Annotated in this window: 49 protein-coding genes and 1 pseudogene; 18 read left to right on the top strand and 32 right to left on the bottom strand. The window is 71.9% G+C overall.

Annotated features, from left to right (window positions below):
• The first annotated feature begins 117 nt into the window (after positions 1-117).
• Complete coding sequence (gene glpX, locus ACFY3L_RS06090) at positions 118-1,146, top strand: class II fructose-bisphosphatase (protein ID WP_389319256.1); 1,029 nt, start codon at positions 118-120, stop codon at positions 1,144-1,146.
• 18 nt (positions 1,147-1,164) lie between these two features.
• Here the strand turns inward: glpX and ACFY3L_RS06085 are convergent, their stop codons facing one another.
• Entirely contained in the window at positions 1,165-2,070 is a 906-nt protein-coding gene (locus ACFY3L_RS06085; protein WP_389319254.1) for an NAD-dependent epimerase, read from the bottom strand.
• A 111-nt stretch (positions 2,071-2,181) separates the two neighbouring features.
• Here ACFY3L_RS06085 and ACFY3L_RS06080 point away from each other — a divergent pair, with 111 nt between their 5' ends.
• Entirely contained in the window at positions 2,182-2,883 is a 702-nt protein-coding gene (locus ACFY3L_RS06080) for a TetR/AcrR family transcriptional regulator (protein WP_389319252.1), read from the top strand.
• On the opposite strand, the gene ACFY3L_RS06075 is transcribed toward ACFY3L_RS06080, so the two are convergent.
• From ACFY3L_RS06075 to ACFY3L_RS06040, 8 genes are all read right to left on the bottom strand, one after another.
• Positions 2,880-4,391, bottom strand: a complete 1,512-nt coding sequence (locus ACFY3L_RS06075) for an ATP-binding protein (RefSeq protein ID WP_389319250.1) — start codon at positions 4,389-4,391, stop codon at positions 2,880-2,882. The two genes, ACFY3L_RS06080 and ACFY3L_RS06075, sit on opposite strands and share 4 nt — an antisense overlap.
• Positions 4,388-4,816: a response regulator gene (locus ACFY3L_RS06070; protein WP_344503782.1), complete on the bottom strand. Its 429-nt coding sequence runs from the start codon at positions 4,814-4,816 to the stop codon at positions 4,388-4,390. The genes ACFY3L_RS06075 and ACFY3L_RS06070 overlap by 4 nt, the downstream gene beginning before the upstream one ends.
• Positions 4,813-7,326, bottom strand: coding sequence for a PAS domain S-box protein (locus tag ACFY3L_RS06065; protein WP_389319248.1), 2,514 nt, complete (start codon positions 7,324-7,326; stop codon positions 4,813-4,815). The genes ACFY3L_RS06070 and ACFY3L_RS06065 overlap by 4 nt, the downstream gene beginning before the upstream one ends.
• Positions 7,327-7,371: 45 nt before the next feature.
• A complete protein-coding gene (locus tag ACFY3L_RS06060; protein WP_389319246.1) occupies positions 7,372-8,340 on the bottom strand; it encodes an NAD(P)/FAD-dependent oxidoreductase in 969 nt (322 codons plus the stop codon).
• 228 nt (positions 8,341-8,568) lie between these two features.
• The gene (locus ACFY3L_RS06055; protein WP_389319244.1) at positions 8,569-9,222 is read right to left on the bottom strand and encodes a rhomboid family intramembrane serine protease; all 654 of its coding nucleotides are present in this window, start codon (positions 9,220-9,222) and stop codon (positions 8,569-8,571) included.
• A 26-nt stretch (positions 9,223-9,248) separates the two neighbouring features.
• Entirely contained in the window at positions 9,249-9,932 is a 684-nt protein-coding gene (locus tag ACFY3L_RS06050) for a lytic transglycosylase domain-containing protein (RefSeq protein WP_389319242.1), read from the bottom strand.
• A 3-nt stretch (positions 9,933-9,935) separates the two neighbouring features.
• Positions 9,936-10,586, bottom strand: a complete 651-nt coding sequence (locus ACFY3L_RS06045; RefSeq protein ID WP_389319241.1) for a lytic transglycosylase domain-containing protein — start codon at positions 10,584-10,586, stop codon at positions 9,936-9,938.
• Positions 10,587-10,814: 228 nt separating this feature from the next.
• Positions 10,815-12,119, bottom strand: a complete 1,305-nt coding sequence (locus ACFY3L_RS06040) for a PhoH family protein (RefSeq protein WP_389321050.1) — start codon at positions 12,117-12,119, stop codon at positions 10,815-10,817.
• 416 nt (positions 12,120-12,535) lie between these two features.
• Here ACFY3L_RS06040 and otsB point away from each other — a divergent pair, with 416 nt between their 5' ends.
• The gene (gene otsB, locus ACFY3L_RS06035) at positions 12,536-13,339 is read left to right on the top strand and encodes a trehalose-phosphatase (RefSeq protein WP_389319239.1); all 804 of its coding nucleotides are present in this window, start codon (positions 12,536-12,538) and stop codon (positions 13,337-13,339) included.
• A gap of 949 nt (positions 13,340-14,288) precedes the next feature.
• On the opposite strand, the gene ACFY3L_RS06030 is transcribed toward otsB, so the two are convergent.
• Together ACFY3L_RS06030 and ACFY3L_RS06025 are read right to left on the bottom strand one after the other, a co-directional pair.
• Entirely contained in the window at positions 14,289-15,059 is a 771-nt protein-coding gene (locus ACFY3L_RS06030; RefSeq protein WP_389319237.1) for an isoprenyl transferase, read from the bottom strand.
• Positions 15,060-15,177: 118 nt separating this feature from the next.
• The gene (locus ACFY3L_RS06025; RefSeq protein WP_389319236.1) at positions 15,178-17,004 is read right to left on the bottom strand and encodes a phosphoenolpyruvate carboxykinase (GTP); all 1,827 of its coding nucleotides are present in this window, start codon (positions 17,002-17,004) and stop codon (positions 15,178-15,180) included.
• Positions 17,005-17,291: 287 nt separating this feature from the next.
• On the opposite strand from ACFY3L_RS06025, the gene ACFY3L_RS06020 reads away from it, so the two are divergent.
• Positions 17,292-17,777: a GtrA family protein gene (locus tag ACFY3L_RS06020; protein WP_389319234.1), complete on the top strand. Its 486-nt coding sequence runs from the start codon at positions 17,292-17,294 to the stop codon at positions 17,775-17,777.
• A gap of 132 nt (positions 17,778-17,909) precedes the next feature.
• Entirely contained in the window at positions 17,910-18,533 is a 624-nt protein-coding gene (locus ACFY3L_RS06015; protein ID WP_389319233.1) for a GtrA family protein, read from the top strand.
• Between the two features lie 6 nt (positions 18,534-18,539).
• Here the strand turns inward: ACFY3L_RS06015 and ACFY3L_RS06010 are convergent, their stop codons facing one another.
• Both ACFY3L_RS06010 and ACFY3L_RS06005 read right to left on the bottom strand, forming a co-directional pair.
• Positions 18,540-19,088: a PH domain-containing protein gene (locus tag ACFY3L_RS06010; RefSeq protein WP_389319231.1), complete on the bottom strand. Its 549-nt coding sequence runs from the start codon at positions 19,086-19,088 to the stop codon at positions 18,540-18,542.
• A gap of 66 nt (positions 19,089-19,154) precedes the next feature.
• Positions 19,155-19,988 carry a biotin--[acetyl-CoA-carboxylase] ligase gene (locus ACFY3L_RS06005; RefSeq protein WP_389321047.1) on the bottom strand — a complete coding sequence of 278 codons (834 nt, stop codon included), beginning with the start codon at positions 19,986-19,988 and terminating at the stop codon, positions 19,155-19,157.
• 34 nt (positions 19,989-20,022) lie between these two features.
• Between ACFY3L_RS06005 and ACFY3L_RS06000 the strand changes: the two genes are divergently transcribed.
• Positions 20,023-21,618, top strand: a complete 1,596-nt coding sequence (locus tag ACFY3L_RS06000) for an acyl-CoA carboxylase subunit beta (RefSeq protein ID WP_389319229.1) — start codon at positions 20,023-20,025, stop codon at positions 21,616-21,618.
• 2 nt (positions 21,619-21,620) lie between these two features.
• On the opposite strand, the gene ACFY3L_RS05995 is transcribed toward ACFY3L_RS06000, so the two are convergent.
• Positions 21,621-23,507: a protein kinase gene (locus ACFY3L_RS05995; RefSeq protein ID WP_389319227.1), complete on the bottom strand. Its 1,887-nt coding sequence runs from the start codon at positions 23,505-23,507 to the stop codon at positions 21,621-21,623.
• A gap of 65 nt (positions 23,508-23,572) precedes the next feature.
• Positions 23,573-25,732, bottom strand: a complete 2,160-nt coding sequence (locus ACFY3L_RS05990) for a hypothetical protein (protein WP_389319225.1) — start codon at positions 25,730-25,732, stop codon at positions 23,573-23,575.
• 139 nt (positions 25,733-25,871) lie between these two features.
• On the opposite strand from ACFY3L_RS05990, the gene ACFY3L_RS05985 reads away from it, so the two are divergent.
• Positions 25,872-26,042 (top strand): acyl-CoA carboxylase subunit epsilon, encoded by a 171-nt coding sequence (locus ACFY3L_RS05985; protein WP_389319223.1) that lies wholly within the window; start codon positions 25,872-25,874, stop codon positions 26,040-26,042.
• 343 nt (positions 26,043-26,385) lie between these two features.
• Here the strand turns inward: ACFY3L_RS05985 and ACFY3L_RS05980 are convergent.
• A pseudogene (locus tag ACFY3L_RS05980) lies at positions 26,386-26,622 on the bottom strand (MscL family protein); the annotation flags it as partial.
• Positions 26,623-26,649: 27 nt separating this feature from the next.
• Between ACFY3L_RS05980 and ACFY3L_RS05975 the strand changes: the two are divergent.
• Positions 26,650-27,276: a Maf family protein gene (locus tag ACFY3L_RS05975; RefSeq protein WP_389319221.1), complete on the top strand. Its 627-nt coding sequence runs from the start codon at positions 26,650-26,652 to the stop codon at positions 27,274-27,276.
• The gene (locus ACFY3L_RS05970) at positions 27,273-27,932 is read left to right on the top strand and encodes an O-methyltransferase (protein WP_389319219.1); all 660 of its coding nucleotides are present in this window, start codon (positions 27,273-27,275) and stop codon (positions 27,930-27,932) included. The genes ACFY3L_RS05975 and ACFY3L_RS05970 overlap by 4 nt, the downstream gene beginning before the upstream one ends.
• On the opposite strand, the gene ACFY3L_RS05965 is transcribed toward ACFY3L_RS05970, so the two are convergent.
• The 4 genes from ACFY3L_RS05965 to ACFY3L_RS05950 form a co-directional block, all read right to left on the bottom strand.
• Complete coding sequence (locus tag ACFY3L_RS05965) at positions 27,910-29,112, bottom strand: MFS transporter (protein ID WP_389319217.1); 1,203 nt, start codon at positions 29,110-29,112, stop codon at positions 27,910-27,912. The genes ACFY3L_RS05970 and ACFY3L_RS05965 overlap by 23 nt on opposite strands.
• 79 nt (positions 29,113-29,191) lie before the next feature.
• Positions 29,192-29,947: an ABC transporter permease gene (locus ACFY3L_RS05960; protein WP_389319215.1), complete on the bottom strand. Its 756-nt coding sequence runs from the start codon at positions 29,945-29,947 to the stop codon at positions 29,192-29,194.
• Positions 29,948-29,953: 6 nt separating this feature from the next.
• Positions 29,954-30,910 (bottom strand): ATP-binding cassette domain-containing protein, encoded by a 957-nt coding sequence (locus ACFY3L_RS05955; RefSeq protein WP_389319213.1) that lies wholly within the window; start codon positions 30,908-30,910, stop codon positions 29,954-29,956.
• A gap of 84 nt (positions 30,911-30,994) precedes the next feature.
• Complete coding sequence (locus ACFY3L_RS05950) at positions 30,995-31,630, bottom strand: PadR family transcriptional regulator (protein ID WP_389319211.1); 636 nt, start codon at positions 31,628-31,630, stop codon at positions 30,995-30,997.
• A 105-nt stretch (positions 31,631-31,735) separates the two neighbouring features.
• Here ACFY3L_RS05950 and ACFY3L_RS05945 point away from each other — a divergent pair, with 105 nt between their 5' ends.
• The gene (locus tag ACFY3L_RS05945; RefSeq protein WP_389319209.1) at positions 31,736-33,484 is read left to right on the top strand and encodes an acetyl/propionyl/methylcrotonyl-CoA carboxylase subunit alpha; all 1,749 of its coding nucleotides are present in this window, start codon (positions 31,736-31,738) and stop codon (positions 33,482-33,484) included.
• 933 nt (positions 33,485-34,417) lie between these two features.
• On the opposite strand, the gene ACFY3L_RS05940 is transcribed toward ACFY3L_RS05945, so the two are convergent.
• The 5 genes from ACFY3L_RS05940 to thrS form a co-directional block, all read right to left on the bottom strand.
• A complete protein-coding gene (locus ACFY3L_RS05940) occupies positions 34,418-34,759 on the bottom strand; it encodes a heavy metal-binding domain-containing protein (protein ID WP_389319207.1) in 342 nt (113 codons plus the stop codon).
• A 57-nt stretch (positions 34,760-34,816) separates the two neighbouring features.
• Entirely contained in the window at positions 34,817-35,779 is a 963-nt protein-coding gene (locus ACFY3L_RS05935) for a hypothetical protein (RefSeq protein ID WP_389319205.1), read from the bottom strand.
• Positions 35,776-36,285, bottom strand: a complete 510-nt coding sequence (locus ACFY3L_RS05930) for a SigE family RNA polymerase sigma factor (RefSeq protein ID WP_389319203.1) — start codon at positions 36,283-36,285, stop codon at positions 35,776-35,778. Before ACFY3L_RS05930 ends, ACFY3L_RS05935 begins: the two co-directional genes overlap by 4 nt.
• A 33-nt stretch (positions 36,286-36,318) precedes the next feature.
• On the bottom strand, positions 36,319-37,095 hold the full coding sequence (locus ACFY3L_RS05925; protein WP_389319201.1) for a DUF3152 domain-containing protein: 777 nt from the start codon (positions 37,093-37,095) through the stop codon (positions 36,319-36,321).
• 105 nt (positions 37,096-37,200) lie between these two features.
• The gene (thrS, locus tag ACFY3L_RS05920; RefSeq protein ID WP_389319199.1) at positions 37,201-38,397 is read right to left on the bottom strand and encodes a threonine--tRNA ligase; all 1,197 of its coding nucleotides are present in this window, start codon (positions 38,395-38,397) and stop codon (positions 37,201-37,203) included.
• A 189-nt stretch (positions 38,398-38,586) separates the two neighbouring features.
• Here thrS and ACFY3L_RS05915 point away from each other — a divergent pair, with 189 nt between their 5' ends.
• Both ACFY3L_RS05915 and ACFY3L_RS05910 read left to right on the top strand, forming a co-directional pair.
• On the top strand, positions 38,587-39,402 hold the full coding sequence (locus ACFY3L_RS05915) for an Fpg/Nei family DNA glycosylase (RefSeq protein ID WP_389319197.1): 816 nt from the start codon (positions 38,587-38,589) through the stop codon (positions 39,400-39,402).
• Positions 39,375-39,917: a 2'-5' RNA ligase family protein gene (locus ACFY3L_RS05910; protein ID WP_389319195.1), complete on the top strand. Its 543-nt coding sequence runs from the start codon at positions 39,375-39,377 to the stop codon at positions 39,915-39,917. Before ACFY3L_RS05915 ends, ACFY3L_RS05910 begins: the two co-directional genes overlap by 28 nt.
• A gap of 65 nt (positions 39,918-39,982) precedes the next feature.
• Here the strand turns inward: ACFY3L_RS05910 and ACFY3L_RS05905 are convergent, their stop codons facing one another.
• Entirely contained in the window at positions 39,983-41,470 is a 1,488-nt protein-coding gene (locus ACFY3L_RS05905) for an NAD(P)H-quinone dehydrogenase (RefSeq protein ID WP_389321044.1), read from the bottom strand.
• A 92-nt stretch (positions 41,471-41,562) separates the two neighbouring features.
• Between ACFY3L_RS05905 and ACFY3L_RS05900 the strand changes: the two genes are divergently transcribed.
• Positions 41,563-42,018, top strand: a complete 456-nt coding sequence (locus ACFY3L_RS05900; protein ID WP_389319193.1) for a gamma-glutamylcyclotransferase family protein — start codon at positions 41,563-41,565, stop codon at positions 42,016-42,018.
• On the opposite strand, the gene ACFY3L_RS05895 is transcribed toward ACFY3L_RS05900, so the two are convergent.
• The 3 genes from ACFY3L_RS05895 to ACFY3L_RS05885 form a co-directional block, all read right to left on the bottom strand.
• Positions 42,015-42,962 carry a GNAT family N-acetyltransferase gene (locus tag ACFY3L_RS05895; RefSeq protein WP_389319191.1) on the bottom strand — a complete coding sequence of 316 codons (948 nt, stop codon included), beginning with the start codon at positions 42,960-42,962 and terminating at the stop codon, positions 42,015-42,017. The two genes, ACFY3L_RS05900 and ACFY3L_RS05895, sit on opposite strands and share 4 nt — an antisense overlap.
• Positions 42,959-43,708, bottom strand: a complete 750-nt coding sequence (locus ACFY3L_RS05890) for a hypothetical protein (RefSeq protein WP_389319189.1) — start codon at positions 43,706-43,708, stop codon at positions 42,959-42,961. Before ACFY3L_RS05890 ends, ACFY3L_RS05895 begins: the two co-directional genes overlap by 4 nt.
• A gap of 70 nt (positions 43,709-43,778) precedes the next feature.
• On the bottom strand, positions 43,779-44,576 hold the full coding sequence (locus ACFY3L_RS05885; RefSeq protein WP_389319187.1) for a TolC family protein: 798 nt from the start codon (positions 44,574-44,576) through the stop codon (positions 43,779-43,781).
• 19 nt (positions 44,577-44,595) lie between these two features.
• Between ACFY3L_RS05885 and ACFY3L_RS05880 the strand changes: the two genes are divergently transcribed.
• Positions 44,596-45,165, top strand: coding sequence for an exonuclease (locus tag ACFY3L_RS05880; RefSeq protein ID WP_389319185.1), 570 nt, complete (start codon positions 44,596-44,598; stop codon positions 45,163-45,165).
• 12 nt (positions 45,166-45,177) lie between these two features.
• Here the strand turns inward: ACFY3L_RS05880 and ACFY3L_RS05875 are convergent, their stop codons facing one another.
• Complete coding sequence (locus ACFY3L_RS05875) at positions 45,178-45,804, bottom strand: MBL fold metallo-hydrolase (protein ID WP_389319183.1); 627 nt, start codon at positions 45,802-45,804, stop codon at positions 45,178-45,180.
• 183 nt (positions 45,805-45,987) lie between these two features.
• Between ACFY3L_RS05875 and ACFY3L_RS05870 the strand changes: the two genes are divergently transcribed.
• The gene (locus ACFY3L_RS05870) at positions 45,988-47,307 is read left to right on the top strand and encodes a DUF4349 domain-containing protein (protein ID WP_389319181.1); all 1,320 of its coding nucleotides are present in this window, start codon (positions 45,988-45,990) and stop codon (positions 47,305-47,307) included.
• Between the two features lie 17 nt (positions 47,308-47,324).
• Here ACFY3L_RS05870 and ACFY3L_RS05865 read toward each other — a convergent pair whose 3' ends face one another.
• Together ACFY3L_RS05865 and ACFY3L_RS05860 are read right to left on the bottom strand one after the other, a co-directional pair.
• Positions 47,325-49,559, bottom strand: coding sequence for a hypothetical protein (locus tag ACFY3L_RS05865; RefSeq protein WP_389319179.1), 2,235 nt, complete (start codon positions 49,557-49,559; stop codon positions 47,325-47,327).
• A gap of 32 nt (positions 49,560-49,591) precedes the next feature.
• Positions 49,592-50,875, bottom strand: coding sequence for an amidohydrolase (locus ACFY3L_RS05860; protein ID WP_344503824.1), 1,284 nt, complete (start codon positions 50,873-50,875; stop codon positions 49,592-49,594).
• 778 nt (positions 50,876-51,653) lie between these two features.
• Here ACFY3L_RS05860 and ACFY3L_RS05855 point away from each other — a divergent pair.
• The 3 genes from ACFY3L_RS05855 to ACFY3L_RS05845 all read left to right on the top strand — a co-directional run bounded on the left by ACFY3L_RS05855 (position 51,654) and on the right by ACFY3L_RS05845 (position 57,536).
• Positions 51,654-53,489: a serine/threonine-protein kinase gene (locus ACFY3L_RS05855; RefSeq protein WP_389319177.1), complete on the top strand. Its 1,836-nt coding sequence runs from the start codon at positions 51,654-51,656 to the stop codon at positions 53,487-53,489.
• A 719-nt stretch (positions 53,490-54,208) separates the two neighbouring features.
• Positions 54,209-55,429 carry an IS110 family transposase gene (locus tag ACFY3L_RS05850; RefSeq protein ID WP_389319175.1) on the top strand — a complete coding sequence of 407 codons (1,221 nt, stop codon included), beginning with the start codon at positions 54,209-54,211 and terminating at the stop codon, positions 55,427-55,429.
• Positions 55,430-55,937: 508 nt separating this feature from the next.
• The gene (locus ACFY3L_RS05845) at positions 55,938-57,536 is read left to right on the top strand and encodes a phospho-sugar mutase (RefSeq protein ID WP_389319173.1); all 1,599 of its coding nucleotides are present in this window, start codon (positions 55,938-55,940) and stop codon (positions 57,534-57,536) included.
• Positions 57,537-57,671: the final 135 nt, after the last annotated feature.

Genomic DNA, 57,671 nt, shown 5'->3' with positions numbered 1-57,671 from the left:
AAGTTGCCACAACCGCCCGGCCAGGAGCGACGCGGAACACGCCGGCCTGCCACGATTGAGAGTGGCCCGCCCGCCCACGCAACGCCGCGCGAGGAGAGCACACACATGAGTCGTGAGATGGATCGGAATCTGGCCCTCGACCTGGTACGAGTCACGGAGGCCGCGGCCATGGCCGCCGGACGGTGGGTCGGACGGGGGGACAAGAACGGCGGCGACGGTGCGGCCGTCGACGCGATGCGCCTGCTGATCAACTCGGTGCCGATGCAGGGCGTCGTGGTGATCGGCGAGGGTGAGAAGGACAACGCGCCGATGCTGTACAACGGCGAGCGGGTCGGGGACGGGACGGGCCCCGAGGTGGACGTGGCGGTCGACCCGGTCGACGGCACGACGCTGATGAGCAAGGGGATGCCCAACGCGGTGGCGGTGCTGGCCGTCGCGGAGCGCGGGGCGATGTTCGACCCGAGCGCCGTGTTCTACATGGAGAAGCTGGCGGTCGGGCCGGACTACGCGGACGTGATCAACATCGACGCCGGCGTCGAGGAGAACCTGCGACGCATCGCCCGGGTGAAGCGGGCCGGCGTGGACGAGGTCACGGTCTGCATCCTGGACCGGCCCCGGCACCAGCAGCTGATCGAGAAGGTGCGACGGACCGGGGCCCGGATCCGGTTCATCTCCGACGGGGACATCGCGGGGGCGATCAGCGCCGCCCGCGAGGGTGCGGAGACCGACGTGCTGATGGGCATCGGCGGCACGCCCGAGGGCATCGTCGCCGCGGTGGCCCTGAAGTGCATGGGTGGCGCGATCCAGGCCAAGCTGTGGCCCCAGGACGACGCCGAGCGGGAGAAGGCCGTCGCCGCCGGCCACGATCTCGGTCGCGTGCTGCACACCGACGACCTGGTCAGCGGCGACAACATGTTCTTCTGCGCGACCGGGGTGACCAGCGGCGATCTGCTCAAGGGCGTCCGCTACCGGCGGGGCGGGGCGGAGACGCAGTCGATCGTGATGCGGTCCCGGTCGGGCACGATCAGGGTGATCGACTCGTTCCACCGCCTGGAGAAGCTGCGGGCCTACTCGCTCGTCGACTTCGACGGGATCCTGCCGCCCCTGGCGATCGAGCCCGAGGGCGCGCTACCCAGCACCGGCTGACGAGGGGCCGAGGGCGCGCTACCCAGCAGTGACTGGCGAGAGGCCGAGCACCGACCGGACGGCCTCGTCGACCGGCGTGTGCGTCAGGCCGAACGTCGCGGTGACCCGGGAGGAGTCCATGACGAACGGCCTGACGTGCTGGTGGCGCACCTCGCGGAACTCCTTGGCGAACTTGTCGGTCAGCCCGGCGGCCCACACGGCGGCCGCCGGGTAGGAGCGCAGGCGCGGGGCGGGCAGGCCGCCGAGGCGGGCCACGGTGTTCAGCAGTGACCGGCCCGTCATCGGCGGCGGCGAGGGCACGTGCCACGCCTTGCCCCACGCCCGCTCGTCGGTCGCGAGCGAGATGAGCGTGTCGGCGACGTCGCCGATGTACGTGTAGCTGTGCGGCACGTCCAGTGCGCCGGGCAGCCACGCGGTCGTCCCGGCCCGCATCGCCGGCAGCGCCATCTCGATGATCGACGAGGTGGGGCTGATGTAGTCCGACGCGCGGGCCTCGAACGTACGGATGCCGGCGCCCAGCGCGTCGCGCCACATCGCCACCCGCACGCGACCCTTGCGACCCGTCGCCGCGAGCGGCGTGTCCTCGGTCATCGGACCGGTGACGGGCCCGTAGCCGTACAGGTTGCCGGTGATCGCGAGGACGGCGTCGCCGGCGGCCGCGGCCCGGATCAGCGCGTCGTTGATCGGCGGCCAGTCGGTCGTCCAGGCGTGGTACTGCGGGTTGACGCAGTTGTAGATGACGGTGGCGCCGGCGGTGATCCGGCGCAGGGCGGCCGCGTCGGCGGCGTCCGCGGCGACCCGTTCGATCAGCGGGTGGGCGGGCCCGCCGCCGGAGCGGCTGACGATCTTGACCGGCTCACCGAACTCCGCGAGCCGCGCCGCGATGATCGAGCCGACGGCGCCGGCACCGACGATGACCTGCATGACTGCCTCCCCTGACGACGATTGCAAGAGCACTGCTCTCTCAGTAGAGCATGTGTCGTTCAACAAAACAAGAGCAGTGCTCTCTCAAAAGAGCATGAGACTATGGACGGCATGAAGGCGACGAGTATCAGGGCGCGGGTCCGTGCGGAGATGACCGAGGAGATCAAGGCGATCGCCCGGCGGCACCTGGCCACCGACGGGGCCAACCTGTCGCTGCGCGCCGTGGCCCGCGACCTCGGCGTGGTCTCGTCGGCGATCTACCGGTACTTCGCCAGCCGGGACGACCTGCTGACCGCGCTGATCCTCGACGCGTACAACTCCCTCGGGCAGACCGTCGAGGACCGGGAGCGCGCGGTCGGCCGCGACGACCTCACCGGCCGCTGGATGGCGGTCTGCGACGCGGTGCGCGGGTGGGCGCTGGAGCGTCCGCACGAGTACGCGCTGATCTACGGCAGTCCAGTGCCCGGGTACCAGGCGCCCACGGACACCGTCGCCGCGGCGACCAGGGCGGTCACCGTGCTGGGCACGATCATCCAGGATGCCGCGGTGGCCCGGCGGCTGCCACCCGGGCCGCGGGAGCCCGTCCCTGACGCGGTCGCGGCCGATGTACGGCGGGCCGGCGCAATGATCGCCCCGGACGTGCCCGACGCCGTGACGGCCCGCGCGCTCTCCGCCTGGGTCACGCTCTTCGGCCTGGTCAGCTTCGAGGTGTTCGGCCAGCTCAACAACGTCGTCGAGCACCGCGGCGAGTTCTTCGAGCACCAGATGCGGGCGCAGGCCAGGTTCGTGGGGCTCGAGTTCACCGAGATCTAGGGCGTCGGGATGCCGAAGCCGACGGTGGTCCCGCCGCCCTCGATGGACTCCAGCGCGATCCATCCGCCGTGCGCCTCGACGATCGCCTTGCTGATCGCCAGGCCCAGGCCGCTGCCCTTGATCGCCCGTTTCTGCGCTTCGGCGGTACGGAAGAAGCGGGTGAACAGCATGCTCTGCTCGTGCTCGGGGATGCCGACTCCGGTGTCCCGGATCCAGACGACGACCTCGCCGTCGCGCTCACGGCCGGTCACGGTGATCGCACCACCCGCGTCGGAGAACTTGACCGCGTTGGTGAGCAGGTTGAGCACGACGCGTTCGAGCTGCTCGCCGTCGCCCTGCACGACCGGGATGTGCTCGTCGACGTCGAGGGTGACGCCGAGGCCGGCCGCCTCGACGGAGGGCCGGATCGCCTCATACGCGGCGTCGATGATCTGCCGCATCTGCACCGGGCCGACGCTGAGCGTGAGCGTGCCGGACTCGATGCGGGAGAAGGTCAGCAGGTCCTCGATGAGGTCGAGGAGGCGGCGGCCGTTGCGGTCGATGATGCCGACGATCTTGCGCTCGGTCGCGCCGAGCGAGCTGGCGTGCGCGTCGGCGAGGATCTCGGTGTAGCCGCGGATGCTGGTCAACGGCGTGCGCAGCTCGTGGGAGACGGTCGCGACGAACTCGCTCTTGAGCCGGTCGAGCTCCTGCAGGTCGCTGTTGGTGCGGGCGAGCTTCGCCGCCTGCCGCTGCAGGGCCTCCTCGGCGCGGCGGCGGTCGGTGACGTCGGCGATCTGGTGCACCACGCGGTGCGCGCCGTGGTGGTCCCCGCCGCGGGCGCTGCCGCCCGAGCCGATGAGCGACGCCGAATACTGCCCCCACAGCGGCGCGCCGTCGGAGCGGCACAGCCGCAGCTCCTTGCTGACCTTCTCGGCCTCGCCGGCGACGAGGCGCTTCATCTTCTCCGCGACGATCGGCCGGTCCTCCTCGGCGACCATGTCCAGCAGCAGCTGCGAGGGCTGGAGCCCGGTCATGCGGGCCAGCTCCTGGTTGACCTCCAGCACGTAGCCGTCGAGGTCGGTGACGGCCATGCCGACCGGGGCGTGGTCGAACGCGGCACGGAACGTCTCCTCCGCGCGGCGCTGGTCGGCGAGGAGCCGCTGCTGCGACAGGGCGTGCTGCACGGCCGAGCCGAGCCGGCTGAGCCGGTCCTTGAGCAGGTAGTCGACGGCACCGTGGCGCAGCGCGTCCACGCACGACTCCTCGCTCATCGCGCCGCTGACCACGATCGCGGGGATGTCGTAGCCGCCGGCACGCAGCATGTGCAGCGCCTCCAGGGCGGTGAACTGCGGCAGCGAGTAGTCGGCGAGGATCACCTGCGGCAGGCCCTCGGGGTCCTCGAGCGCGGCCTGGAACTCCGCCCGGGACTCGACCCGCCGCCACGCGGGCGCGAAGCCGGCCCGCCGCAGCTCGTACACGAGCATCTCGGCGTCGTCGGGATTGTCCTCGAGGAGCAGGATCCTCATGAGTGCTGGTCGGTCAGGTTGAGCCCCAGCCAGTACAGGCCGATGCTGTTGACGGCGGACAGGAACTGCTCCATGTCGACGGGCTTGACGATGTAGCTGTTGGCGCCCAGCTCGTAGCAGGCGTGCAGGTCGCGGTCCTGCGCCGACGAGGTGAGCATGACGACCGGGATGTGGCGGGTGCGCGCGTCGGCCTTGACCCGGCGCAGCACGTCGATGCCGTCGACCAGCGGGAGCTTGATGTCCAGCAGCACGACCTGCGGCGGGTCCGCGGCGGCCCGCCCGAACAGGTAGTCGAGGGCCTCGGCGCCGTCGCGGGCGACGTCGACGTTGCGGGCGAACCTCCCCCGCTCGAAGGCCAGGCGGGCGAGCTCCAGGTCGTCGGGGTTGTCCTCGACGAGCAGGACCCTGTTCGACAGCGGTTTCATCCGCCCACCTCCAACAGCGTGTCTGCGTATGCCGGAAGGGTGAAGTAGAAGGTGGCGCCCTCGCCGGGCGCCGCGTCGGCCCAGATCTGGCCGCCGTGCCGCACCACGATGCGGTGGGTGAGCGCGAGCCCGATGCCGGTGCCCTCGTAGTCCTCGGCGCGGTGCAGGCGCTGGAAGACCTTGAACAGCTTGTCGGCGTAGCGCATGTCGAAGCCGGCGCCGTTGTCCTTCACGTAATACGTGGCGTCGCCGCCCGCGGTGACTCTATGGCCGATCTCGATCCGGGCCGGGGAGACCGCACGGGTGTACTTGACCGCGTTGCCGACCAGGTTGGCCACCACGTGCCGGATCAGCCGCGGGTCGCCCTTCGCGTCCGGCAGGTCCCCCACGATCAGGACGATGTCGCGGTCGCCGCGCTCGACGCTGAGCTCGTCCCAGACCTCGGCGACGAGCTGGTCGACCTGGACGCGGGCGCTCGCCATCTCCTGCCGCTGCAGCCGGGAGAACGCGAGCAGCCCGTCGATCAGCTCGCCCATCCGCTGCGCGCCGGCGCGGATGCGGTCCAGGTACCGGCGGCCCTGCTCGTCGAGCGCGTCGCCGTGGTCGAGGGCGAGCATCTTGGCGAAGCCGTCCACCGCCCGCAGCGGCGCCCGGAGGTCGTGGGACACGCTGTACGAGAAGGACTCCAGCTCCGCGTTGGCCTCGCGCAGGTCGGCGGTGCGCTCCGCGACCCGCTGCTCCAGCTCCGCGTTGAGCCGCTCGACGGCCCGCTCGGCCGTCTTGCGCTCGGTGACGTCCTGGCCGACCTTGACGAAGCCGCGGATCGAGCCGTCGGGGCCGCGCACTGCGGTCAGGGTGCCGTGCACCCAGTAGCGGCTGCCGTTGCGCCGCACCCGCGGGCCGTCGATCTCGACCCGGCCGTGCTCGGTCGCCTGGGCGATGATGCGCTGCGGCACACCCTCGGCGGCCTCCTCCGGCGTGAAGAACATCGCGTAGGGGTGGCCGATGACCTCGTCCTCGCGGTAACCCTTGATCCGCTCGGCATTGGCGGACCAGCTCACCACGGCCCCGTCGCGGCCCAGCAGGTAGATCGCGTAGTCGCGGGCGCCGTCCAGCAGCAGCTGCAGCAGCTCCTCGGAGGCGCGCACCTTCTCGTCGGCGTCGTGCAGGTCGGTGACGTCGCGCAGCACGGCGACCGCGCCGCCGTCGCCGTCCTGGTGGACCAGCGGCCGGGTCCGCACGTCGAGCCGGCGGCCCCGCACGATGATCTCCGCCTGCGCCTCGACGCGCCGCTTCACCAGGTGATCGAACCGGAACGGGGTGACGCCGTCGGTCTCGTACGCGTCGAGCAGCCGCGCCCACTCGGCCGGCGGGTGCCGCTCGACGTCGTCGCCGAGCAGTTCGCGGGCGGCCGGGTTGAGCCACACCGCGGGACCGTCGGCGCCGAGGAGCACGACACCGTCGCCGATCGTGTTCATCACCGCGGACAGCAGCGTCGCCTGGTGCCGCAGGTCCGCGGTGGCCTGGGTGACCCGGTCCTCGGCCCGGCGGCGCGAGGTCGCGAGGGTGTGGACGAGCACGGCGGTGACGACGGTGAGCGCCAGCCCGCTGAACACCATGCCCGCGTCGAGGTGGCCCTCGGCGCCCATCAGGGCCTCGCTGTCGGTGACGACCACCAGCCGCCACTGCTGGTCGGCGACCTGCACGATGACGCTGCGGCGCAGGTCGGGCCCGCCGACGTGCTGCCGCGAGATGCGGGCCATCGGCGCCCACGCGTTGCCCTCGATCGCGGACAGCGTCACGTCCACCAGCTCGCGGGACGGCTGGAGCATCGTGTCGGTGAAGAAGGCCTGCATCCGCACGGTCAGCTCGACGAACCCGCGCAGCTCGCCGGTGACCTGGTCCACGACCCGCTGCAGGAGCACCACCGACTGCTGCCGCTCCTGCTCCGGCAGGTCGGCGTCGCGCGGCAGCACGTACGGGCCGGAGACCGCCGGCAGCCCGATCCGCTGCGCCCGCTCCAGGGCCAGGGCCGCCTCCGGCGCCGTGGTGAGGTCCTGACCGACGCCGTCGCTCGCGTCCTGCGCCAGGTTGCGCTGCAGGACCGTGAAGTAGTGCCGACCGGCGTCGGTGGCCGGCCGCAGCGTCAGCCCGACCACGCCCTTGGCCCGCCAGGCGTCCTCGGCGGCCCGGACGTCGGAGTGCTGCACGGCGACGACGAACTCGGCGGACGCGGCTCCGGGCAGCCAGAGCCGGCCGAGCGGGGCGGTGACGGAGGTGAACGAGGTGGCGTCGACCGCCGGCAACGCCTCCAGGCCGCCGGCGACCAGCTGCACCGCGTCGACGTACCGCTGGGCGGTGGACGCCACCGCCTCCTGCGCGGCGGCGACCCGCCGGTCGAGGGTCTGGCCGGCGTTGTCCAGCTCGACGCGGTGCATCAGCAGGCCCGCCCCGCCGGAGACCAGCAGGCCGAGCAGCACCACCCCGAGGACCTGGAGACGGACGCCCACCACGCCTTCCAGATCGGCGGTGCGCTGCGGTTATTGAGAAGTTGCTCACCCGTTGTCGGACGAGTGTCCCGGGAAGAGGTGGGCGGCCGGGTCGATGATCACGGCGGCGTTGTTGACGGCGGTGGCGGCCTCCCCGAAGCCGACCGCGATGAGCCGGACCTTGCCCGGGTATTCGCTGATGTCGCCGGCGGCGAACACCCGGGGCAGGTTGGTGGCGGTGGTCGAGTCGACCTTGATGTGGCGCCTGTCCAGGTCGAGGCCCCAGTCGGCGAGGGGGCCGAGGTCGGCGGTGAAGCCCAGCGCGGCGACGACGGAGTCGGCGGGGAGGGTGCGCGGTGCCGCGCCGCGGACGGTGACGTCGACGCCCGTACACCTGGCATCTCCGAGAATCCGGGTGACCTCGGCGTTGACGATGATCTCGATCGGCAGCGCCTGCACGCGGGCGACGGTCGAGGCGTGCGCCCGGAACTTCTCGCGGCGGTGCACGAGCGTCACCGACCTGGCGATCGGCTCCAGGGCGAGGGCCCAGTCGAAGGCGGAGTCGCCGCCGCCGACGATGACGACGTCCTGCCCGGCCAGGTCCGCCAGGTGCGGCACGAAGAAGACCAGGCCGGTGCCGGTGAACCCGTCGGCCGCGGGCAGCGGGCGGGCCGTGAAGCTGCCCAGCCCTCCGGTGATGAGCACGGCGCCGCAGCGCAGGACGGTGCCGTCGGACAGCGTCAGCACGGGGCGGCCCTCGTCGTACGTGAGGCCATCGGCCCGCACGCCGAGCAGGTACCGGGGGTTGAACTGCCCGGCCTGCTCGACGAGGTTGGCGACCAGGTCGCGGCCGCGGATGCCGGGGAACCCCGCGACATCGAAGATCATCTTCTCTGGGTACATGGCCGTGACCTGGCCGCCGGGCTCCGGCAGCGCGTCGATCAGGGCGGTGCTGAGGCCCCGGAAGCCGGCGTAGTAGGCACCGAAGAGGCCGGCCGGTCCCGCACCGACGATGGCCAGGTCGACATCCCGCATAGGAGCCACGCTATGCGGCGCCGATGCCGACCGCCAGGGTTCGCCGAGGCTTGCCGTCCAGCGCCGGTGCCGATGCCGATGGCCGGGCCGCTGCGGCTTGCTATGCGGCGCCGGTGCCGACGGCCGAGGGCTGCCGCGGCTTGCTATGTGGCGTCGGCGCCGATGGCCGGGGCCGCCGCGGCTTGCTACGTGGCGCCGGTGCCGACGGTCGAAGGCCGCCGCGGCTTGCTATGTGGCGTCGGTGCCGATGGCGAGGGGGTCGTCGGAGCGGCGCGGCCGGCGGCGCCGGAAGATCACCGCGGCGACGAGGCCGCCGATGAACCCGCACAGGTGCCCCTGCCAGGACACCCCCTCCTCGCCGGGCAGGACACCGAAGAGCTGCCATCCGTACAGGAGCCCGATGAGGACACCGACGGCGATGTGCCACCAGCTGCGCTCGACCGCGCCCCGCATCAGGATCACGCCGAGATAGCCGAAGATGACGCCGCTGGCCCCGACGACGACGGTGTCCGGATCGCCGATGAACCACACCCCCACCCCCGCCACGATCGCGATGAAGGCGGTCGTGAGCAGGAAGCGGGTGGTGCCGGCGGCGAGGACGAACGTGCCGAGCAGGATCAGCGGGATGCTGTTGGCCAGGACGTGGGCGAAGCCGACGTGCAGGAACGGCGAGAAGACGATGCCGTCCAGGCCGTCGACGTGGTGCGGCTTGATGCCACCGTCCTGGTCGAGCCGCTCACCGGTGAGCCGGTCGAGGAATTCGACCGCGAACAGCACCGGCACGAACGCGCACATGGCGACGAAGGCTCGGCCGACGGAGGCGTAGAACGCCTCCGTGCCGAATCGGTTGGGATCGGACTGACTCGTGGCATCGACGGTCACGCCAATGTGGTAACAGGTTTCGCGCGCTAATACCAGCCGCTGGACTGACTGTGGGACCAGGCGGCGCACGGCGTCTTGTAGCGCCCCTTGATGTAGCCCAGGCCCCACTTGATCTGCGTCTCAGGGTTCCAGGACCAGTCGCTCGCGATCGAGCCCATCTTCGACGGCGGGAGCGCCTGGGCGATGCCGTAGGCGCCGGAGCTCTTGTTCCGCGCCGTCGTCGTCCAGTGGCTTTCCTTGTCCCAGAGCTTCTCCAGGCACGGCGACATCTGGTCGAACCCGAAGCCGGCCTGGAACACGAGCCCGCAGCCGCGCCACTTGTTGTCGCTCTTGCCCTTGTACACGTCGCAGGCGGCCGGGATCGGGTAGGTCGGCGGGCCCAGGGTGCGCGTGGTGGACCGGCTCGTCTCCTCCTCTTCCTTCTTCTTGCGCGCGGCGTCCTCGGCGGCCTTGGCCTGCGCGGCGGCCGCGGAGGCGGCGTCCTGCGCCTTGCTCTGGGCCTCCTGCGACGCCGGCGCGGCACTGGCGCTCGCACTCGTCTCGGAGGGCTCCGGAAGGGCGGCGCCGGCGGCGGTACTGACCGGCTCGGCCTTCTTACCGCTGTCCCAGGTGGCGATCACGACACCGGCCGCGAGGGCCGCGACCAGCGCGAGGGTGGCCAGGACACGGATCTTGCCGACCCGCTGCCACAGCAGCGTCAGGACGTCCATGGCCTAGTACCACCCCGAGCTCTGGCTGTGACCCCACGCGCCGCACGGCGTCTTGTACCGGGTCTTGATGTAGTTCAGCCCCCACTTGATCTGGGTGCCGGCGTCGGTCTTCCAGTTCGGGCCGTAGGCGGCCATCTTGTCGCCGGGGACGGCCTGCGGGATGCCGTGGGCGCCGCTGCCGTTGTTGTGGGCGGCCGGGTTCCAGCCGCTCTCGCGGGTCCACAGCTTGTCCAGGCACGGCATCTGGTCGAGGCCGTAGCCGGCGGCGACCATCAGCGTGCAGCCGGTGTTCCTGTGGCCGGAGTAGACACCGCACGACGCCGGGGCCGGGTAGGCCGGCGGGCCCGCGGAGCGGGTGTTGGACCGGCTCGCCTCTTCTTCCTTCTTCTTGCGCGCGGCGTCCTCGGCGGCCTTGGCCTGCGCGGCGGCCGCGGAAGCGGCGTCCTGCGCCTTGCTCTGCGCGTCCTGTGACGGCGCGGCGCTCGCACTCGTTTCCGACGGGGTCGGCAGGGCGGCGTTGGCGGCGGTGCTGACCGGCTCGGCCTTCTTACCGCTGTCCCAGTTGGCGATCACGACACCTGCGGCAAGGGCCGCGACGAGCGCGAGGACGGCCAGGGCGCGGATCTTGCCGATCCGCTGCCACAGCTGGATCACGAACGTATCCATTCGTCGGGGACAGGACGCGGCGCACGGCCCGGACGGCGATCCACGTGTTGCAGCGGACCTGCCCTCCGGGCCGATGACGCACCGTGAGCGCCTGATGCCTTCTTGCCTGGCGTCGCGCGCTCGTCCCCACCATCGCCTAGTGCGTTCGGGGGTGAGAACCCGAACAGTATCTTATGTGATCCTAATCACATGACAATTAGGACTCTTTTGCTCAAGTCACCGTTCGAACGGAAGGTCCTCCAGCAGGTCCGTGACAACCTCGGCGATCGGCGACCGCTCCGAACGGGTCAGGGTCACGTGCGCGAAGATCGGGTGCCCCTTCAGCGCCTCGATCACCGCGGCGATGCCGTCGTGCCGGCCGACCCGCAGGTTGTCACGCTGAGCGACGTCGTGCGTCAGCACCACCCGCGAGTTGCTGCCGATCCGGGAGAGCACGGTGAGCAGGACGCCACGTTCGAGCGACTGGGCCTCGTCGACGATCACGAACGCGTCGTGCAGGCTGCGACCGCGGATGTGGGTCAGCGGCAGGACCTCGAGCATCCCCCGGGCCGCCACCTCCTCCATCACGTTGTCGTGCACCAGCGAGCCGAGCGTGTCGAAGACCGCCTGCGCCCAGGGCGACATCTTCTCGGCGGCATCGCCGGGCAGGTAACCCAGCTCCTGGCCGCCGACCGCGTACAGCGGCCGGAAGACGATCACCTTCTTGTGCTTGCGCCGCTCCATGACCTGCTCGAGGCCCGCGCAGAGCGCGAGCGCGGACTTGCCGGTGCCGGCCCGCCCGCCCAGGGACACGATGCCGATCGACTCGTCCAGCAGCAGGTCCAGCGCGATGCGCTGCTCCGCCGAGCGCCCCCGCACGCCGAACGCCTCCCGGTCGCCCCGCACGAGCCGCACCGACTTGTCGGCGCAGACCCGGCCGAGCGCCGAGCCGTTCTGCGAGGTGAGCACCAGGCCCGTGTGCACCGGCAGGTCGCCGGCGCCGTCGAGGTCGATCGCCTCACCCGCGTAGAGCCGCTTCACCTCGTCCTCGGCGATGCCGAGCTCGACCATGCCCGTCCAGCTCTGGTTTGTCGCCGGACCCGGCTGGTACTCGTCCGCGGCCAGACCCACCGAGCCGGCCTTGACCCGCAGCGGCATGTCCTTGGTGACCAGCAGCACGTCCTTGCCCTCGGCGGCGAGCGCGAGCGCGACCGCGAGGATCCGTGCGTCGTCCGTGTCGGCCCGGAAGCCGGCCGGCAGCACGTTCTGGTTGGCGTGGTTCAGCTCGACCCGCAGGGTGCCGCCGGAGTCCGTCAGCGGCAGCGGAGCGTCCAGCCGGCCGTGCTTGGCCCGCAGGTCGTCCAGGAACCGCAGCGAACGCCGCGCGAAGTACCCGAGCTCGGGATGGTGCCGCTTGCCCTCCAATTCGGAGATGACGACCAGGGGCAGGACCACGTCATGCTCCCCGAAGCGCAGGAACGCGCCCGGGTCGGCCAGCAGCACGGACGTGTCCAGCACGAAGGTGCGCCTGCCCGCCTGCACCTGGGCCTGCTCCGGTGCCTGCTCCTGGGCCTTTTCCTGGGCTTTGTCCTGGGCCGTCTTCCTGGTGCGACGGACCGGCTTGACGACCTCCTGCGGTGCTTCCGCGGGCTGCGCCTTCGTGGCGCGGCCGCGTGGAGCGGGAGGGGTGGACTCAGAGGGACTGCGGCGAACGGTCACGGGATCTCCGGGGACGGGCACCTCGCCGCCCGCACTCGCGTCCTCCGACGCCCGCACGGGGTCGGGTGCTTGGCCCCGTGGCTTCACAGTGATCGCTCGGTCCGGGCCTCGGATGGCCGGGAAAACCCCAAGCCACAGCACAGACGCTAACCGCTGCAAGCAAAATCCACTAGATCGAGTCTTCGATTGCCCGCCTTGTGAGGTACGCCTGTCCGTGAAATCTTCAGTACGCTTGGCACATGGCGGTCTCTGACACTGCACGCTCCCACGCGTCGATCCTCCAGCTGACCGCGGAGCGGGCAGGGCACTGCGCCTTCTTCTTCGACTTCGACGGCACCCTCGCGCCCATCCAGGAGGACCCCGACACGGTCCACCCTGCCGACGGCATCGTCGAGGTCCTCGGCGAGCTCAACCGCCGCCTGGGCAAGGTCGTCATCGTCTCGGCCCGCCCGGCTGACTTCCTCCGCGAGCGCTTCGCCGCCCTGCCCGATGTCGCGGTCTTCGGCCTGTACGGGCTGGAGGTCCAACGCCCCGGCGGCCTGGTCGAGACCGACCCGTCCGCGGCCCCCTTCGTCCAGGTCATGAGCGACCTTGCCGACCGTGCCCGGGCGGAGCTGCCCGCCGGCACCCGGGTCGAGTACAAGCGCCTCTCCGTGGCCGTGCACTACCGCAACGCGCCCCACCTGGCCCCGGAGGTCGAGCAGTGGGGCAAGGAGCGCGCCAGCGAGCTCGGCCTGCGCCTCCAGGCGGGCCGCATGGTCGTCGAGCTGAAGCCTCCCGGCCAGCGCGACAAGGGCAGCGTCCTGCGCGAGGAGACCGAGGGGCACAGCTGCGCCTGGTACTTCGGCGACGACGTGGCCGACCTGCGCGCCTTCGACGCCCTCACCGCCCGCGAAGCGGCAGACCCCGACTTCGTCGGCGTGCGGGTCGCGGTGGCCAACGCCGAGAGCGGCCACGCCCTGATCGACGCCGCCGACATCCACGTCGACTCCCCCGAGGACGTCCCCGCCCTCCTCCGCTCTCTGCTCTCCCAGCTCCCCTGACCTCCCGCCGCGAGCAGGCCGCGACAAGACACCCATGATCCCGTGCGGTTCCGGTAGCCCTGACCACCACAACCATTCGGGATCACGAGAAGCCACCCCCGCCCGCCACGCATCCGGACAAATGCCGCGAGCCGCTGCCCCCTCGTCCATTGACGGTGGCACCCGAAGATCCAAGTCGCGAAACGGCCACCCGAACGACCACCACGCGACTTCGATCACCACCCGGACCGCCCGGTAGCCCTGACTACCAGAACCGCACGGGATCACGAGACGCCACACCCGCCCGCCACGCATCCGGACAAATGCCGCGAACCACTGCCCCTCATCCACTGACCGTGACACCCGAAGATCCAAGTCGCGAAACGGCCACCCGGACAGCCACCACGCGACTTCGATCACCACCTTGAACCGCCCCGACAGAACAGCGCCGCCAGAACCGCACGGGATCACAAGACGCCACACACCCACCGGCCGAACCAGCGAACAAATGCCGCGAACCACTGCCCCTCATCCACTGACCGTGGCACCCGAAGATCCAAGTCGCGAAACGGCTGCCCGGACGGCCACCACGCGACTTCGATCACCACCCCCGGGCCACTCGGAAGCCGGCCACTGCCGGCCAGCCCAGGCGAATCCGCTCATGATCCCGTGCGATTCCGGCAGCGCCGCCTGCCGAAACCATTCCGGATCACGGCGGACGCCGGCCCCGGCCACCGCGGCGGTCGGGCACCGAGATGCGGCGCGCAAGCGCCGCTTGCTCTGCCTCGCGCCACGGCGCGGGCAGTGCGCCGCGCAGCGGCGCATTGGGGTGCGGGTGAGAATCCCCGCCGGGACCCGCCGCGACAGCGGTGGGGCGGAAGCACAGCGGTCGGGTGAGAATCCCCGCCGGGACCCGCCGCGACAGCGGTGGGGCGGAAGCACAGCGGTGGGGGGATTGCAGCCAGCCGGTTCAGACGCCGTAGCGGCGTTGGCGGTTGGCGTAGGAGCGCAGGGCGCGGAGGAAGTCGACGCGGCGGAAGCTGGGCCAGTGGACGTCGCAGAAGTAGAACTCGGAGTGGGCGCTCTGCCAGAGCAGGAAGCCTGACAGGCGTTGCTCGCCGCTGGTCCTGATCACCAGGTCGGGGTCGGGGAGGCCGCGGGTGTACAGGTGGTCGGAGATGTGGTCGACGTCGAGGATCTCGGCGAGCTCCTCGATCGACGTGCCGGCCTTCGCGTGCTCGTGGAGGAGGGAGCGCACGGCGTCGGCGATCTCGCGGCGGCCGCCGTAGCCGATGGCGAGGCTGACCTGGGCGCCGCCGGTGCGGTTGACGGTGCGCTCCTCGGCCGCCTTGAGGGACTGGGCACTGGCGGTGGGCAGCAGGTCCAGCGCGCCGACCATGCGCAGCTGCCAGGGGTTGGCCTCGTCGGCGAGCTCGGCGGCCAGGTTCTCGATGATCTGCAGCAGCGGGTCGAGCTCGGCGGCGGGGCGGGACAGGTTGTCGGTGGACAACAGCCACAGGGTGACGTGCGAGACCGTCGCGCCGTCGCACCAGCGCAGCAGCTCCTTGATCCGCTCGGCGCCGACGCGATGGCCGTCGTTGGGATCGACGTAGCCCATCTCGCGCGCCCAGCGCCGGTTGCCGTCGACGATCACCCCGACGTGTCGCGGCTGAGGTTTGCCGTGCAGCCGTCGGGCGAGACGCTTCTCGTACAACGAATACACCACGTCACGCAGGCCCACGGACGAGAAGAGTAGCGACCTACCGGGCAAAGCGACACCGTCAGCCGTGCACCGGACAGTGCTGAACGGCGGGTGGATGGGCGGCCGATCTGCTGACTGACCGGCCGCCGACCAGCGACTATGCGGCGTCGAGCCGGGCCTTCAGGGCGTCGAGCTCGGCCCAGAGCACGCCGGGGAGTTTGTCGCCGAAGCGCTCGAACCACTCGACCACCTGGGGGATCTCCTCCCGCCATTCGTCGGCGTCGACCTTCAGAGCCGCAGAGAGGTCCTCGGCCGGGAGGTCCAGGCCGGAGACGTCGAGCGCGCCGGGCGCCGGCACCCGGCCGATGGGGGTCTCGACGGCGTCAGCGGTGCCCTCGATGCGCTCGACGACCCACTTCAGGACGCGGGCGTTCTCGCCGAAGCCGGGCCACAGGAAGCGGCCGTCGTCGCCGCGGCGGAACCAGTTGACGTAGAAGATCCTGGGCAGCTGCGCGGGGCCGGAGGAGGCGCCCTTGCCCATCTCGATCCAGTGGGCGAAGTAGTCGCCGGCGTTGTAGCCGATGAAGGGCAGCATGGCCATCGGGTCGCGGCGGACCACGCCGACCTTGCCGGTGGCCGCGGCGGTGGTCTCGCTGGACAGGGTCGCGCCGAGGTAGACGCCGTGCACCCAGTCGCGGGCCTCGGTGACCAGCGGGATCGTGGTCTTGCGCCGGCCGCCGAAGAGGATCGCGTCGATCGGCACGCCGCGCGGGTCGGCGTACTCGTCGGCGAGGATCGGGCACTGCTCGATCGGCGTGCAGAAGCGCGAGTTCGGGTGCGACGACGGCTCCGGCGAATCGGGCGTCCAGTCGCGGCCCTTCCAGTCGGTGAGGTGCGCGGGCGGCTCGCCCATGCCCTCCCACCAGATGTCGCCGTCGTCGGTCAGCGCGACGTTGGTGAAGACCGAGTTGCCCTTCGCGAGGGTCCGCATCGCGTTGGGGTTGGTCTTCCAGTCGGTGCCGGGAGCGACACCGAACAGGCCGAACTCGGGGTTCACCGCGTACAGGCGGCCGTCCTCGCCGAAGCGCATCCATGCGATGTCGTCACCGAGCGTCTCGACCTTCCAGCCGGGGATGGTCGGCTCCAGCATCGCCAGGTTGGTCTTGCCGCAGGCGCTGGGGAACGCCGCCGCCACGTACTTCACCTGGCCGGACGGGCCGGTGAGCTTGAGGATGAGCATGTGCTCGGCGAGCCAGCCCTCGTCACGGCCCATGACGCTGGCGATGCGCAGCGAGAAGCACTTCTTGCCCAGCAGCGAGTTGCCGCCGTACCCGGACCCGTAGCTCCAGATCTCCCGGCTGTCCGGGAAGTGGGAGATGTACTTGGTGTCGCTGCACGGCCACGCCACGTCCTCCTCCCCCGGTGCGAGGGGCGCGCCGACGGAGTGCAGGCAGGGCACGAAGGGCGCGTCGGCGCCCATCCGGTCGAGCACGTCGGCGCCCATCCGGGTCATGATCCGCATGGAGGCGACGACGTACGGGGAGTCGGTCAGCTCGACGCCGAACATCGGCTGCTCGGCGGTCAGCGGGCCCATGCAGAACGGCACCACGTACATCGTGCGGCCGCGCATCGAGCCGTCGTACAGCTCCGTCATCACCCGCTTCATCTCCGCGGGCGCCATCCAGTTGTTCGTGGGGCCGGCGTCGGCCTCGTCGGCGGAGCAGATGAACGTGCGCTCCTCGACCCGGGCGACGTCCGACGGGTCGGTGCGGGCCCAGAACGAGTTGGGTTTCTGCCGCAGCCGCACCAGGACCTGCTTGTCCACGAGCTCGTCGGTGATGCGGCGCCACTCACCCTCTGAGCCGTCGCACCAGACCACCCGGTCGGGGGTGGTGAGCTCGGCGACTTCGCGGACCCAGGCGATGAGGTTGGAATGGGCGGTGGGTGCCTGGTCGAGACCCGGGACAGTGACTGGTGCTGACATCGAGAAACTCCCTGTGGTCGGCTTTGACCTGTAGGCGCATATGGCAAAGCACGGCGCGCGATGCTGCGAGCGGCCGTGAATGCGTTCTACTGATTTCCCTCAGCCTAAACCGATCAACCGGGCCGGGCAGCGCGAGAGCTTGTGAAACCTTGCACAAGGACCGGAGAATCTCGCGGCCGTTCGCAGAATCGCGCGTGAACTTTTCGTCAACCGCGCATCAATGCGCAAACCGTGCTGTCTGTGGCAGGCGCGCCCACTGGGGCCAGCGGTGCCGTACCCTCTGCGACGTGACGGAACTGCAGTCGGTGGCGTCCGAGCCGCGGCCGGGCGGCCTGCGCGGCCTGTTCGCACGCTTCGAGCACCTCGTCCACGAGCTGGGCAAGTTCGGGACGGTCGGCATCGTGGCGTTCCTGGTGGACGTCGCCATCTTCAACGTGCTGCTCTTCGGCGGCACACCCACCCTCCTGGCGAAGACGATCTCCACGGTGGTGGCGGCGACCGTCGCCTTCATCGGCAACCGCTTCTGGACCTGGCGGGACCGGGAACGCACCAACCTGCGCCGCGAGTACACGCTGTACTTCCTGTTCAACCTGGTCGGCCTGCTGATCGGCCTGCTCTGCCTGTGGGCGAGCCACTACGGGCTCGGCTCGGTGTGGCCCTGGTTCGAGGGCAAGCTCGCCGACAACATCGCGGCCAACGTGGTCGGCATGGCGTTCGGGACGCTGTTCCGCTTCTGGAGCTATCGGCAGATCGTGTTCCGCAAGACGGCATGACGCGCATAAGCTGAGGTCAAACGCGGCGTCAGGTAACAGCCTGGTTGCACACGGGTCAAGATGCGGGTGAGCTGCCCCGCAGACGGCCCGGTAACCAGGGCGATGCTTGGCGACCTACCGTAAGGTTGCACGGTGCGCCTTGCCAGTAACCTCCGCGACCGGTATGTCCCCGAGCGGCACCGCTCGCTCGTGACCGAGCTGTTCAAGTTCCTGGCGGTCGGCGGGATCAACACGGTCATCGACTTCGCGGTGCTCAACCTGCTGCTGTCGATCGGCCCGCTGAAGGCGAAGATCGTCGCGGCCGTCGTCGCCACGACGGCGTCCTACTTCCTCAACCGGCAGTGGACCTACCGTCACAGCGACCGCCAGAGCATGCGGCGGGAGTACACGCTGTTCTTCGCGCTCAACGGCGTCGGCCTGCTGATCCAGAGCGCGGTCCTCGCGGTGGCGAAGTACGGGCTGGGCTTCAGCGAGACCAACAGCGCCGACCGGCTGGCCTTCAACATCGCCAGCGCGCTCGGCATCGGCATCGCGATGGTGTTCCGCTTCTGGGCGTACCGGACGTTTGTCTTTCAGACTCCGGTGGTGTCCACCGACCCGCAGGTCATCGCGGATGCGGAGCTGGAGGCCGAGGTCGAGGCCCTCGAGGTCGCGCTGACCGACGTGGCCGTCGCGCCCGTCCCCCGCCACTCCCAGGAGAACGGCGCCGGCGAGCTCACTCTCGATGAGCTGGAGTCACCCGCCGGCCACCGCTGAGGTGCGCTAGGACGCCGCGTCGTTCTTGATCTCGTCGACGAGGGCCTGGCGGTCGTCGTCGCCGAAGGTGTGCTTCTGCCGGTCCGCGTCGACCAGCTCGTACAGCATGCTCTGGGTCTTCTCCACCTGCGGGATGTCGGTGAGCTGCACCTGGCCCCGCTCACCGGCCGACTCGATGGTCAGCGTGCCGCAGCCGAGCATCCGCTCGAAGAGCGAGTGCGAGAACGACACGTCGTTGACCCGGCCCAGCGGGATGTCCCGGCCGCTGCGCGAGAACACGCCGCTGCGCATGATCACCCGCTCGTTGGTGAAGACGTAGTGCGTGGTCTTCCACTTGATCCAGGGCCACACGGTGACGACGAGCACGATCACCAGACCGACCCCGGCCGCGATCAGCGTGCCGAGCGTGCCCACGCCCGTGAACAGGGAAATGGCCACGACCGCGGCGGCGGTGAGGACGAACCACACCACCGGCAGGAACAGTGCCTTCCAGTGGGGGTGCAGGTGCAGCACCACCTGCTCGTCCTTGGTCAGGACGCTTTCCGGGAACCCCACGCCAACCTCCTCGTTCATGAATGTCGAGGTGGAGGCTAGACCCTTCGCGGCGCGCCCGACATTGGCCTACCCGGTCGTCTCCCCTGCCTGCTCCGAGCGGACGTGCACCACATCGCCCGCGGCGACCGCGTGGACCTCGCCGGAGCGGTCCGTGACCTGCAGCCGGCCGTCGGTGTCGACCCCGGTGGCGACGCCGGTGAGCGTGGATCCGCCGGGAAGATCGACCCGGACCCGGCGACCGATGGTGCCGCAGTGGAAGAGGTACGCCTCGCGGACGCCGGCGTCGTCGCCGGCCTGCCACTGCCGGTACACCTCCTCGAACCCGCGCAACAGGGCGCGCAGCAGCGGGTCGCGGTCGGCGCTGGCGGCACCCGCGAGGGCGAGGGACGTGGCGTCGGGGCGGGGCAGCTCGTGCTCACGCAGCGTGGTGTTGAGCCCGATGCCGACCACCACCGCGCCGTCGCCGACCCCCTCGGCGAGGATGCCGGCGGTCTTGCGGTCGCCCTGCAGCAGCAGGTCGTTGGGCCACTTCAGGTAGGCGTCGAGGCGGGCGACGCGGCGCACCGACTCGGCCAGCGCGACCCCGGCCAGCAGCGGCAGCCAGCCCCAGCGCGACACCGGCACCGACGGGCGCAGCAGGATGCTCAGCGCCAGGCCGGCCCGCGGCGGCGACTCCCACTGCCGGCCCAGGCGGCCCCGGCCCGCGGTCTGCCGCTCGGCGACGATCACCAGACCTTCGGCGGCGCCGGCCCGCGCGGCGTCGCCCGCATCGGCGTTGGTCGAGCCGGTCTCCTCGACCACGCGCAGGTCGGTCCAGAGCCCGCCGGGGACGACCAGCGCCCGCCGGAGCGCGGCGGCCCGCAGCGGGGGGCGCTCGAGATCGCTGTAGCCGGTGGAAATGTTCACAGGTCGACCGTATCCCCGCCCGATTACGATGCCGAACGTGACCATTGAGCAGGCTGGTGTCGGCGCTGACATCCACACGACCGCCGGGAAGCTCGCCGATCTGGGCCGGCGCACCGACGAGGCCGTGCACGCGGGGTCGGCCCGAGCCGTGGAGAAGCAGCACGCCAGGGGCAAGAAGACCGCGCGCGAGCGGATCGAGCTGCTGCTGGACCCCGGGTCGTTCGTCGAGCTCGACGAGTTGGCCAGGCACCGGTCGATCAACTTCGGGATGGAGCGGTCGCGCCCGTACGGCGACGGCGTCGTCACCGGGTACGGCACCGTCGACGGACGGCAGATCTGCGTCTTCGCGCAGGACTTCACGGTCTTCGGCGGCAGCCTCGGTGAGGTCTTCGGCGAGAAGATCGTGAAGGTCATGGACCTGGCGATGAAGATCGGCTGCCCGGTGGTCGGGATCAACGACTCCGGTGGCGCGCGCATCCAGGAGGGCGTCGTCTCGCTCGGTCTCTACGGCGAGATCTTCTTCCGCAACGTCCGGGCGTCGGGCGTCATCCCGCAGATCTCATTGATCATGGGGCCGTGCGCGGGCGGCGCGGTGTACTCCCCCGCCGTCACCGACTTCACCGTGATGGTCGACCAGACCTCGCACATGTTCATCACCGGCCCCGACGTGATCAAGACGGTGACCGGCGAGGACGTCGAGTTCGAGGAGCTGGGCGGGGCCCGGACGCACAACACCAAGTCCGGCAACGCGCACTACCTCGCCACCGACGAGGACGACGCGATCGAGTACGTGAAGGCGCTGCTGTCCTACCTGCCGTCCAACAACATGGACGACGTGCCGGTCGTGCCGCTGCCGGCGGCGCTGGAGGTGACCGAGGACGACCTGGCGCTGGACACCGTCATCCCGGACTCGGCGAACCAGCCGTACGACATGCACACGGTCATCGAGTCGGTCGTCGAGGACTTCCTCGAGGTCCAGCCGCTGTTCGCGCAGAACATCCTGATCGGCTTCGGCCGGGTCGAGGGCCACCCGGTCGGCGTCGTGGCCAACCAGCCGATGCACTTCGCCGGCTGCCTGGACATCGACGCGTCGGAGAAGGCGGCCCGCTTCGTGCGGACCTGCGACGCGTTCAACATCCCGATCCTCACGTTCGTCGACGTGCCGGGTTTCCTGCCGGGCGCCAGCCAGGAGTGGGACGGCATCATCCGGCGCGGCGCGAAGCTGATCTACGCCTACGCCGAGGCCACCGTCCCGAAGGTCACGGTCATCACCCGCAAGGCGTACGGCGGCGCATACGACGTCATGGGCTCCAAGCACCTCGGCGCCGACCTGAACTTCGCCTGGCCGACCGCGCAGATCGCGGTCATGGGCGCCCAGGGCGCGGTCAACATCCTGTACCGCCAGGAGCTGCGCGACGCGAAGGACCCGGCCGGCCTGCGCGCCGAGCTGATCCAGGAGTACGAGGACACCCTCGCCAACCCGTACGTGGCGGCGGAGCGCGGCTACGTCGACGGGGTCATCGCGCCGTCGGCGACGCGGGTGGAGGTCGTGCGGGCGCTGCGGCTGCTGCGCACCAAGCGGGAGACGCTGCCGCCGAAGAAGCACGGCAACATCCCGCTGTAAGGCTAAGCCGTCACCCGGAACGACACCTTGATGATGTTGAACTTGTTGACGGCGGCCGGGTCGTCCCACAGCGCGTCCGGGGTCTGCCAGTAGATGGCGTGGCCCCGGCCCGGGTTGACCCGGCAGCCCATGTTGGAGATGTGCAGGCGGCCGCTGGGGGCCGTGTACCGCCACTGCCAGTCCGCGCAGGCCCAGCCGTCCCGGAAGGTGACCGTGCTGATCCCGACCTGCTCGTAACCCGGGTAGAGCCCGTCCTTGAGCCGCGCCGCCTCCTGTTCCCGCCAGTCGGCGGCCGGGTCGCCCTTCGGCGGGTTGAAGGAGGTGTCGATCGCCACCTCCCAGCGGCCGTCGAGCGGGTCGACGAAGGAGATCATCGACGGGTAGGTGGGCTTCTTCACGGTGCGCACCCAGCCGTCCGGCACCGCGACCGCCCAGCCGTACTTGTCGTCCTTATCCCAGTGGAAGCCGGCCGGCAGGTCCATCACGGTGCCGCCGAAGGTGCCGCGGACGTCCGGCGTCGCGCTCACGGTGGGGCCGCCCGACCCTGAGGCCGTGGCGCTGGACGGGGCGGGCCCCGCACCCAGACCGGTGGCCTGCGCGCCGGTCGGCAGCGTCTGCGGCGGGTCGTCGCCGGAGTCTGCGATCAGGATGACGGCCCCGACGAGCAGGGCCACCGCGACGAGGACCGCGACGACCCAGCGGCCGCGGTGCCGGCCGGGCGGCACCGTCTCGACGTCGTCGCTGACCGGCACCACCTCGGGGGCGGGGACCGCGCCGCGGGCGTAGAGGCCGGCGCCGACGGGCACGCTGCCGCGGGCCTTGCCGGGGAAGTCGATCCGGGTCGCGGCGGCCTGCGCGACCTGCGCCGGGCTGTCCTGCCCCAGACCCGCGGGCGGCGAGCTGACCGGTGCCTCCGGCCGCGACGACCCTCCGCCGAGCGGGTGCGACGAGCCCTTCGACGAGCCCTTCGACGAGCTGCCGGAGGAGCTCCACAGGCCCGGCGGCTGGCCCTCCCGCGAGCGGCGCGGACGGGGCAGCGCGGGCAGCGTCCAGGACCAGGCGCGGCCCTCCCCCGACGCGGCCCGCTGCAGCAGCCGCTCGGTCTCGGCGACCCCGGCGCGCGCCTTCGGGTCCTTGCGCAGCAGCGCGGTGAGGACCGGCTTCAGCACGCCCGCGCGGGTCGGCGGGTCGGGGTCCTCGGTGGCGAGGGCCGTCAGCGTCGCGTACGTCGTGGAGCGCGCATACGGCGAGCGGCCCTCGACGGCGGCGTAGAGCGTGGCGCCGAGCGACCACAGGTCGGACTCCGGTCCGGAGGTGCCCTCCCTGGCGCGCTCCGGGGAGATGTACTGCGGTGACCCGAGGATCAGGCCGGGGCGCGTGACGGCGCCGTCGCCGCCCTCGAAGACCGCGAGGCCGAAGTCGGTGAGCACCACCCGGCCCGTGTCGGCGAGCAGCACGTTGCCGGGCTTCACGTCACGGTGCAGCACCCCGGCGGCGTGCGCGGCCTTCAGCGCGTTGAGCACGGCGAGACCGATCTGCGCGACCCGCTCCGGCGGCAGCGGCCCGTCGTCGGTGATCACCTGGTGGAGTGACCGCGACGGCACGTACTCCATCACGATCCACGGTGCCTGCTCGGTCTGCACGACGTCGTAGATCCGCACGACGTTCGCGTCGTTGAGGCGGGCCGCGGCGCGGGCCTCCCGGAGGGTGCGCAGCCGCAGCTCCTCGCGCTCGTCGGCGGTCAGCCCCTCGGGCGGGATGACCTCCTTGATCGCGACGTCGCGGCGCAGCATCTCGTCGCGGGCGAGCCAAACCCGGCCCATGCCACCGGCGCCGAGCGACTCGATCAATCGATAGCGCTCGGCTACCAGGGACGTGGACTGCGTCATCACCACAGACGCTACCGAACGACCGCACGTTCCAGACAGCCCGGACCTGGGCGAGATCATCCGGCTCAGTCGGTGCGGGACCGCAGCACCATGATCAATAGGATGACGAGGCCGATACCGACCAGACCGGCGCCGATCAGGGCCACCGGCAGCACCCGGAACGTGTCGAGGACCCTCTGCTGGGTCGGCGCCGCGTCGTCGGCCGTGAAGGTCACCGTGACCGTCACCGTGTACAGGTCGACGTCGGCGCCGCCCTCCTCGCCGATGGCGACGGTGCCGGGGATCGGCAGCGGCGCGTTGCCCGGCGCGGGGTCGATCGTCGCGCCGACGGACACCGCGGCGCCGCCCGCGGCGGGTGCCGACGGGCGCTGCACCGTGCACTTCGCCGGGTCGAGGAAGCCCAGCGGCGTGGGCAGTGACGCCTCGCTGTTGTCGTCCTCGGGCAGCACGACCCGGCCGGTCGAGCCGTCGGTGCAGTCCAGATCCAGCACGATCGGGCCGGAGCGCCCGCTGGTGCTGCCCGCGAAGCGGACCGTGACCTGCAGCTGGTGCGCCTCGGTGAACAGGAAGGACGCGGTGCACTTCGCGGCGGGCGCGGCGGCGGAGAGCGGCACGACGTCGGCGCCGACATTGGGCACATCCTGCGACTCGCCGGGGTCGCAGGCGAACGAGCTCAGCCGCCAGCTGCCGTCGACCGTCGCCAGGGGCGGCAGCGGGGTCACCACGTAGTCGCCGAGCGGCAGCGCCGCCGGGACGCCCTGGGCGATCGCGGCCTCGCCGAACGCGGTCGTGGTCGCCACCCCGGACCAGCCGGGCGAACCCTCGCCGCGCGGCGCGATCACGAACGACGCCGCGCCGGTCCCGCCGACCGTCACCGACCGCAGCTGGATGCCGCCGCCCTTGCGGGTCACCCGCAGCGTGCAGTCGGTCGGGGCGCCGGCGGCGACCATGACGGTGACGGACATGCCCTCCGGCTTGAGCTCGGTCGCCCCGCAGCCGACCCCGGTCAGCGACCACGCGTCGGTCTCGCCGGCCGGGGCGGTGAGCGTCACCGGGTACGCGCCCGGCAGCAGCGTGGTCAGGTCGGCGCCGGTCGCGACCGTGGCGGAGCCGTCACCGGACGGCGCGGCCTGCAGCAGGCGCGGCGGGTCGGTGCCGCCGCCCGAGGCGACGGACAGGTTGAACGCGCCGCCGGCCGCGTCGCCGAACAGCCGCAGCGTCAGCCCCGGCGGCGCGACCGGCGGGGTGTAGGTGAACGTGCAGGTGACGACCTCACCGGGGGCGAGCGTGACGGTGACGGTGCCCGTCGGCAGGTCGGTGGCGGTGAGGCTGCGCCCGGCGCCGCTCTTGCCGCAGCTCAGGTCGGTGAGCGTCCAGCCCGCCGGGGTCCGCGACACGACCGTGCCGGGCGCGCCGCCGGAGCTGCGCACCAGCGTCGCGTCGGTCTTCGCGTCGGCATAGATCCGCTTGTCGGCGGCGTAGCTGGCGGAGGCGTCGAACGCGAACCGCTGCTGGTAGCCGGCCGGCGCCGTCGTGCGGGCCTTCACCACGAGCGTGGCCGGGGCCTGCGCGGACTTCACGTAGTACGCGAAGCAGAACACGTGCCGCGCCCCGGCCGGGAAGCCGAGCCACTGGACGTTGCCGCCGGCGTGGCCGTCGGCGCCGCAGCGCAGGACGCCGAACCCGTATCCGGGCAGCGCCGCGGCGAGCAGCGGGTCGCCCGGCGTGCCGCCCTGCACCCACAGCTGCCGGTGCGAGGAGGCGCTCGCCTGCTCCGGGGTCAGCCGCATGGTGACCGCGCCGTCGATGAGCTTGCCGGTCTTGTGGCCGGCCGCGTCCAGCAGCGGCACCTGGGCAACGGTCGCGCCGGAGTCGACCGCCGGCATGGTCACCGTCGACAGCGCGCCCTTCTTCTCCTGCCCTGGCCCCAGCGAGAAGTGCCAGCCGGGCAGAGCGGTGCAGCCGGCGCCGTTGGCCGCCTCGACGGCGGGGTCGGCCGCCTGGCCGTCCTTGTAGGCGCTGGCGCGGCCGGGGGCGGACGCCGCCTCCATGCGGTCGTCGCGGACCCGGTTGGCCATGACGTCGTCGTACGAGTCGCAGGAGCGCGCCGCGAACGTGATCTGGTACCGCAGCGACGCGGACACCGACGCCGGCTGCTCGCCCTCACGCGCCTGCGCGGGCACCCCGGGCAGGAACGCCGCGAGGAGCGCGCCGACGATGAGCATCGATGCGACCCGAAATGGGACGTTTGTCAATGCGCCCCCCAAACTCGCCATCGACTCCCGTTCCGCTTGAGTATGCGCCGCCGATGTGTGCGTATGCTCGCAGGACGGGCAACGTTTCGCGCACTTTCCGGGAGGTCTCGTGACCGAGGAACCGCTGTTCAAGGTCGTCCGCGGCACGCCGACCGCCGAGGAGGTCGCAGCGATCGTCGGGGTGCTCTTCAGCCGTCCCGCGGCTGCGGCGGTGGCTGCTGCGCCGGTGTCGCGCTGGCGTCAGAGCGCGCGGCCGGCGGCTCGTCCCCGCTGGCGCTAGCCCCGCCACCCGCCGGGGGCTCGCTGACCGGCGGCTCGCCGGGCTCGTCCGCCGGTGGATCGCCCGCCGGTCGGGGGCCGGCCGGAGGGCGGCGGCGCGGGATCACCAGCGGCGGCAGCGTCGGCCAGCGGCGGGCTTCGCGCTCGTCCAGCAGGAACTCGGCCTGGGCGAGCGTCGGCAGGTCCTCGACCAGCTGCTGGCCGCACGAGCGGCAGATCAGCGCCGCGCCCGGCACCCGGTCGTAGCAGAACGGGCACTGCCGCTGGTCCAGCGACCTGCCCCGCTCCACGCCGATCCAGGTCATGAACTTGATGATCACGAACAGGGCGACCGCCAGCAGCAGGAACTGCAGCAGGTCGTTGAGGAACAGGCCGTACTTGATCGGCGTGCGGTGCAGCGTGATCTGCAGCTGCTGAAAGTCGGGCTCCCCGACCACGGCGGCGACCACCTGCAGGAACAGGTTGGTCACGAACGACTGGACGAGCGTGGCGAAGGCCGATCCGATGATGAAGCCGAGCGCCAGGTCCAGGACCGAGCCGCCGACCGCGATCGCCTTGAACTCCGCCCAGAGCTTCCGCATGGCCGCGATGGTACTAACGTCCGTCCCGTGAAGACGTTCATCCTCGCCTCTGCCAGCCCCGCCCGCCGGCGGCTGCTGCAGGCCGCCGGAATCGAGCCGCGGATCATCGTGAGCGGCGTCGACGAGTCCGTGATCCAGGCGTCCAGCGGCCCTGGCTCCGGCCATCAGCTCGCCGGCACGCTCGCCGAGCTGAAGGCCCGCACGGTCGCCGAGTCCGCCGACGTGGCGGGGACCGACGCCCTGGTGATGGGCTGCGACTCGGTGCTCGAGCTCGACGGCGACGTGCTCGGCAAGCCGGTCGACGCCGGCGACGCGGTCGCCCGCTGGAAGGCGATGCGCGGTCGCTCCGGGGTGCTGTACACCGGCCACTGCCTGATCGACGCGGAGTCCGGCAGCAACACGTCGAAGACCGTCGGCACCGTCGTGCACTTCGCGGAGCCCGACGAGGAGGAGATCGCCGCGTACGTGGCGACGGGCGAGCCGCTGCACGTGGCCGGCGCGTTCACCATCGACGGGCTCGGCGGCGTGTTCGTCGAGCGCATCGAGGGCGACCACGGCAACGTCGTGGGCCTGTCGCTGCCGACGCTGCGGACGCTGATGTCGATCCTCGGGGTCCGCATCACCGACTTCTGGCGGGGCAGGATCGAGCCATGACGAGACAGACACTCTCCCTCACCGACGCGCTGCACGCGTACGTCGTCGCCAACGGCAGCGAACCCGACGACCTCGTCCGCGACCTGATCGAGGAGACCGCGGCGGCGCTGCCGCGCGACGCGGGCATGCAGGTCGCGCCCGAGCAGGCGGCGCTGCTGACGATGCTGACCAGGATCAGCGGCGCCCGGCAGGCCCTGGAGATCGGCACGTTCACCGGGCTGTCGTCGATCGCGATCGCCCGCGGCCTCGCCGACGGCGGCCGGCTGACCTGCCTGGACGTGTCGGAGGAGTTCACGTCGATCGCCCGGCGGTACTGGCGGCGCGGCGGCCTCGACGACCGCATCGAGCTGCGGATCGGGCCGGCCGCGGAGACCCTCGGCACGCTGCCGGACGAGCCGCACCTCGACCTGACCTTCATCGACGCGGACAAGACCGGCTACCTCGGCTACTGGGAGGCGGTCGTGCCCCGGACGCGGCCCGGCGGCCTGATCCTGGTGGACAACGTGCTGCGCCACGGGCACGTGCTCGACCCCGACCCGGACGACCACGGCACCATCGCGATCGTCGAGTTCAACCGGCGGGTCCTCGCCGACGACCGGGTCGAGTCGGTGCTCGTGCCGATCGCCGACGGGCTCACGCTGGCTCGGCGGCGCTGACCTGCGCCGCGGGCAGCGTGGTGGGCAGGGTGGCGCGCCCCGTGAGCTTCTCCAGGCGCGTCACCACCGCGGCGCTCAGCAACAGGAACGCCGGCACGAGGAGGAACGCGGTGTGCGGCCCGACCCGGTCGGCGAGCGAGCCCAGCGCGAACGGCGCCACCGCGAAGGAGATCCCGACCGCGAACGAGGCCCGGGCCGCGGCCAGGTCCGGCTGCCCGTCGGAGTGGGCGAGGGCGAGGCCGATCCCGAGCGGGTAGTGCAGGCCGACGCCGAGCCCGCAGCCGAACAGGCCCGCCATCGCCAGCCAGGGCACCGTCGCCGACCAGAACAGCGCGAACCCGGCGGCGGACACGGCGAGCGCCGCCAGAAGCATCCGGGTCGGGCGGTACCGCAGCAGCAGCCGCCCACCGACGATCCTTCCGGTCACCATCCCGGCGACCATGGTCGACACGCCCGCCGTCGCCACCCCGGCGGACACGTGGGCGTGGTCGCGCAGCACGTCGCTGCCCCACAGCGTCAGGCAGACCTCCACCGAACCGGTCGCGAACAGGCTGGTCGCGGCCAGCCAGTAGGTGGTGGGAAGCTTGCGGACGCGCCGCCCGTCGGCGGCGCTGTGCTGGAGCGGCTCGGGTGCCCGTACACCCGCGAACACCGCCAGCAGGACGGTGGGGACCACCACGAGCACCAGCCCGGCCCGCCACCCGAGACCGGTGCCGTAGGCGAACCCGACGATCAGCGGCGCGACCAGGCCGACGGCGGCCGCGGCGGCGTTGGCCTCGCTGATCGCGGCCGGCCCGGCGGTCCCGTGGTGCTCCGTGAGCGCCGCGACGACGCCGTTGACCAGCAACGACCCGCCGAAGCTCGCCAGGGTGGCGAACGTCAGCGTCAGCGCCAGATGGTGCGCGGCGAACATGCCCACGGCGGCGCCGGAGACCAGCGTCAGGCCGCCCCAGATGAGGCGGTTCCGCCCGTACCGGCGGGTCAGCGCCGGAATGACGGCGCCGCCGACGATGCCGCCGACGGCGAACCCGGTCCCGTGCAGGCTCGCGAGGGTCCGGCTGATGTGCAGCTCGTCGCGCAGCAACGGGGCGACCGGCCCGAACCCGTAGAGGAAGTAGCACCACAGGGACAGCTGGACGTAGATCACCCAGGTGAGGCGGTCACGGACGAGTTCGGGCACCGCCTGACGGTGTCACGGCCCCTCCCGCTGGCGGAAGAGGCCGTGCCGGTGATTGCCGTTACCGGTAAAGTTCTCTCACCTAACGGACACCCCTGGCGAAGGCGCGCGAGGCCCAGACCACGGTGATCAGGGTCAGGCCGCCGATGACGGCGCCCGCCTGCCAGACCGAGTCGGCGCCGGGGTCGCCGGCGAAGAGGGCCCGGACACCGTCGGTGGCCCACGAGAACGGGTTCCAGTCGGCGACGCGCTTGAGCCACGCCGGGGCGAACGTGAGCGGCAGCAGGATGCCGGCGGTCAGCAGCAGCGGCTGCGAGATCGTGTTCAGCAGCGGCGCGAGGGCGTCCTCGCTGCGCAGCTTCAGCGAGATCGCGTAGGAGAACGCCGACAGCATCAGCGAGATGACCGCCATCAGCACGAACGCGGCGAGCACGTCGAGGATGCCGACGCTCAGGCCGAACCCGACCGCGATGATGACGATGAGCGCCGCCTGGAACAGCAGCGACACGACGTCGCGCAGCGAGCGGCCGACCAGCAGCGCCAGGCGGCTGACGGGGGTGACCCGGCTGCGCTCGATGACGCCGGCGCGCAGCTCGGCGATCAGCCCGAAGCCGGTGAACAGCGAGCCGAACATGGCCAGCAGCACCAGCAGGCCCGGCACGAACAGCTCATACGCCTCGGCGTTGGTCTCCACGCCGAGGGCCGGCTTCAGCAGCGGCGCGAAGAGCAGGAGGTAGAAGAGCGGCTGGACGACCCCGACGATCAGCCACACCGGCTGGCGGAGCATGAGCTGCATCTGGCGGGCGAAGACGAGCCAGGTGTCCCGGAGGAATTTCATCGCTACTCAGCTTTCCCGAAGTGAACGGCCGGTCTTGGTGAGGAAGACGTCGTCGAGGCTGGGGCGGTGCAGCTCCATCTGCTTGAGCTCGACCCCCGCGTGGTCCAGGACGCGCAGGATGTGCGGGATCGCGACGGAGCCTTCGTCGACGTACAGCCGGAGCTCGCCCCCAGCCTGCTCTTCGATCTTGCGGACGTAGTCCTGACCCTTGAGCAGGTCGGTCGCGCCTTTCGCCGCACCGTTCACGCCCACCGTCACGACGTCGCCGGCGACTTCGCGCTTGAGGGCGTCGACCGTGCCCTCGGTGACGATCTCGCCGTGGTCCATGATCGCGATCCGGTCGCACAGCGCGTCGGCCTCGTCGAGGTAGTGGGTGGTGATGAAGACCGTCATGCCCTCGGCGCGCAGGCGGCGCACCTCGTCCCACATGTGGGCGCGGCTCTGCGGGTCGAGGCCGGTGGTCGGCTCGTCGAGGAACACGACCTTCGGCCCGTGGATGATGCCGAGCGCGATGTCGACCCGCCGGCGCTGGCCGCCGGAGTAGGTCTTGGTCTTGCGGTCGGCGTACTCGGTGAGCTGGAACGCCGCCAGGGCCTTGTCGGCCCGCTGGAGCGCCTCCGCCTTGCGGATGCCGTAGAAGCGGGCCTGCAGGACCAGCTCCTCGCGGGCGGTGCTCTCGTCCCAGGTGCTGCCGCCCTGGGCGACGTAGCCGATCCGGCGGCGCACCTCGCCCGGGTCCTTGAGCAGGTCGGCGCCGGCGATGACCGCCTCGCCGCCGTCGGGCGTGATGAGCGTGGCCAGCATCCGCAACGTCGTGGTCTTCCCCGCGCCGTTGGGGCCGAGGAAGCCGTAGATCTCCCCCTCCTTGACGGAGAGGTCGACCCCCCGGACCGCCTCGACGACCTTGGTCTCCCGGCCGGCTCGTGAGCGGTACGACTTCCGCAGACCCTTCGTCTCGATCATGACGGTCTCCCCTGTCGTCTGTGTGCTACGCGGGTCAACCTAACGCGATATAATTCGACAGTCAAGCGCGTTATATATCGCGTTTTAAACCTCGTCCTCGTCGTCGTCCCGCGGGTCGCCGAACTGCTCGCGGATCGCGGCGCGCCAGGCCGCGGGGTCCTGCGCACCCTCGTTGAAGTGCGCACCCTCGCCGGCCTCGACCCGCGCGGCCACGTCCTGGCACCAGCGGGCCTCCGCCTCGGCGCGCACCGCCGTGAGCTCCAGCTGCCAGCCCACGTGCGGCGGCTTGTCGGCGACCCACTCCTCGATGCTGTCGCGATAGGTTGCAACCCAGTCGTTGAGGAGCCGCGCCCTGGCCCGCAGCGCGCCGACCGCCTCGGGGCGGGGCAGCGACGGCAGGAAGGCGAAGGCGGCCTGGAAGGGGTCGACCGGCTCCGTGTACTCCCACCAGTACCGGCGCAGCATGGCCTGGTACTCGACCTCGCCGGCCTTGGTCAGCTGGTATCTCGTGCGGGCCGGGCGCCCGTCCACCTGCTCGGTGTCGACCGCCTCGAGCAGGCCCTCGTCGGTCAGCTTGCGCAACGCGTGATAGATCGACCCCGGCTGGACGTTGGCCCAGCTCTCCACGTTCCAGCTGGTCAGCTCCTTGCGGATGTCGTAACCGTGGACGGGCTGCAGGTAGGAGATCAACCCCATGATCATCAGACGCGTAGTAGACACGACATAAGCTTAATAGGGTTGATTTGACTATGACATTGTTGGCAAGGGACTTGTCGTACAAGTCGCTTAGACTGCGGCTGAGGGTTACCCAAGGGAGCGTTCAGCGTGCGCAAGGTTCTCATTGCCAACCGGGGCGAGATCGCCGTCCGCGTCATCCGGGCCTGCCGCGACGCAGGTCTGGCCAGTGTCGCGATCTACGCCGACTCCGACCGCGACGCGCTGCACACCCGCCTGGCCGACGAGGCCTATGCCCTCGGCGGCGACACCCCCGGCGCGTCCTACCTGCGCATCGAGAAGGTCGTCGAGGTCGCCCTCACCGCGGGCGCCGACGCCGTCCACCCCGGCTACGGGTTCCTGTCCGAGAACGCGGACTTCGCCCAGGCCGTCATCGACGCCGGGCTGACCTGGATCGGCCCGACCCCGCAGGCGATCCGCGACCTCGGCGACAAGGTCACCGCCCGGCACATCGCCCAGCGCGCCGGCGCGCCCCTCGTCCCCGGCACCGCCGAGCCCGCCCGCGACGCCGACGAGATCGTCGCGTTCGCCCGCGAGCACGGCCTGCCCGTCGCCATCAAGGCCGCCTTCGGCGGCGGCGGCCGCGGCCTGAAGGTCGCCCGCACGCTGGAGGAGATCCCGGCGCTCTTCGAGTCCGCGACCCGCGAGGCGGTCGCCGCGTTCGGGCGGGGCGAGTGCTTCGTCGAGCGCTACCTGGACCAGCCCCGCCACGTCGAGGCGCAGGTCCTCGCCGACCAGCACGGCAACGTGATCGTCGTCGGCACGCGCGACTGCTCCCTGCAGCGCCGCCACCAGAAGCTCGTCGAGGAGGCGCCCGCGCCGTTTCTCACCGACGCCCAGCGCGCCCAGATCCACGAGTCGGCGAAGGCGATCTGCCGCGAGGCGGGCTACCACGGCGCCGGCACCGTCGAGTATCTCGTCGGCAACGACGGCACCATCTCCTTCCTCGAGGTCAACACCCGCCTCCAGGTCGAGCACCCGGTCAGCGAGGAGACCGCCGGCATCGACCTGGTCCGCGAGCAGTTCCGGGTCGCCGACGGCGAGAAGCTCCGCTTCGACAGCGACCCCGCCCCGCGCGGCCACTCCATCGAGTTCCGCATCAACGGCGAGGACCCGGGCCGCGGCTTCCTGCCCGCCCCCGGCACCGTCACCACCCTGCGCCTGCCCACCGGCCCCGGCGTCCGCGTCGACACCGGCATCGAGTCCGGCAGCGTCATCGGCGGCAACTTCGACTCCCTCCTCGCCAAGGTCATCGTCACCGGCGAGACCCGCGAGCAGGCCCTGGAGCGTGCCCGCCGCGCCCTGGACGAGATGGTCGTCGAAGGCATGGCCACCGCCCTGCCCTTCCACCGCGCCGTCCTGCGCGACGAGGCCTTCACCGAGGCACCCTTCCGGGTGCACACCCGCTGGATCGAGACCGAGTGGGTCAACACGGTGCCGCCGTTCACCGCTCCGTCCGGCGACCTGCCCGCCGCCGAGGAGCGCTCGACGGTGGTCGTCGAGGTCGGCGGGAAGCGGCTGGAGGTGTCACTGCCCGCGGGCTTCGGCGCCGGCGCCGGCCCTGCCGCCGCCCCGCCGGCCCCGCGCCGCCGCTCGGGCGCCAAGAAGCAGACGGGCGCGGCGGGCGGCGACGCCCTCACCAGCCCCATGCAGGGCACGATCGTGAAGATCGCCGTGGCCGAGGGCGACACGGTCGCCGAGGGCGACCTGATCGTCGTCCTGGAGGCGATGAAGATGGAGCAGCCCCTCAACGCCCACAAGGCGGGCGTCGTGACCGACCTCTCCGCCACCGTCGGCGAGGTCGTCTCCGCCGGCGCCGTCATCGCCACCCTGAAGTAACGCCCCACCACCACGCCGGCCCCGTTCCGGTCCGCACCGTGCCGCTGCCCGCGTTTCCGCGGGTGGCGGCCCGCGTTCTGACATGCCACCTCCGGTCCCGGGCAGCTCGCGACCTCGCAGGTGACGCCACCACCTCGGGCCCCGAGAGGCCGCGTCCTCGCGGGTCACGCCACCACCTCCGGGTTGCGTCCGCGACTCCGGCCGCCGGTCAAGGGCCTGCCAGACGCGGCCGCCACTGTCATCGCTGAACACGACCCCCGCCGGCCGCCAGACTTCTCAGACGACCGCCACCGGACACCCGGCCCGTTGAACACGGCTGCCGCCGCTGGCCGCCGGGCCTCTCACCACCCCAATCAGACGCCCCGACCCGCCGAGCACGGCTCCTGCTGAACACAGCACCACAGGCACCATGACCGACCTCCCCAGTCGGAAGATCAAAGGACGGATCTGGCCGCCCCCACGACCGGAACCGTCCTTCGATCACCACGCTGGCGAACGCACCGCCAGCCGGGAGCCGTCTACCGCCAACGGGACACCGCGCATCCGCACGCGGGCAGCGGCCGACCCGCACCGCCGACCCCGGCCACCACAAGCACCATGACCGAACCCCCCAAGACAGAAGATCAAAGGACAGAACTGGCCGCCCCCACAACCGGAACCGTCCTTCGATCACCACGGCAATGGACACCAGCGGTATGGAGCGGTCGTCGGGACGGGCGCCGGGTCGCTGGACGCAGGCGGAGGCCGGCGGCAGGATGCGGCGCGAGCCGCTGGCCCTGCCACGCGCCTCAGCGCGGGCAGTGCGCCGCGGAGCGGCGCATTGGGGTGCGGGTGAGAATCCCCGCCCGGACCCGCCGCGACAGCGGTGGGGCGGAAACACAGCGGTCGGGTGAGAAATCGCCGCCGGGAGCCGCCGCGGCAGCGGTGGGGATGTTACTGCGCGGCGTGGGCGCCTGTGCTGGCGTGCAGTGGGACGGCGACGACGGCTGTGCCGTAGGCGCACAGTTCGGCCCAGGTGTTGGTGAAGTCGCGGTGGTCGAAGCGCATGCCGACGACCGCGTTGGCGCCGCGCTGCTCGGCGACGTGGACCATCTGGCCGACGGCGCGCGCCCGTGTCTGCACGAGGAACTGGGACATGTCGAGGCCCGGGCCGCCCTCGGTGGAGCGCAGCCCGGCGGCGAACGGGTTCCGCGACGTCGCGCACACCCCGAGCACCTCGCCGAGCACGGTCGTGATCTCGTACCCCGGCAGACCCTCAGTCGTTACAACCAGCACATATGAATCGTATGCATATATGTACGGTTTAGGGCTGATCTGCCATGAACCACCCCATCAGCCCTGCCCGGGAGTGGCGTTGGGGTTGACGGTGATACCCGCCGCGAAGCGGATCAGGTCGGCCTCCGGCAGCGGTACGGGCGTCGCGGACTGGATGACGAGCAGCCGGCCGTCGCCGAGGTCGACCTGCAGCGAGAAGAAGCCGTCGACCGGGTCGGTCAGGATGCCGGGGCGGCCCGCGACGTCGACCGCGCGGCCCGTGGACAGTTCGCCGGTCACGCCCAGCATCACGGTGAGCTTGCCGGCGAAGGACTCGTCGGCGGTGACGTCCGGCGGGCAGAAGGTGACGGCGGCCGGGCTGATGTTGTCGACCGCGTACCCGTCGGGGACCAGCGCGAACGTGAACGGCGCCGGCAGGCTCACCGGCTGGGCCAGCAGGCCCTTGGCGAACCCGGCGAGCCGGTCGACCGGCACGGCGGGGAACGCGTGCAGCTCGAACCACTGCGCGGGCGCCTCCTGCCAGACCAGTGAGGTCCCCGTGTCGGCGGATTCCACGGTGTACCCGAGGACGTCGCGGACCATGATCGGCGCCGTCGCGGTCATGAGGGGGCGGGTCGGGCTGACCGTCAGCGTGGCGGTGGCGGCGTAGCCCGGCAGCGGATGGCTCAGCGTCGGCAGTCCGGCGGCGAGGCGTACGTCGGAAGCGTCGCCCGACGGTGGCGGGCTGAGCGGGAACGTGACCGTCAGCGGGCCGGACGGCGAGGTCAGCGCCGACGGCGCGGCCACCGTCACCGGGGTGGCGGCGAGCCGTAGCGGCACGGTGACCCCGGCGGTGGCCAGCACGGCGACGACCGCGGCGACCACGGCGCGGGCCCGCCGGGCGCGGCGGCGGCTCTCCGCGCGCACGACGGTGAGCAGCGCCGCTCCGGCCGGGGCCGCGGCGGCGTGGCGGTGCATCAGGTCACGGACGCGCTGCTCGACGTCGCTCACCGCACCGCGCTGTGGGGAAAGGTCGTTCATGGCTCGCCTCTGCGGAGGGGGACGGGGGTCAGTGCCGATCGGAGCTTGTGCAGCGCGTGGAACGCGTGGACCCGCACGGTCGCCTGGGCGCAGCCCAGCAGTCTGGCGATCTCGGCGTCGGGCAGGTCCTCGTAGTACCGCAGGACGACGACGGCGCGCTGGGAGCGGGGCAGCGCGTTCAACGCCGTCCACAGCTCGTCCGCGTCGACGACCCGGTCGGCGAGCGCGTCGGGAGAGGACCCGGGCGGAGCGCCGTCGGGCGGGTCGGCGACCGGCCGTTCGGTGCTCGCGCGGCGGCGCCGCCACGACAGGTACTGCCGCAGGACCGTCCGGCGGACGTAGGGCTCAGGGCCGTCGTCGCCGGTGATCGCGTGCCAGCGGCGGTGCGCCCGGACGAGCGCCTCCTGGGTCAGGTCCTCGGCCAGGTGCCGGTCGCCGGTCAGCAGGTACGCGAACCGGAGCAGCGCCGCGCTGCGCACCGTCACGAATTCGTCGAAGTCCCGCACGTCTTCCTTGACGTTGCCGGTGTGGTCAGGCGTTTATGGCTGTTCCGACGGAGTTGGGTCGTCGTACTGCCCGGAGCGCCCCGCGTAGGGCCGGCCGTCGACGATCGGCCACGGGTTGGCGACGCATCCGTGCAGGCCGAGGGTCTGCTGCTGCATGACGGGGGCGGGCCGGCCCGGGCCGGGGCACAGCTCGTGGCCGCGGCCGAGGCGGTGACCGGTCTCGTGGTTGACGACATAGGCCCGGTAGGCGGTGAGATCGGCGCCGTAGCCGGGGATGCCGCGGGCCCAGCGGGCCACGTTGACGACGACGGTGTTGCCGTTCCTGCACGAGGTGTACCGGTCGTAGCCGCCGCCGCACAGCACGTCGCGGGTCGCGGGGGTGGCGAGGTAGATGGTGAAGTCGAACGCCTCACCCTGCCCGGCCCGGCGCAGCCGCCAGTTGCCGGTGCCGGGCCAGCTGCGCGGGTCGGCGAAGATCAGCTCGACGGCGTCGCCGAACGTGGCCGCGTCGACACCGGTGATGCCGCGCTCCACCCCGATCCGGTAGGTCAGCAGCCTGCCCTTCGCCCCGATGACGGGCCCGCCGGCGGCGGCGAAGCCGAACGTGCCGCCGCCGTCGACGGGGTACCGGATGACCGGCACGTCGGTCGTCGCCGGCCCGCGTGAAGCGGGTGGCGCCGACGCCTGAGACGACGGCGCGACCGAAGAGGCGATCGAGGGGGCGGGCGAGGCGGCCGGCGCCGAGAAGGACGGCGTGGACGAGCAGCCGGCCGCGAGGGCGAGCGTCACGATGGTCGGGAAGATCCGCACACGGGGACTGACGCACCGTCCCCGCCCGCCTGTTTATGACGCCGACCTATGGCACAGCCCACACCACGGCTCACAACTCGGCGCACAACTCGGCGCACAACTCGGTCATGGCGCGGCGCACGCCGCCGACAGGTCCGCGACGGCCGCGGGGATCGGCAGCACGCCCGACAGTGCCCCGGGATCGCGTGGGCGCAGCGAGACGGAGCCGCCGGCGGCCTCCCGCTCCCCCACGACCGCGACGAACGGCACCTTCCGCGCCACCGCCTGCCGGATCCGCGCGCCCAGGCTCCCCGCGTGCCACTCCTCGACCCGCAGGTCGGCGGCCCGGCAGGCGCGCACGAACTCGCCGCCGGCCTGCGCCTCGGCGACGGGGAGGACCGCGACCTGCAGCGGCGCGTACCAGGCGGGGAACGCCCCGTCGTGCACCTCGATCAGGTGCGCGAAGAGCCGCTCCATGCTGCCCGCCGCGCTGCGGTGCACCATCACGGGGCGCCGCCGCTCGCCGCCGGCGTCCACATAGGACAGGTCGAAGCGGGCCGGCTGGAAGTAGTCGACCTGCACGGTCGCGAGGGTGCTCTCCCGCCCGGCGTGGTCCACCAGCTGGATGTCGATCTTCGGCCCGTAGAACGCCGCCTCGCCGGGGGCCTCCACGTAGGACACTCCCGCGATGTCCAGCGCTTCCCGCAGTACCGACGACGCCGCGGCCCACATGTCGGGGTCGTCGACGTACTTGCCGCCCTCGCCGCGCAGCGACAGCCGGACCGACGACGGCTCGAAGCCGAGCGCGTCATGCGCCACCCGCATGAGCCGCAGCGCCTCGACGACCTCGTCGCGCACCTGCTCCTCGGCGCAGAAGACGTGCCCGTCGTTGAGGGAGATGGCCCGCACGCGCGACAGCCCACCGAGGACGCCGGAGCGTTCCGCGCGGTACTGCCCGCCGATCTCACCGATGCGCAGCGGCAGCTCCCGGTACGAGCGGCCGCGCGCCCCGAACACGGCGGCGTGGTGCGGGCAGAGGCTCGGCCGCAGTACGAACGCGTCGTGCTCGCCGAGCTCCATCGGCGGGAACATGTCGTCGGCGAAGTGCGGCAGGTGCCCCGACCGGAGGTACATCTCCCGTTTGGCCAGGGGCGGCGAGTAGACGTGCTGGTAGCCGTTGCGGCGTTCGAGGGCGTGGAGGTAGTCCTCGACGGCGCGGCGGGCGGCGGCGCCGGCGGGCAGCCACAGCGGCAGCCCCGCACCGACGAGCGGGTCGGAGTGGAAGAGCTCGAGGTCACGGCCGAGCTTGCGATGGTCCTGCATTGGTCGACTCCCTTGACGAACAAGGGCGCAGCGCACAAAAAAGCTCCGGAGCGCAGCGCCCGGAGCTTGGCTGAACGACGAGTGTCAGCGCCGCCGGGGAAGGCCCGGCGTCGTCGTGGACAGTGCGCTGCGACTCATGCCCGGAAGAATAGCGCGCCGATCGGAGTGCGCGACGGGTATAAACGTGCGGTGCCTGAAGGTCACACCATCCACCGTCTCGCCGAGCGGCACCGCAAGCTGTTCGCGGGCCGGCCCGTCGCCGTCAGCAGCCCGCAGGGCCGGTTCGCCGCCGGTGCCGCCCGCGTGGACGGCCGGGTGCTGCTCGACACGGCGGCCCACGGCAAGCACCTGCTCCATCAGTACGAGGGCGACATCACGCTGCACGTCCACCTGGGCCTGTACGGCAAGTTCACCGACGGCGACGGTCCCCCGCCGCCCGCGGTCGGCGAGGTGCGGCTCCGGATGGCGAACGGCGAGCACTGGCTCGACCTGCGCGGCCCGACCGCCTGCGAGCTGCTCGACCCGCCGCAGGTCGACGCCTTGCACGCCCGCCTCGGCCCCGACCCGCTCGCCGATGAGGACGACGGCGGCGTCAAGGCGTTCAAGGCCATCAAGAAGTCGGACCGGCCGCTCATGGCGCTGCTCATGGACCAGTCGATCGTGGCCGGCGCCGGGCTGATCTACGTGACCGAGGCCCTCTTCCGGGCCGGCCTGCGCCCGACGGTCCCGGGCCGGCGGCTGACCCGCCCGCGGTGGAACGCGATCTGGCAGGACCTGCGGACCCTGATGCGCACCGGCGTCGAGGACGGCCGCATCGACACCGTCCACAGCGTCCACCTGCCCGAGGCGATGGGCCGCGCCCCGCGCGTCGACCGGCACGGCGGCGAGGTCTACGTGTACCGCCGGACGAACCAGCCCTGCCTCGTCTGCGGCACGCTCGTGCAGACGGCGGAGCTCAACGCCCGCAACGCGTACTGGTGCCGGGTCTGCCAGAGGACCCGCTGATGGTCGCCGCCCTGGAGCTGCACCTCGACGAGCGCTCGACCCGCCGCATCCGGGTGCTGTGGGACCTGCTGGAGGATCTCGGCGTGCAGACGCTGCGCACGCCGCACGACGGCAAGCACCGGCCGCACGTGTCGCTGATCAGCGCCCGGGCGCTCGACCCCGACGCGGTCGTCGAGGCCCTGAGGCCCATGCGGGTCGCCGCGCCGCTGCGGCTCAACTTCCAGTTCGCGGGTGTGTTCGTCGGCCGGGTCGTGTTCCTCGGGCTGGCGCCGACGCCGGATCTGATGCGCCACCAGGCCGAGGTGTGGCACCACCTCACCAACGCCGGGATCGAGGGGCTGCCCCTGTACGACCCCGGCGAGTGGGTCCCGCACTGCACCGTCTCGATGCGGGTGCCGCGGCCGATCCTGACCGACGCGCTGCGCCGCTGCCTCGAGGTCCTGCCGATCGAGGCCACCGTCAAGAAGGCCGCGGTCGTCGACTACGCCCGCGACATCTACCGGGAGCTGCCGTAGTTCCTCATGATCCGATAAGTGTCGCCCTGACGACAACAGGCCTTCCGGATCATGGCAACGGCAGGTCAGTCAGACTCGTGCAGCATGAGCTGCCGGGCGGCCTCGGCGACGGAGCCGGAGATCGACGGGTAGATCGTGATCGTGTGGGCGAGCTGGTCGACGCTCAGGTGGTTCTCCACCGCCATGGCGATCGGCATGATCAGCTCGCTGGCCTTGGGTGCGACGACGACGCCGCCGACGACAAGGCCCGACGCGGGGCGGCAGAAGATCTTCACGAACCCGTCGTCGAGGCCGTCCATCTTGGCGCGGGCATTGCCGGCCAGGGGCAGCATGACCGAGCGCGCCGGGACGCGGCCGCTGTCGATGTCGGACTGGGTGATGCCGACGGAGGCGAGCTCCGGGTCGGTGAACACGTTGGCGGCGACGGTGCGCAGCTTCAGCGGGGCGACCGCCTCGCCGAGGGCGTGCCACATCGCGATCCGGCCCTGCATGGCGGCGACGCTGGCCAGGGGCAGCAGGCCGGTGCAGTCGCCGGCCGCGTAGATGCCCGGCACGTTGGTGCGGGAGACCCGGTCCACGGTGACGTAGCCACCGGGGGCGACCTCGACGCCGTACTCCGTCAGCCCGAGCGTGGACGTCTGCGGCACCGAGCCGACCGCCATCAGCACGTGCGAGCCCTCCACCGAGCGGCCGTCGGCGAGCTCGACCACGACCCCGCCGTCGCCACCACTGCCGACCCTGCGGGCGGCGGCGGCGCGGGAGTTGTTGAGGATCGTCATGCCCCGGGCCCGGAACACCCGCTCGATCGCCATCGCCGCGTCGGGGTCCTCGTGCGGCATGACCCGGTCGCGGCTGGAGACGAGGGTCACGTCGATGCCCATCGCCAGATACGCCGACGCGAACTCCGCGCCGGTCACGCCCGACCCGACGACGATCAGGTGCTCGGGCAGCTGGGGCAGGTCGTAGACCTGGCGCCAGTCGAGGATGCGTTCGCCGTCCGGCGTCGCGGTCGGCAGCACCCGCGGGGTCGCGCCGGTCGCCAGCAGTACCGTTGAGGCTGCAATCACATACGGAGCGTCACCGCCAGCGGGTGTGATCTGCACCGCATGGGTGTGACCCAGCGTGTCCTCACCGAGGCGGGCTGTGCCCGTGACGAACTCGACACCGGCCTTGACCAGCTTCGAGTGGATGTCGCTGGACTGCGCCGCGGCCAGCCGCTTCACCCGCCGGTGCACCGCCGGGCCGTCGACGCGGACGTCGTCGCCGGGCGGGCCGATGACCCCGAACTCCTCGGTGTCCAGGTGCGCGGTGACCACGCTGGAGCTGGCGATGAACGTCTTGGACGGCACGCAGTCGTGCAGCACGCACGCGCCACCAGCACCTTCGGCCTCGATCACGGTGACCTCGGCGCCGAGCTGCGCGGCGACCAGGGCCGCCTCGTAGCCCGCCGGGCCCCCTCCGATGATCACGATCCGGCCCACGAACGCCACCCCTTCCCCGACTCCTGCCGCACATTGTCGCCCGGCCGCGCACGCCGCTGAGCAGCGACCCAGCCGAACGGTCGCAACGCGCCGACGAGTGGATCCGAATCCGACACGCTCTGCAGTATTCTCTCCCGCACCCTGGCGGGTTTATCGTCATCGCCGTGCGCCATTACGCCGCGTATGGCTCGAACCTGGACCCAGCCCGCATGCGGGCCTACTGTCCGTATTCGCCGATGATCGGCACGGGCTGGCTGGAAGGCTGGCGGCTGACGTTCGCCGGTGAGGATGTCCTCGGCTGGGAGGGCTCGGTCACCACGATCGTCGAGTCGCCCGGCGACCGGGTCTTCGTCGCCCTCTACGACGTCCACCCCAACGACGAGAAGCAGCTCGACGAGGTCGAGGGGGCGCTCGCCGGCACGTACCAGAAGCTGCACCTGCGGGTCGCCACGCTCGACGGCGACGCGACCGCGTGGGTGTACGTCTTCAACGGGTACGAGGGCGGCCTGCCGACGGCGTGGTACCTCGCGGAGATCGCCAACGCCGCCGCGAAGGCCGGCGCGCCCGCGGACTACCTCGAAGCGCTCCGGGCCCGTCCCACCAAGACCGCGATGCCTTAGGCGACGAGCGCCCGCTCGTAGACGTCCGCGGCGAAGACCACCCTCATGCCGACCCCGGTGTAGAGGTGGTAGGCGCCCGTCGGGTTGGTCAGGTCGACGCCGAGGCCGGCGCTGGCGCGCCCCTTCGCCGCATAGGCCGCGAAGGCGGTCCGCAGCAGCGCGCCCCCGATGCCGGTCTTGCGGTGCCCGCGCAGCACGGCCAGGTTCTTGATCCAGCCTTCGCCGCGCTCGAGGGCCTGGTCGGCGGACTGGAGCACGCCCACGATCTCGCCGTCGACCCGGGCCACGAACCATTCGTCCCAGCTGACCGACGGCAGGCTGTCGACCCAGGAACGCCAGTCGGCGAAGGGGGTCGGCTGGAAGTCGGGCGTGTCGGCGAAGGCGGACTCGAGCACCTCGTGGAAGCGGGGCAGCTCCTCGGGGCGCACCGGCCGGATGTCGAACCCTTCGGCGGCGCGCTCGTCGCCGGTGAGCGGACGGGTCATCCTCGCGTGCCGCTTGACGAACGAGAAGCCGTGCGCCTCCAGTACCGACACGTACGCGGTCTCGGAGGCCAGCGTCCCGGCGCGCAGGACGCCCTGCTCGACGCCGTTGCGGCGGGCCCGTTCAAGCGCCCGGTCCATCGCCAGCCGCAGCAGCGGGCCGTAGGCGGGCTCGCCGCGGCCGGGCCACACGTAGATCTCGATGTTGTCGCGGACGCCGCGCTGCGGGTTGTCGACGTAGGCCCAGGCGACCGGCTCGCCGTCGGGCCCGGCAGCGAGCCACATGTCGACCGCGGGGTCCTCCGCCGGGGCCGTGAGCGTCTCCACGACCTCGTCCTCGGACCAGTCCGGCTCGCCGAGCGCGGCGATGTCGCCGGCGCGGGTGATCGCGAGGATCGCCGGCACGTCGCGCAGCGTGCAGCCGCGCACCGTCCAGCCGTCGAGGCCCGGCAGGGCGGTCATACGGGTGTCCCTTCCCGGACGGTGGTCACCGCGGCGTCGAGCAGGTTGACCAGTTCGATGCGCTCCGTGGGTGCGAGCGCGCGAAACGCCTCGCCGGCGATCCGGTCGGTGAGGGCCTCGGCCCAGCTGCGGCGGCGCACCAGCGGCTCGAACGGCGGGAACGGCGGCTGCCAGCCGAACGCCGTCGCGCCCGACTCGCCCTCCGGCCCGGCGATGATCGCCTCCAGGGGGCTCAGCCCGCTGGCGCGGATCGCGAGGAGGTGTGCCGCGCCGCGGTGCTCGCGCAGCAGGTGCGCCAGGACGGCGGCGCGGGCGCCGGGCGAGTCGTCGGGCAGCGGCATCGCCCGCCACGCCGCGAACAGCGGCATGCCCGCCGTCTCGGCGCTGACGACGACCCGCTCGGCGAGCTCGACCAGCTTCGGCAGCGCGTAGAAGCTCTCCAGGTGCTCGCGGCCCCACCGGCAGCACTCGTCGAGGTTGTCCGCGGCGATCTGCTCGGGCGGGGCGATCTTGCGGGCCGCGTCCCAGCCGTCCTGCACCGCGTCGGGCGCGATGAAGCCGAGCGCCGCGGCGACCGTGTCGGCCCGCACGTCGCCGAGGGCGCCGCCGCGCCCGGCGACATAGAACGCCCAGCCGGTGAGCCCGATCTGCCGCGCCCGGCGCATGGTCTTGGGGTCGTCGCTGAAGGCGCCGCCCAGCATCAGAACAGCCTGCTTCGCCGCCGCTGCCGCCTGCTCGGGAGTCACCCGGATCATTCTGCCCGCTCGGGCGGATCACGGAGTAGCCACTCGTTCGTGGCGATGCGCACGGTCGCCTTCAGGACAGGTCCGCGAGGGCGTCCTGGGCGAGCTTCACCCGCTTCTCGGCCGACTTGATGGCCTTCTCCGCGGCGGCGACCGCACGCTCCGCCTCCGCCTTCGCGGTCTCCGCGTCGGTCAGCTGCTGCAGCGCCGTCATCAGCTCACGGCGGGCCTGCCTGACGGCCCTGGCGTGCTCCTCCTCGGCGCGGCGCCGCTCCTCCTCCCGCCGTCGCGCCTCGGCGCGCTGCTCCCGGTCGTCCTGCGTCGGCGTGGACCGTTTCGCGGTGACGGTGCTCAGGCCGGGCTGCTCCTCGCCGCCCTGGACGAGGCGCAGCTGCGGTCGCGGGGTCTCCCCGAATCCGGTGTATTCGAGCGATTTCGTCAGCCTTCCCGCCTGTACCGACGCGGCGACGGCAGCATCGGCGAGCGCTGCCGCAAGAGTGCCCTCCACTTCGGCCAGTGCCGCGTCGCCCCGGCCGGCGAGCTGTGCGGCCTCCTTGGCGAGGGCGTTGACGGTCGCGCGGCGGCGGGTGGACAGCTCGCGCAGCTCGGCGCCGCGCAGGTCGCGCTGGGCCTCGCGGAGCTGCTCGCCCAGCTCCAGCAGCTCCTCGACCAGGTCGGGCCGCTCGTGCGCGAGCAGGTTGACCAGCCACGCGGCGACGGTCGGCTTGCGCAGCGCGCCGATCTCCTTCGCCAGGCCGGTGTCGCGCGCCTTGCGGGCCTTCGCGACCTCCTCGGACCGGATCGCGACGAAGTCCTCCGGCGGCGCCGAGTACAGCCGGGCCACCACGGCGGCGAGCGCATCGTCCACCATCCGATCGTAGGATCAGCGGATGCGCGCGGACGTCTATTTCTCCCTCGATGTCGAGGCCGACGGCCCGATCCCGGGACCGTACTCGATGGTGAGCGTCGGTCTGGCCGTCGCCGGGCGGTCCGACGGGGAGTTCACGGCCGCGGACCCGGCCGCCGAGACCTTCTACCGGGAGCTGCGGCCGATCAGCGACGACTTCGTCCCCGAGGCGCTCGCGGTGTCCGGCCTCGACCGGGCGGCGCTGCTGCGCGACGGCGCCGACCCGGCGGCGGCGATGGGCGAGCTCAGCGACTGGGTGACCCGCACGGCGGGCGCCGGGCGGCCGGTGATCGTCGCCTATCCGGCCGTGTTCGACTGGATGTTCCTCTACTGGTACCTGCTGCGCTTCACCGGCAGCAGCGTCTTCGGCCACTCCGGCTGCCTGGACATCAAGACGCTCTACGCGGTCCGCGCGGGCGTCCCGATCGGCGCGGCCGTGAAGAGCCGCATGCCGGCGCACCTGCTGTCGAAGCGCCGGCACACCCACCACGCGCTCGACGACGCGATCGAGCAGGCGGAGCTCTTCGCCAACCTCATGGCCTGGAAGCCCTGAAGCCCTGACGTCCTAGATCGACGTGCCGGGTTCGAGCCTGGTGTACCGGGTGCCGGACAGCCTCGTCATGTGCCCGGTGACCATCTGCTGACCGGCGTCGACCAGCAGGCTGTCGTGCAGCGCGTAGGCCCGCTCCGGCGCGACCGCCCGGGTGAAGTCGATCGCCTCGGCGAGCTTCAGCCACGGCGCCGACACCGGCACGAAGAGCGTCGCGATCCGCTCGTCGGGCACGTGGAACGCGTCGCCCGGGTGGTACAGCGGGCCGTCTGGGGTGTCGATCACGAAACCGACGTTGGTGATCTGCGGGATGTCGGCGTGGATGACGGCGTGCCGCCCGCCGTGCGCGCGGACCGTCATCCCGGCGGCGACGAACGTGTCGCCGGGCTCGACCGCGTAGACGTCGGCGTCGAGGTCGCTCAGCTGCGCCTCGACGTCGGCGTGGGTGTGCACGGTCAGCTCGGGCCGCTTCAGGGCCCGCAGCGCGTCGATGTCGACGTGGTCCATGTGCTCGTGGGTGATGAGCACGGCGTCGGCGCCGTCGAGGGCCTCCGCCTCGGTGAAGACGCCCGGGTCGATCACCAGCACCCCGCCGTCGTGCTCGATCCGCAGGCAGGCGTGGGTGAACTTGGTGATGAGCATCGGTCCGTCTCCCGTCGGTCTCCGTGCGTGCCGGTGCGGCTGGGTCGGACGGCGGGCCCCACAGGCCGCGCCGTTGCTTCGCTGTGTCACAACCGTGACTGTCCGCCCGGGAACCGGCGTGGCGCCCGGCTACGTCCCAGGGTGCAGTTCGATCGCTCCGATCGACCCTACCCAGGAGGCGTCATGTCAGTCAGGCGCACCAGACTGTTCCTCACGGCGGCGGGTGCCGCGCTGCTCGTCGCGGTGAGCGGCTGCGCGGCCGACAGCAACGACTCCGCCAGCACGAGCTCGGCGGACCGTGGCGCGGCCGCACCCGCGGCCGGCGGCAAGGCGCTGGAGGGCGGCGGGCCGGGTGCCGGCCCCGCGCAGCAGCCCGTCCAGGACCCCGGCGCCGACAAGGCCCCAGACAACATCGACGTCGAGGACCGTTCGATCATCTACGCCGGCACGATGACCGTCCGCGTCGACAACGTCGACGACGCGGCCGCGAAGGCCATCGCGCTCGCGACCGCGGCGGGCGGCTTCGTCGGCGGCGACAACCGGCGCAGCGACGACCGCCGCTCCACGGGCACGCTGGTCCTGCGCGTCCCGGCGCCGAAGTTCACCGCGACGCTGGAGCAGCTCAAGGACCTCGGCGACGAGGAGAACCGCACCGTCACCGCGCAGGACGTGACCGACCAGGTCGTGGACGTCCAGGCGCGGCTGGACAACGCCTCGGCGAGCGTCGACCGCATCCGCGCGCTCCTGGCGAAGGCGACCACGATCGGCGAGATCACGTCGCTGGAGTCGGAGCTGTCGCGCCGCCTGTCCGACCTGGAGTCCCTGCAGGCCCGCAAGCGCAAGCTCGACGGGCTGACCGCCCTGTCCACCATCACGCTGCAGCTGCTCGGGCCCGAGGCGGCGGTCACCCGTGACAAGGACGAGATCGGGATCGTGGCGGGCTTCAAGGAGGGTATGAAGGCGTTCCTGGCCTCGCTGCAGGTCGCGCTGACGGTGCTGGGCTGGCTGGCGCCGTGGATCCTGCTGCTGGGGGTTCCGCTGTACCTGCTGGTGCGGCTGATCCGCCGGTTCCGCCCGAAGCGGCCCGCGCTCGCGCTCGCCGGTGCCCAGCAGGGTGGTCCGCTGCCGGGCTGGACCCCGCCGGCGCAGGCGTTCCCGGTCGCGCCGCGGCCGGCGCACGGCCCGGTCTCCGCACCGCCCGCGGCCCGTCCCGTTCCCGCCCCGTCCACCGGCAGCCCTGTCTCCGCACCGCCCGCCGCTGGTTCTGGTTCGGCGTCGCCGGCCGCTGGTCCCGTGTCCGGGCCGCCGTCGGCCGGTGCCTCCTCCGACGCACAGGCCGACGCACAGGCCGGGGCGCAGGCTGGGGCGCAGGTCGGGGCGCAGGCCGGGGCGCAGGCTGGGGACGGCGGCGGGTCCGGGGCTTCCGGTGGTGGGCGGCAGCCTGCGGTGCCGCCGTTCCCGGCGCTGCCGAAGCGGGACGAGGACGACCCGAAGGACAGCTGAACGTCCTTCGGCTGGCCTCAGGACGGGGACGCCGACGGGTTGGCGACCGTCGGTGTCTCGTCCGAGTCCCCTGACAGGACGGCGACGAGCCCGGTGACCGCGGCGCCGAAGGCGGGGCGCAGCTGGTAGCCGGAGTGGCCGTCGACCTTGGGGAACACCGTGTCGCCCGCGGCGATGTCGAATCCCGGCGGGTCGACCAGCCGCACATCCCGTGCGGTGGGCGACTGCACCGGGCCGCCGATCGGATCGGTGTCCCGCCACAGGTTGACCCAACGGGGGCCGTGCTGACCCGCGTCGAGGACGCCATCCTCCGCGCGGGCCAGCACCGTGCCGATCCGTCCCAGCACCGTGTCGTTGACGTAGGCGGGGAAGAACCTCGCGTACAGACGGCGCAACGGCGAACCATAGGTCAGCAGCGTGGTCCTCGCCTGCGCCTCCGGGGGCAGCTGCAGGACGGTCGCGGCGGCCAGGACGCTGCCCTGGCTGTGCCCGGACAGGATGACCCCGCCGTGCTCGGTGGCGAGCCACCCGGCGCGGCGGGCGAGCTCCGGCACGACCCGCTCGGCGTAGCAGGGCGGCGCGAGGGGGTGCGCGGACCGGGGCCAGAACGTGCCGAGGTCCCAGAGCACGCCGACGATCCGGCGGAATCGCTGGTACCGGTACGCCAGCACACCGATGAACACGAGCGCGAACGCGGCCAGGCCGATGAGGTAGGTGCCCAGGTTGACGACGGCCGACATCACCTCGGCGGCCGCGGACCCTGAGTCCGCCAGCCGGATCGGCCGCCGTCCGAGCAGTGCGAACCCGGTCGCGACGACCGCCGCCGCGGCGGCCGGCACGAACACCCAGACGAGCATGCGGCCGACGTGGTCGGTGACGAGGGCGTCGGCGACGGCGGTGTCGATGCGCCGCGCCCGCTCCGGGTCGCGCTGCCGCCCGCCGCGGAAGTCGGCGTCGGTGACGACCCGGGCGTACCGGCGCAGGCGGCGCACCAGCGGCAGCCCCATGACCAGCCCGACGAGCACCGCCACCACGATCAGCAGGACGAAGCCGGCCGCGGCCCACTCGTACGCGGGCGGCGGCTCCAGCAGCAGGGGTGCCTCGGCGTAGTCGGCGGTGGTGGCGAGGGCGCGCCGGTTGAGCAGGTCGGCGACCCGGTAGGCCATGGCGGCGGCGAACGCCGCGGCGACACCGAGGCCGGTGCTCGCGATCAGCGGCCCCGCGAGCCCCTGCAGGAACGTGCCCCTCGGCCGCGTCGCGAGGACGACCCCGCCGATGACGAGCATGAGCAGGACCTGCACGGCGAAGAGCACGGTGACGGTGCCGCTGAACACCGGCATCCGGCCGCTCGCCTGCCACGGGTCGCGGCCGAGGCAGCTGTACGCGCCGACGAGGCCGGTCAGCGCGACCGCGGCGTGGCTCATGACCCTGGTGAACGGCTTCGCCCAGCGGGCGGGCGCGTCGCGGTGCACGACGGGGGTCAGGGTCACCGCGACGAACGCCGCCAGCAGGATCACCGCGGTCGCGGCGGCGAGGGCGTAGCCGAGCGGGTGCCGGTCGTGCGGCACGAGGACCCCGAGCAGCACCGCGTCGAGGGTGCCGAACGCGACCGCGATGTGCAGCGACCGGAGCCGGCCGACGAGGGGCCGGCCGTTCCAGAAGCACGGGTGCGCGAGCCCGTCGCCGTCGCCGTCGGTCGTGACCGGGAACGCCTCGTAGCGGGCCCAGGTGCGCCGGCCGAGGAACCACAGGAACGCGATCGCGAGGACCGGGACCAGGGCGGTGACCGCGAGCCGGCGGCTGGTCGTCATGCCGACCAGGACGGCGAGGTAGCCGCGGCCCTCGAGGCACCGGGCCTGGGCCGCGCACTGCCAGCCGACGAGGTCCATCGAGATCTCGATGAAGGACAGCACGAACGACGCGGTCATGGTCAGCGCGAAGACGCGGGTCAGGGCGCGGATCACCGCCCTGGCCCGCACGCCGACGTCGGGGCGCAGCCAGATGGCCACGTTGGCGAGCATGAACGGCAGCAGGAGCAGCCAGAGCGCGCGGGCGGCGGCGCCGGCGGTGAGGTTGCCCCAGCGGTACGCCTCCAGGGTCACACCACCCGGGCCGGTGACCGCGCCGTACTCCGCGCGGGGGCGGAAGAACCCGGCCTCGGTGTCGCCCGCGACCCGCCGCAGCAGCGGCCTGTCGAGGACGTCCTCGGCCGGGGTACCGGTGACGCCGTGCACCCGCAATTCGGTGACCACGGCCTATGGCTACCGCTTGGGAGCGGCTGTGTCTAGAAGGCTCCCGCGCCGAGTGCGGCCAGGGCGGTGTGGACCATGACGCGGACGCCGTAGCCGATGGAACGCTCGTCCACGTCGAACGCCGACTGGTGGATGTCGAACTTCTGGTCCGACCCCGGCACGCCGACGCCGAGACGGATCATCGAGCCGGGGACCTCGTCGAGGTAGAACGCGAAGTCCTCGCCGCCCATGCTGATCTCGGCCTCGACGACCCGGTCCGGGCCGAGGGCCGCGCCGGCGGCACCGGCGACGACCGCGGTGGCGAGCCGGTCGTTGACCACGGGCGGCACCCCGCGGGTGTACTTGACCTCGACGTCGGCGCCGGTGGGCGCGATGACGTCGTGCACGAGCTTGGTGACCAGCTCCGGCACGTCGCGCCAGGCGTCGCGGCTGAGCACGCGGATGGTGCCGCGGGCGACGCCCTCGATCGGGATCGCGTTGGCCGCCTCGCCGGCCCGCACGGCGCCCCACACCATGGAGACCCCGGCGCGGGCGTCGAGCTTGCGGTCCAGCAGCGACGGCACGTCGACGAGGATCCGGCCGAGCGCGTGGACGAGGTCGGCGGTCAGGTGCGGCCGGGCGGTGTGCCCGCCCCGGCCGGTGAGCCGGACCTCGATCTTGTCGGCGGCGGCGGTGAACGGGCCGGAGCGGACCCCGACCAGCCCGACCGGCAGCTGCGGCGCGCAGTGCAGGGCGTAGATCGCGGCGACGTCCTTCAGGCCGCCGGCGGCGATGACCTCGGGCGCGCCGCCCGGCATCGTCTCCTCGGCCGGCTGGAAGAGCAGCCGCACGCGGCCGGGCAGCTCGTCGCGCTCGGCGAGCTGCGCCAGGGCGAGGCCGACGCCGAGCAGGATCGTGGTGTGCACGTCGTGGCCGCAGGCGTGGCAGACGTTGTCGACGGTGGAACGGTAGGGCACGTCCTTGGTGTCCGGCAGCGGCAGCGCGTCGAGGTCGGCGCGCAGCGCGATGACCCGGTCGCCATAGCCGATGTCGCACATCACGCCGTTGCCCTTGGGCAGCATGCGGGGCGACAGACCGGCGCGGGTCAGCTCGCGGGCGACGAGGGCCGCCGTCTCGAACTCCTGGCCGGAGAGCTCCGGATGCGCGTGAATGTGACGTCGCACGGCTACGAGCTCAGCACCCCGGGAGGTGAGCCAGCGGTCGAGCTGACCGGGCAGCGGATCGGCCCCGGGTGGAGTCTCGGGCCAGGACGACGTCAACTTGCTGACCCGTGCCGCCGCGGCGGCAGGATCGGGCAGCGTCAGCGCTCTCGTCACGGTGAGTTCTCTATTTCGGTCTAAAGGAGTGGCCCGCCCCATGCGTGCCACGGACAGACTAACTGGGTCAAGGTGACGGAGCGCAACATCATTCTCGTGATGTTGAGATAGCTGAGCGTCACTTGATTGGTACTGGAGGCGTAAAGATGCTGGCCTCGTCGGAAGTGAGCGTTCCGCTTCAGACAAGAACCCCTCACCTCCTACAACGGGTGACAGGCGCCACGGTCACGTGGTGTCGCGAGTAACTTTTCGCTTCGGTGGCGCGCCCGTCGTCGCCGCAGATCAACACACAGTGACGGAAGACGTCGCAGAGTGGCATGAACCAAGGGGTCGGCGCCGCACCGTCCGGCCCCCTGATCGGCAGGCGCACCCGAAAATCCAGGGAAACGTAGTTCCCCGATGTTCCGGATGCGTTTCCGTCCCCTGCGTAGACGCTCCTCCGCCCTCTCCGGGTTCCCCGAATTCGAAGATTCAATCCAACCGTTTCAGCAGCGCGACATGATCAACACGGAGGGTTGCGCGCGGGTCACGGTACGGTGAAGGGGCGGACCCGACCTTTCTTAAGTTGCGAGCAGCACGCAAGATAGGGGGTGACCGCGGTCGTACAGCGAGAAAGTCATCTCCCCTCCATGACGACGGTTTACTGCCTGTGACTCAGCTCCCGACGTGGCACGGTGAGCCGCTGCCACCCACCGGCGCTCTGGCTTCCGCCGGAGCCGGGCGTGATCCTGCGCACGGCCCTGAGCAGCGGGAGCCCCGCGAGCCTGGCTCCACAAGCATGCCCGTGCCCGGGCAGCGCGCCGCCCCGGGCGTGGTGATCGGCGGGCGCTATGCGCTGCGCACCGCCATCGGTCACGGCGGCATGGGCACCGTCTGGCGCGCCAGCGACACGGTGCTGCGCCGTGACGTGGCGGTCAAAGAGGTGATCCTGCCGCCCAACATGGCACCCAGCGACCGCGACTCGATGTACCAGCGGACGCTGCGCGAGGCCCGCGCGGCGGCGGCGCTGTCACACCCGGCCGTCGTCCAGGTGTATGACGTCGTCACCGAGGCCGGCCGCCCATGGATCGTCATGGAGCTGCTCCAGGCCCGCAGCCTCGCCGAGATGATCGTGGAGGACGGCCCTCTGGCCGCCCGCGCGGTCGCCAAGATCGGCATCGCGCTACTCGGCGCGCTCGAGGTCGCCCACGCCGCCGGCGTGCTGCACCGCGACGTCAAGCCGGCCAATGTCCTCATCGCCGGCGACGGCCGCTGCGTGCTCACCGACTTCGGTGTTGCCCGCATGCCGACCGACAGCGAGCTGACCACGCCCGGCATGGTGCTCGGCTCGCCGCACTTCATCTCTCCCGAGCGGGCGATCGGTGCCAAGTTCGGCCCGCCGAGCGACCTGTTCTCCCTCGGCGTGACCCTGTACACGGCCGTCGAGGGCCGCCCGCCGTTCGACCGGCGCGACCCCTTCGAGACGATGCGCGCGGTCGTCGAGGAGCCGCCGGCCCAGGCGGTCCGCGCCGGCCCGCTCGCCGGCGTGCTCTATGGCCTGCTGGAGAAGGACCCCGCCCGCCGCTGGAACGTGGAGACCGCCCGCGCGGTCCTGCGCGACCTGCTCGCGGGCCCCCTGGCCAGCAATGCGCCGGCCCACATGACCGACCCCTACGCGGTGGTCCGCCCGACGCACCAGCCGACGGTCGTGACCCCGCAGCACACCCCGACCGGCCAGATCGGCGGCCGGGCCATGATGGCCCCCGGCGAGACGGTCAGCGGCGCCCTGCGGCGCATGCACTCCGGCGGCGGCGCCCCCGGCGCTCCCGGCACCCACGGCGCGCCCGGCGGCCAGCAGCACGAGGCCGAGCTGGAGCGCACCGACGCCAGCCGCTTCGCGGCCTACCAGGACGGCTCGCTCGGCACCACCGACTGGACGCAGGCCCCCGCCGAGCCGCCCAAGCAGCCCGGCACCGACTTCAAGCGCATCGTCACCGAGGCACCACGCTGGGCGAAGATCGCCGTCGCCGCGGGTGTCGTGGTCGTCCTGATCCTGGCGGTCTCGATGTCCGGGCTCTTCTCCGGCGGCGGCTCCGGCGACCAGAGCGGCAAGGGCCCGACCACCGCGTCCAGCGGCCCGGCCAAGCCCCTGCTGGACGTCGAGCCCTTCGCCCACCCCGGCGGCATCACGGTCAACGTGCCGAAGGGCTGGACGAGGAACAGGCTCGGCGCCGCGGCCGCGCCCTACTTCGACATCACCGACCCGGCCGACCCCAACCGCCGCATCCGCGTCAACATCGAGAAGGCGTCGAACTCACCGCGCGCCTTCCTGGAGAGCGCGGAGAACCGGCTGAAGAACACCCCGTCGAGCTGCGCCGCGCCGTATGCCCACGTCAACATGACCGACAACAAGCTCGACGGCCATGACGCGGCGGTCCTGGAGTACACCTGCGGCTCCGGCGACCAGCAACGCCACGCCCTCTGGGACGCCGTCGTCGTCGGCGGCAAGAGCTACCACTTCTTCGTGACCGTGCCCGAGGCCAAGTTCGCCGACAGCAAGGTCATCTTCGAGGAGATGGTCCGCTCCTTCAAGCTGACCGCCACCGCGACCCCCGGCTCCTCCACCGGCCAGTGACAAGCGGGCGCCGCCTCCCCCTTCCAGGAGGCGGCCGCCCATGCCGGCCCCGCCGGACGCATCAGCCCATGATCGAGTAGCGGATCTGTCTGCCATGACGACCGGATCCGCTACTCGATCGCCACACCCACCCGAAGATCGACGCACCGAGCAGGATGCCGGTCCCGGGTCCACGCCGCGCTCGCCCCGCCGGTTTCCGCTTCCCACGGACCCTCCCCGCGAGTCCACCGCCCACTGGCCGTCACCAGCATGATCGAAGGACGAATCGGGCTGCCCGCACGACCAGAACCGTCCTTGGATCACGACAGCGACGGCGGCACACCACAGTCGCCCCGCCCAGCCGGGCCCCGACCACCACACCCCGCACCCCTCGCCCCCCACAACGGATGATCGAAGGACGGATCCAGCCGCCCACACGACCCAAACCGTCCCTGGATCACGACAGCCACGGCGGCACACCATGGCGGCCCCGCCCAGCCGCCCCCAATGAGCCACCCCCCCGTTACCTTTTTGATCGTCCCCATCTGGGGACTGCTCGGTCGCTCGGTCCGGTATGACTTACTGCCCCTGTCGTGTGCATGATCCGGGGGGTGTTGTCGCCGGGCCGGGTGGCGTCGGCGGACCGCTGATAGGGACCCGGCCACCCTTCGGGTAGGTCTCTTCGTAACGTGGCTGCCGGCAGTCCGACGCTCTGACCCGGCGACCGAGCCGCAACGGGCATGGGGAGGCGAGGCGTGCACGACGAGTACGGCGTGTTCCTGGGACTGGATGTCGGCAAGCAGGACCATCATGCGGTCGCCCTCGATCCGGCGGGCAAACGGCTGCACGACGCGCCGCTGCCGAATACCGAGGCCGGGCTGCGGAAACTGTTCGACAAGCTGGCCCGGCACGGCCGGGTCCTGGCAGTGGTCGACCAACCGGCCTCGATCGGTGCGCTGCCGGTCGCGGTGGCCCGTACCTGCGGGCACCAGGTCGGCTACCTGCCCGGGCTGGTCATGCGCCGGCTGGCTGACCTGCACCCGGGCACCGCCAAGACGGACGCCCGCGACGCCTACGTCATCGCCGACGCCGCCCGGACCCTACCGCACACGCTGCGCCGGGTCGACACCGGTGACGACGCCTTGGCCGAGCTCGAGGTCCTGGTCGGCTACGACGACGACCTCGCCGGTGAGGTCACCCGCGTCAGCAACCGCATCCGTGGCCTGCTCACCCAGATCCACCCGCCCCTGGAGCGGGTCCTGGGCCCGAAAGTCCAACACCCGGCCGTCCTTGAACTGCTGTCACGGTCCGGCGGCCCGGCCGGGCTGCGTCAGGCCGGCCGCGCGAAGCTGGCCGAGATCGTGCGGAAACGCGCACCACGCATGGGCGCCCGCCTCGTTGAGCAGATCTTCACCGCGCTGGATGCCCAGACCGTCGTCGTCCCCGGCACTGCCGCGGCCGAGATGATCCTGCCCCGGCTCGCCGATAGCCTGGCCGACCTGCTGCGCCAGCGGGAGCAGGTCGCCGAACAGGTCGAAGGGATGCTTGATGCGCACCCTCTTGCCCCGGTCCTGATCTCGATGCCCGGCATCGGGGTCAGGACCGCAGCCCGCATCCTGCTCGAAGTCGGCGACGGCACCGCATTCCCGACCTCCGGGCACCTGGCCGCCTACGCCGGGCTCGCACCAGTCACCCGACGTTCCGGCACCAGCATCCGCGGCGAACACCCACCCAAGGGCGGCAACAAACAGCTCAAACGCGCGTTCTTCCTGTCCGCGTTCGCAGCCCTGTCCGACCCGCTCAGCCGCGCCTACTACGACCGCAAACGCGCCGAGGGCAAGAAACACAACGCCGCCCTCATCTGCCTCGCCCGCCGCCGCGTCGACGTCCTACACGCCATGCTCCGCACCCGCACCCTCTACCAGCACAAACCGGCAGAAAACCGTGCACTCGCCGCTTGACAAAAACCATAGGGACACCCCCCCCACACCCCTCGCCCCACAACGGATGATCGAAGGACAGATCCGGCCGCCCACACGACCAGAACCATCCATGGATCACGAGAGCCACGGCGGCACACCACGGCGGCCCCGCCCAGCCGCCCCCAACCACCACACCCCGCACCCCTCGCCCCCCACGACGGATGATCGAAGGACGAGTCCGGCCGTCCGCACGACCCAAACCGTCCCTGGATCACGACAGCTGCGGCGGCACACCACGGTCGTCCCGTTCAGACGCGGCCCCGGCCACCACACCCCGCACGGCTCGCCCGTACCCCCCCAACAGCGGATGATCGAAGGACGGATCCGGCTGCCCGCACGACCAGAACCGTCCATGGATCACGACGGGCGCTGCGGGTCGCGTTCCCGCCGCTGCCCATCAGCCTCGGCGGTGGGGGGATTGCTGAATCCGGGCTGGGAGCTGTCGCGACGGCGGTGGGGTGGGAGCGCAGCATGCTAAGAACGACGGATGAGTGATCTGCGCGCCGAAGCGGAGGCCTGGCTGGCCGACGACCCCGATCCCGCGGGGCGGGAGGAGCTGCGGGCGGTGCTCGACGACCGGCGGGAGCTGCAGGAGCGGTTCGCGGGGCCGTTGACGTTCGGGACGGCGGGGTTGCGGGGGCCGTTGCGGGCGGGGCCCAACGGCATGAACCTCGCGGTGGTCCGCGGGGCGGCGGCGGGGCTGGTGCGCTGGCTGGCGGAGGCGCAGGCCGAGGGGCCGCTCGTCGTCGGGTACGACGCCCGCCACGGCTCGAAGGCGTTCGCCGAGGAGACCGCCAGGGTGGCGACGGGTGCCGGGCGGAGGGCGCTGGTGCTGCCCGGGCCGCTGCCGACGCCGGTGCTCGCGTTCGCGGTCCGGCACCTCAGGGCGGCGGCCGGCGTCATGGTGACCGCGAGCCACAACCCGCCGCAGGACAACGGCTACAAGGTGTACCTGGGCGACGGGTCGCAGATCGTGCCGCCCGCGGACAAGGAGATCGAGCGGGCGATCCGGGGCGTCGGGCCGCTGCTGGACGTGCCGCTGGGCGAGCCGGGCGAGACGCTGGGTGAGGACGTCGTCGACGCGTACATCGACGGGGCGCTGCGGATCGTGGACCCGGAGGTGCCCAGGGACCTCGTCGTGGCGTACACGCCGATGCACGGCGTCGGGAAGGACGTCTTCGTCAGGGCGGTCACCGAGGCGGGCCACCAGGTGCCCGCGATCGTCAGGGAGCAGGCCGAGCCAGATCCCGACTTCCCGACCGTGGCGTTCCCCAACCCGGAGGAGCCGGGCGCGACCGACCTGCTGCTGGCGCTCGCCGAGGACGTGAACGCGGACATCGCGATCGCGAACGACCCCGACGCGGACCGGTGCGCCGTGGCGTACAAGGGCACCAACGGCTGGCGGCTGCTGCGGGGCGACGAGGTGGGGGTGCTGCTCGCCGACCACCTGATCCGCCGGGGCGTCAAGGGCCGGTACGCGACCACGATCGTCAGCTCCAGCCTGCTGTCGCGCATGTGCGAGGCGCACGGGCTGCCCTACGGCGAGACGCTCACCGGGTTCAAGTGGATCGTCAGGGCCGGCGACGACCTGGTCTACGGGTATGAGGAGGCGCTGGGGTACTGCGTGGCGCCGGCCCACGTCCGCGACAAGGACGGGATCACCGCCGCGCTGCTGGTGTGCGAGCTGGCCGCGGGGCTGAAGTCCGAGTTCAAGCACCTCGGCGACCGCCTCGACGAGCTGGCGCTGCGGCATGGCGTCCACGCGACGGACCAGCTGAGCGTCCGCGTCGACGACCTCGCCGACATCGCGGCGGCGATGGCCACGATCCGGCGGAGGCCGCCGGCGGCGCTGCTCGACGAGCCGGTCCACGCGGTCGAGGACCTGCTGCCGGACGCCGACGTGCTGATCGTGCGGGCCGGCACGACGCGGGTGGTGGTGCGGCCGTCGGGGACGGAGCCGAAGCTGAAGGCGTACCTGGAGGTGGTCGAGCCGGTCGCGAACGGTGACGTGGCCGTCGCCCGGGAGAAGGCCCGGGCGTCGCTGGCGGCGCTGCGCGCGGAGACAGCCGCGGCGCTGGGCCTGTAGGTCACCGAGAAACGCCTGTAGGTCACCGAGAAGACGCCTACTAGTGCAGCGCCGCGTTAGTTCGTCGGGGTCATGCGGCCTTGAGTGGAGTGCCGTCGTAGGTCCAGCGGTAGGGCTTGGCGGTGGTGTTCTTCT

Source organism: Dactylosporangium sp. NPDC000521 (assembly GCF_042898305.1).
GTDB lineage: Bacteria > Actinomycetota > Actinomycetes > Mycobacteriales > Micromonosporaceae > Dactylosporangium.
The sequence above is the reverse complement of the archived record's forward strand: the minus strand, read 5'-3'. Positions and strand labels throughout refer to the sequence as shown.

Coding starts and splice junctions, on each gene's coding strand:
- ACFY3L_RS05880 (WP_389319185.1), top strand. CDS start 44,596: ATGCGCGCGGACGTCTATTTCTCCCTCGATGTCGAGGCCGACGGCCCG.
- otsB (WP_389319239.1), top strand. CDS start 12,536: ATGGCGGTCTCTGACACTGCACGCTCCCACGCGTCGATCCTCCAGCTG.
- ACFY3L_RS06080 (WP_389319252.1), top strand. CDS start 2,182: ATGAAGGCGACGAGTATCAGGGCGCGGGTCCGTGCGGAGATGACCGAG.
- ACFY3L_RS05885 (WP_389319187.1), bottom strand. CDS start 44,576: ATGGTGGACGATGCGCTCGCCGCCGTGGTGGCCCGGCTGTACTCGGCG.
- ACFY3L_RS05850 (WP_389319175.1), top strand. CDS start 54,209: ATGGGGAGGCGAGGCGTGCACGACGAGTACGGCGTGTTCCTGGGACTG.
- ACFY3L_RS06000 (WP_389319229.1), top strand. CDS start 20,023: ATGCCGAACGTGACCATTGAGCAGGCTGGTGTCGGCGCTGACATCCAC.
- ACFY3L_RS05875 (WP_389319183.1), bottom strand. CDS start 45,804: ATGCTCATCACCAAGTTCACCCACGCCTGCCTGCGGATCGAGCACGAC.
- thrS (WP_389319199.1), bottom strand. CDS start 38,397: ATGCAGGACCATCGCAAGCTCGGCCGTGACCTCGAGCTCTTCCACTCC.
- ACFY3L_RS06060 (WP_389319246.1), bottom strand. CDS start 8,340: ATGCGGGATGTCGACCTGGCCATCGTCGGTGCGGGACCGGCCGGCCTC.
- ACFY3L_RS05855 (WP_389319177.1), top strand. CDS start 51,654: ATGCCCGTGCCCGGGCAGCGCGCCGCCCCGGGCGTGGTGATCGGCGGG.
- ACFY3L_RS05990 (WP_389319225.1), bottom strand. CDS start 25,732: ATGCTCATCGTCGGCGCGCTCCTCGCGGCGTTCCTGCCCGGGGTGCCC.
- ACFY3L_RS05960 (WP_389319215.1), bottom strand. CDS start 29,947: ATGAAATTCCTCCGGGACACCTGGCTCGTCTTCGCCCGCCAGATGCAG.
- ACFY3L_RS05870 (WP_389319181.1), top strand. CDS start 45,988: ATGTCAGTCAGGCGCACCAGACTGTTCCTCACGGCGGCGGGTGCCGCG.
- ACFY3L_RS06085 (WP_389319254.1), bottom strand. CDS start 2,070: ATGCAGGTCATCGTCGGTGCCGGCGCCGTCGGCTCGATCATCGCGGCG.
- ACFY3L_RS05895 (WP_389319191.1), bottom strand. CDS start 42,962: ATGACCGCCCTGCCGGGCCTCGACGGCTGGACGGTGCGCGGCTGCACG.
- glpX (WP_389319256.1), top strand. CDS start 118: ATGGATCGGAATCTGGCCCTCGACCTGGTACGAGTCACGGAGGCCGCG.
- ACFY3L_RS05845 (WP_389319173.1), top strand. CDS start 55,938: ATGAGTGATCTGCGCGCCGAAGCGGAGGCCTGGCTGGCCGACGACCCC.
- ACFY3L_RS05995 (WP_389319227.1), bottom strand. CDS start 23,507: ATGACGCAGTCCACGTCCCTGGTAGCCGAGCGCTATCGATTGATCGAG.
- ACFY3L_RS06050 (WP_389319242.1), bottom strand. CDS start 9,932: ATGGACGTCCTGACGCTGCTGTGGCAGCGGGTCGGCAAGATCCGTGTC.
- ACFY3L_RS05935 (WP_389319205.1), bottom strand. CDS start 35,779: ATGAACGACCTTTCCCCACAGCGCGGTGCGGTGAGCGACGTCGAGCAG.
- ACFY3L_RS05970 (WP_389319219.1), top strand. CDS start 27,273: ATGACGAGACAGACACTCTCCCTCACCGACGCGCTGCACGCGTACGTC.
- ACFY3L_RS06070 (WP_344503782.1), bottom strand. CDS start 4,816: ATGAAACCGCTGTCGAACAGGGTCCTGCTCGTCGAGGACAACCCCGAC.
- ACFY3L_RS06075 (WP_389319250.1), bottom strand. CDS start 4,391: ATGAGGATCCTGCTCCTCGAGGACAATCCCGACGACGCCGAGATGCTC.
- ACFY3L_RS05955 (WP_389319213.1), bottom strand. CDS start 30,910: ATGATCGAGACGAAGGGTCTGCGGAAGTCGTACCGCTCACGAGCCGGC.
- ACFY3L_RS06025 (WP_389319236.1), bottom strand. CDS start 17,004: ATGTCAGCACCAGTCACTGTCCCGGGTCTCGACCAGGCACCCACCGCC.